This is a genomic window from Pleionea sediminis, assembly GCF_007570825.1.
GTDB classification, from domain to species: domain Bacteria; phylum Pseudomonadota; class Gammaproteobacteria; order Enterobacterales; family Kangiellaceae; genus Pleionea; species Pleionea sediminis.
The window spans coordinates 115343-173013 of record NZ_SUNB01000002.1 but is presented as its reverse complement, the minus strand read 5'-3'; the positions used below and the strand labels follow the sequence as shown (position 1 = coordinate 173013).

Annotated in this window: 56 protein-coding genes (2 of these 56 running past the window's edge); 30 read left to right on the top strand and 26 right to left on the bottom strand. The window is 41.2% G+C overall.

Translation table 11 applies throughout. The features are described 5' to 3' along the window. The 5 genes from FAX86_RS10680 to FAX86_RS10660 form a co-directional block, all read left to right on the top strand. On the top strand, positions 1–889 hold the 3' end of the coding sequence (locus FAX86_RS10680) for an NAD-glutamate dehydrogenase (RefSeq protein WP_144393407.1). It extends 4094 nt beyond the left edge of the window; the window shows 889 of its 4983 coding nt (coding positions 4095–4983); its start codon lies off the left edge, out of view; its stop codon occupies positions 887–889. A gap of 172 nt (positions 890–1061) precedes the next feature. Then, on the top strand, positions 1062–2171 hold the full coding sequence (locus tag FAX86_RS10675; RefSeq protein WP_144393406.1) for an S-(hydroxymethyl)glutathione dehydrogenase/class III alcohol dehydrogenase: 1110 nt from the start codon (positions 1062–1064) through the stop codon (positions 2169–2171). Positions 2172–2174: 3 nt separating this feature from the next. Further along, positions 2175–3029, top strand: a complete 855-nt coding sequence (gene fghA, locus FAX86_RS10670; protein ID WP_144393405.1) for an S-formylglutathione hydrolase — start codon at positions 2175–2177, stop codon at positions 3027–3029. A gap of 252 nt (positions 3030–3281) precedes the next feature. Further along, entirely contained in the window at positions 3282–3479 is a 198-nt protein-coding gene (locus tag FAX86_RS10665) for a helix-turn-helix domain-containing protein (RefSeq protein WP_144393404.1), read from the top strand. Positions 3480–3838: 359 nt separating this feature from the next. Next, the gene (locus FAX86_RS10660; RefSeq protein WP_144393403.1) at positions 3839–4207 is read left to right on the top strand and encodes a hypothetical protein; all 369 of its coding nucleotides are present in this window, start codon (positions 3839–3841) and stop codon (positions 4205–4207) included. A gap of 120 nt (positions 4208–4327) precedes the next feature. On the opposite strand, the gene FAX86_RS10655 is transcribed toward FAX86_RS10660, so the two are convergent. Then, positions 4328–4720 carry a DUF3224 domain-containing protein gene (locus FAX86_RS10655; protein ID WP_144393402.1) on the bottom strand — a complete coding sequence of 131 codons (393 nt, stop codon included), beginning with the start codon at positions 4718–4720 and terminating at the stop codon, positions 4328–4330. A gap of 261 nt (positions 4721–4981) precedes the next feature. Here FAX86_RS10655 and FAX86_RS10650 point away from each other — a divergent pair, with 261 nt between their 5' ends. Beyond that, positions 4982–5173 carry a hypothetical protein gene (locus FAX86_RS10650; protein ID WP_144393401.1) on the top strand — a complete coding sequence of 64 codons (192 nt, stop codon included), beginning with the start codon at positions 4982–4984 and terminating at the stop codon, positions 5171–5173. Positions 5174–5293: 120 nt separating this feature from the next. On the opposite strand, the gene FAX86_RS10645 is transcribed toward FAX86_RS10650, so the two are convergent. The 7 genes from FAX86_RS10645 to FAX86_RS10615 all read right to left on the bottom strand — a co-directional run bounded on the left by FAX86_RS10645 (position 5294) and on the right by FAX86_RS10615 (position 13066). Further along, a complete protein-coding gene (locus tag FAX86_RS10645; RefSeq protein ID WP_144393400.1) occupies positions 5294–6055 on the bottom strand; it encodes an SDR family NAD(P)-dependent oxidoreductase in 762 nt (253 codons plus the stop codon). Positions 6056–6137: 82 nt separating this feature from the next. Continuing rightward, positions 6138–7811 (bottom strand): BatD family protein, encoded by a 1674-nt coding sequence (locus tag FAX86_RS10640; protein WP_144393399.1) that lies wholly within the window; start codon positions 7809–7811, stop codon positions 6138–6140. Positions 7812–7823: 12 nt separating this feature from the next. Continuing rightward, a complete protein-coding gene (locus FAX86_RS10635; RefSeq protein WP_144393398.1) occupies positions 7824–9563 on the bottom strand; it encodes a vWA domain-containing protein in 1740 nt (579 codons plus the stop codon). Next, positions 9563–10579, bottom strand: coding sequence for a vWA domain-containing protein (locus FAX86_RS10630; protein WP_144393397.1), 1017 nt, complete (start codon positions 10577–10579; stop codon positions 9563–9565). The genes FAX86_RS10635 and FAX86_RS10630 overlap by 1 nt, the downstream gene beginning before the upstream one ends. Continuing rightward, positions 10572–11087 (bottom strand): DUF4381 domain-containing protein, encoded by a 516-nt coding sequence (locus tag FAX86_RS10625; protein WP_144393396.1) that lies wholly within the window; start codon positions 11085–11087, stop codon positions 10572–10574. The genes FAX86_RS10630 and FAX86_RS10625 overlap by 8 nt, the downstream gene beginning before the upstream one ends. Beyond that, a complete protein-coding gene (locus FAX86_RS10620; protein ID WP_144393395.1) occupies positions 11084–12079 on the bottom strand; it encodes a DUF58 domain-containing protein in 996 nt (331 codons plus the stop codon). Before FAX86_RS10620 ends, FAX86_RS10625 begins: the two co-directional genes overlap by 4 nt. Positions 12080–12100: 21 nt before the next feature. Further along, positions 12101–13066 (bottom strand): AAA family ATPase, encoded by a 966-nt coding sequence (locus FAX86_RS10615; RefSeq protein WP_144393394.1) that lies wholly within the window; start codon positions 13064–13066, stop codon positions 12101–12103. A 229-nt stretch (positions 13067–13295) separates the two neighbouring features. Here FAX86_RS10615 and fadI point away from each other — a divergent pair, with 229 nt between their 5' ends. From fadI to FAX86_RS10575, 8 genes are all read left to right on the top strand, one after another. Next, positions 13296–14678: an acetyl-CoA C-acyltransferase FadI gene (fadI, locus tag FAX86_RS10610; RefSeq protein WP_144393393.1), complete on the top strand. Its 1383-nt coding sequence runs from the start codon at positions 13296–13298 to the stop codon at positions 14676–14678. After that, a complete protein-coding gene (gene fadJ, locus FAX86_RS10605; protein WP_144393392.1) occupies positions 14678–16852 on the top strand; it encodes a fatty acid oxidation complex subunit alpha FadJ in 2175 nt (724 codons plus the stop codon). The genes fadI and fadJ overlap by 1 nt, the downstream gene beginning before the upstream one ends. A 222-nt stretch (positions 16853–17074) precedes the next feature. Then, positions 17075–17353: a hypothetical protein gene (locus FAX86_RS10600; protein ID WP_144393391.1), complete on the top strand. Its 279-nt coding sequence runs from the start codon at positions 17075–17077 to the stop codon at positions 17351–17353. Between the two features lie 9 nt (positions 17354–17362). Then, positions 17363–18637, top strand: coding sequence for a DUF4147 domain-containing protein (locus tag FAX86_RS10595; protein ID WP_144393390.1), 1275 nt, complete (start codon positions 17363–17365; stop codon positions 18635–18637). Positions 18638–18735: 98 nt separating this feature from the next. Beyond that, positions 18736–19653 (top strand): AAA family ATPase, encoded by a 918-nt coding sequence (locus tag FAX86_RS10590; protein ID WP_144393389.1) that lies wholly within the window; start codon positions 18736–18738, stop codon positions 19651–19653. Positions 19654–19661: 8 nt separating this feature from the next. Further along, on the top strand, positions 19662–20606 hold the full coding sequence (locus FAX86_RS10585; protein WP_144393388.1) for a DUF58 domain-containing protein: 945 nt from the start codon (positions 19662–19664) through the stop codon (positions 20604–20606). Positions 20607–20608: 2 nt separating this feature from the next. Continuing rightward, complete coding sequence (locus tag FAX86_RS10580; protein WP_144393387.1) at positions 20609–22588, top strand: transglutaminase TgpA family protein; 1980 nt, start codon at positions 20609–20611, stop codon at positions 22586–22588. 80 nt (positions 22589–22668) lie between these two features. Further along, complete coding sequence (locus FAX86_RS10575; RefSeq protein WP_144393386.1) at positions 22669–23277, top strand: MiaE family protein; 609 nt, start codon at positions 22669–22671, stop codon at positions 23275–23277. Between the two features lie 92 nt (positions 23278–23369). On the opposite strand, the gene FAX86_RS10570 is transcribed toward FAX86_RS10575, so the two are convergent. Both FAX86_RS10570 and FAX86_RS10565 read right to left on the bottom strand, forming a co-directional pair. Continuing rightward, a complete protein-coding gene (locus FAX86_RS10570; RefSeq protein WP_205859177.1) occupies positions 23370–24128 on the bottom strand; it encodes a UDP-2,3-diacylglucosamine diphosphatase in 759 nt (252 codons plus the stop codon). 15 nt (positions 24129–24143) lie between these two features. Further along, positions 24144–24635 carry a peptidylprolyl isomerase gene (locus FAX86_RS10565; RefSeq protein ID WP_144394024.1) on the bottom strand — a complete coding sequence of 164 codons (492 nt, stop codon included), beginning with the start codon at positions 24633–24635 and terminating at the stop codon, positions 24144–24146. A gap of 154 nt (positions 24636–24789) precedes the next feature. On the opposite strand from FAX86_RS10565, the gene cysS reads away from it, so the two are divergent. Then, a complete protein-coding gene (gene cysS / locus FAX86_RS10560; protein ID WP_144393385.1) occupies positions 24790–26172 on the top strand; it encodes a cysteine--tRNA ligase in 1383 nt (460 codons plus the stop codon). A 165-nt stretch (positions 26173–26337) separates the two neighbouring features. Here the strand turns inward: cysS and FAX86_RS10555 are convergent, their stop codons facing one another. After that, on the bottom strand, positions 26338–26985 hold the full coding sequence (locus FAX86_RS10555) for a TorF family putative porin (RefSeq protein WP_144393384.1): 648 nt from the start codon (positions 26983–26985) through the stop codon (positions 26338–26340). A gap of 441 nt (positions 26986–27426) precedes the next feature. On the opposite strand from FAX86_RS10555, the gene fabA reads away from it, so the two are divergent. Together fabA and fabB are read left to right on the top strand one after the other, a co-directional pair. After that, on the top strand, positions 27427–27951 hold the full coding sequence (fabA, locus tag FAX86_RS10550) for a bifunctional 3-hydroxydecanoyl-ACP dehydratase/trans-2-decenoyl-ACP isomerase (protein ID WP_144393383.1): 525 nt from the start codon (positions 27427–27429) through the stop codon (positions 27949–27951). Positions 27952–27992: 41 nt separating this feature from the next. Further along, the gene (gene fabB / locus FAX86_RS10545; protein ID WP_144393382.1) at positions 27993–29210 is read left to right on the top strand and encodes a beta-ketoacyl-ACP synthase I; all 1218 of its coding nucleotides are present in this window, start codon (positions 27993–27995) and stop codon (positions 29208–29210) included. A gap of 55 nt (positions 29211–29265) precedes the next feature. On the opposite strand, the gene FAX86_RS10540 is transcribed toward fabB, so the two are convergent. From FAX86_RS10540 to metG, 11 genes are all read right to left on the bottom strand, one after another. Then, positions 29266–30435, bottom strand: coding sequence for a tetratricopeptide repeat protein (locus FAX86_RS10540; RefSeq protein ID WP_144393381.1), 1170 nt, complete (start codon positions 30433–30435; stop codon positions 29266–29268). 11 nt (positions 30436–30446) lie between these two features. Next, on the bottom strand, positions 30447–30662 hold the full coding sequence (locus FAX86_RS10535) for a hypothetical protein (RefSeq protein ID WP_144393380.1): 216 nt from the start codon (positions 30660–30662) through the stop codon (positions 30447–30449). An 18-nt stretch (positions 30663–30680) separates the two neighbouring features. Further along, complete coding sequence (locus FAX86_RS10530; RefSeq protein ID WP_144393379.1) at positions 30681–31460, bottom strand: SAM-dependent methyltransferase; 780 nt, start codon at positions 31458–31460, stop codon at positions 30681–30683. An 85-nt stretch (positions 31461–31545) separates the two neighbouring features. Continuing rightward, the gene (locus FAX86_RS10525; RefSeq protein WP_144393378.1) at positions 31546–32241 is read right to left on the bottom strand and encodes an electron transport complex subunit E; all 696 of its coding nucleotides are present in this window, start codon (positions 32239–32241) and stop codon (positions 31546–31548) included. After that, positions 32231–32875: an electron transport complex subunit RsxG gene (rsxG, locus tag FAX86_RS10520; protein ID WP_144393377.1), complete on the bottom strand. Its 645-nt coding sequence runs from the start codon at positions 32873–32875 to the stop codon at positions 32231–32233. Before rsxG ends, FAX86_RS10525 begins: the two co-directional genes overlap by 11 nt. Beyond that, positions 32875–33927 (bottom strand): electron transport complex subunit RsxD, encoded by a 1053-nt coding sequence (gene rsxD / locus FAX86_RS10515; protein ID WP_144393376.1) that lies wholly within the window; start codon positions 33925–33927, stop codon positions 32875–32877. The genes rsxG and rsxD overlap by 1 nt, the downstream gene beginning before the upstream one ends. Beyond that, entirely contained in the window at positions 33924–35495 is a 1572-nt protein-coding gene (rsxC, locus tag FAX86_RS10510) for an electron transport complex subunit RsxC (RefSeq protein WP_144393375.1), read from the bottom strand. The genes rsxD and rsxC overlap by 4 nt, the downstream gene beginning before the upstream one ends. Further along, positions 35495–36073: an electron transport complex subunit RsxB gene (gene rsxB / locus FAX86_RS10505; RefSeq protein ID WP_144393374.1), complete on the bottom strand. Its 579-nt coding sequence runs from the start codon at positions 36071–36073 to the stop codon at positions 35495–35497. Before rsxB ends, rsxC begins: the two co-directional genes overlap by 1 nt. Then, positions 36073–36654: an electron transport complex subunit RsxA gene (gene rsxA / locus FAX86_RS10500; protein ID WP_144393373.1), complete on the bottom strand. Its 582-nt coding sequence runs from the start codon at positions 36652–36654 to the stop codon at positions 36073–36075. Before rsxA ends, rsxB begins: the two co-directional genes overlap by 1 nt. Before the next feature lie 148 nt (positions 36655–36802). Continuing rightward, a complete protein-coding gene (locus tag FAX86_RS10495; protein ID WP_144393372.1) occupies positions 36803–37201 on the bottom strand; it encodes a hypothetical protein in 399 nt (132 codons plus the stop codon). Positions 37202–37218: 17 nt separating this feature from the next. Further along, on the bottom strand, positions 37219–39228 hold the full coding sequence (gene metG / locus FAX86_RS10490; protein WP_144393371.1) for a methionine--tRNA ligase: 2010 nt from the start codon (positions 39226–39228) through the stop codon (positions 37219–37221). Between the two features lie 196 nt (positions 39229–39424). Between metG and apbC the strand changes: the two genes are divergently transcribed. From apbC to sthA, 3 genes are all read left to right on the top strand, one after another. After that, positions 39425–40525, top strand: coding sequence for an iron-sulfur cluster carrier protein ApbC (gene apbC / locus FAX86_RS10485; RefSeq protein ID WP_144393370.1), 1101 nt, complete (start codon positions 39425–39427; stop codon positions 40523–40525). A 159-nt stretch (positions 40526–40684) separates the two neighbouring features. Beyond that, positions 40685–41251 (top strand): dCTP deaminase, encoded by a 567-nt coding sequence (gene dcd / locus FAX86_RS10480; protein WP_144393369.1) that lies wholly within the window; start codon positions 40685–40687, stop codon positions 41249–41251. A gap of 143 nt (positions 41252–41394) precedes the next feature. After that, positions 41395–42795 carry a Si-specific NAD(P)(+) transhydrogenase gene (gene sthA, locus FAX86_RS10475; RefSeq protein ID WP_144393368.1) on the top strand — a complete coding sequence of 467 codons (1401 nt, stop codon included), beginning with the start codon at positions 41395–41397 and terminating at the stop codon, positions 42793–42795. Between the two features lie 36 nt (positions 42796–42831). Here sthA and FAX86_RS10470 read toward each other — a convergent pair whose 3' ends face one another. After that, the gene (locus tag FAX86_RS10470; RefSeq protein WP_144393367.1) at positions 42832–43356 is read right to left on the bottom strand and encodes a sugar O-acetyltransferase; all 525 of its coding nucleotides are present in this window, start codon (positions 43354–43356) and stop codon (positions 42832–42834) included. A gap of 90 nt (positions 43357–43446) precedes the next feature. On the opposite strand from FAX86_RS10470, the gene FAX86_RS10465 reads away from it, so the two are divergent. From FAX86_RS10465 to FAX86_RS10435, 7 genes are all read left to right on the top strand, one after another. After that, positions 43447–44580: a GGDEF domain-containing protein gene (locus FAX86_RS10465; RefSeq protein ID WP_144393366.1), complete on the top strand. Its 1134-nt coding sequence runs from the start codon at positions 43447–43449 to the stop codon at positions 44578–44580. A gap of 137 nt (positions 44581–44717) precedes the next feature. Beyond that, on the top strand, positions 44718–48074 hold the full coding sequence (locus FAX86_RS10460) for an amidohydrolase family protein (RefSeq protein ID WP_144393365.1): 3357 nt from the start codon (positions 44718–44720) through the stop codon (positions 48072–48074). Positions 48075–48502: 428 nt separating this feature from the next. Beyond that, on the top strand, positions 48503–49138 hold the full coding sequence (locus FAX86_RS10455) for a class I SAM-dependent methyltransferase (RefSeq protein WP_144393364.1): 636 nt from the start codon (positions 48503–48505) through the stop codon (positions 49136–49138). Positions 49139–49146: 8 nt separating this feature from the next. Continuing rightward, entirely contained in the window at positions 49147–50067 is a 921-nt protein-coding gene (locus tag FAX86_RS10450) for a M14 family metallopeptidase (RefSeq protein WP_144393363.1), read from the top strand. A 242-nt stretch (positions 50068–50309) separates the two neighbouring features. Continuing rightward, entirely contained in the window at positions 50310–51632 is a 1323-nt protein-coding gene (locus tag FAX86_RS10445) for a serine hydrolase domain-containing protein (protein ID WP_246128573.1), read from the top strand. 379 nt (positions 51633–52011) lie between these two features. Next, on the top strand, positions 52012–52656 hold the full coding sequence (locus tag FAX86_RS10440; protein ID WP_144393362.1) for a hypothetical protein: 645 nt from the start codon (positions 52012–52014) through the stop codon (positions 52654–52656). Positions 52657–52779: 123 nt separating this feature from the next. After that, positions 52780–53133, top strand: coding sequence for a DUF1428 domain-containing protein (locus FAX86_RS10435; RefSeq protein WP_144393361.1), 354 nt, complete (start codon positions 52780–52782; stop codon positions 53131–53133). A 108-nt stretch (positions 53134–53241) separates the two neighbouring features. Here the strand turns inward: FAX86_RS10435 and FAX86_RS10430 are convergent, their stop codons facing one another. After that, complete coding sequence (locus FAX86_RS10430) at positions 53242–54378, bottom strand: S1C family serine protease (RefSeq protein WP_144393360.1); 1137 nt, start codon at positions 54376–54378, stop codon at positions 53242–53244. Between the two features lie 47 nt (positions 54379–54425). On the opposite strand from FAX86_RS10430, the gene FAX86_RS22745 reads away from it, so the two are divergent. From FAX86_RS22745 to FAX86_RS10420, 3 genes are all read left to right on the top strand, one after another. Next, entirely contained in the window at positions 54426–54548 is a 123-nt protein-coding gene (locus tag FAX86_RS22745) for a hypothetical protein (protein WP_281286407.1), read from the top strand. Positions 54549–54663: 115 nt separating this feature from the next. Next, entirely contained in the window at positions 54664–55365 is a 702-nt protein-coding gene (locus tag FAX86_RS10425) for a hypothetical protein (protein ID WP_144393359.1), read from the top strand. A gap of 20 nt (positions 55366–55385) precedes the next feature. Continuing rightward, positions 55386–55868, top strand: coding sequence for a DUF4275 family protein (locus FAX86_RS10420; RefSeq protein ID WP_164503541.1), 483 nt, complete (start codon positions 55386–55388; stop codon positions 55866–55868). A 33-nt stretch (positions 55869–55901) separates the two neighbouring features. Here FAX86_RS10420 and FAX86_RS10415 read toward each other — a convergent pair whose 3' ends face one another. Continuing rightward, positions 55902–56870: a fatty acid desaturase family protein gene (locus FAX86_RS10415; RefSeq protein WP_144393357.1), complete on the bottom strand. Its 969-nt coding sequence runs from the start codon at positions 56868–56870 to the stop codon at positions 55902–55904. A gap of 176 nt (positions 56871–57046) precedes the next feature. Further along, on the bottom strand, positions 57047–57671 hold the 3' portion of the coding sequence (locus tag FAX86_RS10410; RefSeq protein WP_144393356.1) for an SDR family oxidoreductase. It continues 62 nt past the right edge of the window; 625 of the gene's 687 nt are visible here — the last part of the coding sequence; the start codon falls outside the window, past its right edge; its stop codon occupies positions 57047–57049.

The window sequence follows — 57671 nt, the reverse complement described above, 5'->3', positions numbered from 1 at the left end:
TTGTTTTACTCTTGCAAAAGAAATTTTTTCGATGGACAAGATGTGGTCTGATATCCAGAGTTTGGATCATCAAGTTCCAGCGAGAACGCAAGTTGATATGATGTATCAGACTCAACGAATGGTTCGACGCTGTACACGATGGTTCTTGCGACATCGTCGTAAGAATTTGGCGATTAACGAAGGAATAGAATACTTTAAGTCGGGCGTTCAAGAGTTGCAAAAGCAAGTGGCTAAATCATTAGAAGAATCTGAGCTAAAAGAGTTAGAAAAGAAAATTGACTCTATGGTTAATGATGGTGTGCCAAAGCCGTTGGCATCGAATGTCACCTACTTAAGCACTATGTTTTCTGCATTAGACATCGTTGAAATGTCAAAAATGACCAGTTTACCTATTAAGATGGTTGCTGATGTTTACTATCAACTCGGTGCTGAACTTGAACTGCATTGGTTCTTGAATCAAATCGTGTCGCAGCCGGTTGACAATCATTGGCAAGCGTTTGCTCGAGCATCATTCCGAGAAGAGCTGGATTGGCAGCAGCGCAGTTTAACGGTTGCGTTAATTCAGATGACATCAGACTGTACAACGGCAGAGCAAAAGATTCAAACATGGTTAGATAACAACGATGAGTTACTGAATCGATGGCGACAAATGGTTGCTGATTTTCGAGCGAGTAGCAGCCATGAGTTTGCTAAGTTCTCCGTGGCCTTACGAGAGCTTGTCATTCTCGTTCAAAACTGTATTCGCTCTGCAGCGGTCGCACAAGAGACTGCACTCAACGCTTCACGACCCATGAGTAAGTTGCCAATGAGTAAAGTAACTAAAGAGAAGCCTGCATCGAAAAAGAAAACGGCTGCTAAGAAGAAAACGGTGGTTAATAAGAAAAGTTGATATTGCTAAATTATGTTCATCTGTAAAAGAGGAGTTAAGTCTCCTCTTTTTTTTACTTGTGGAAAAAACGTTTAGGAAATGTCATCTATTTAACTCAATATGAGAAACCGGTTGTCTTGTTGAGCCGCAGAAACACTTGCTATAGTTTCTGACCTATTTGAGGAGTTTATCGATGAAAACACGAGCGGCAGTTGCATTTGAAGCAAAGTCTCCACTGGAAATTGTGGAATTAGATTTAGAAGGTCCAAAAAAAGGCGAAGTTTTAGTTCAGATTATGGCGACCGGCGTTTGTCACACTGACGCTTACACTTTGTCTGGAGCTGATCCAGAAGGAATTTTTCCCAGTGTTCTAGGACATGAAGGTGGAGGAGTTGTTGTTGAAGTTGGCGAAGGCGTGAAAGATCTCAAACCGGGGGATCACGTTATCCCTTTATACGTTCCTGAATGTAAAACCTGTAACTTCTGTCTATCTGGAAAAACAAATTTGTGCCAATCTATCCGAGTAACACAGGGTCAAGGATTGATGCCCGATGGAACTTCTCGTTTTTCGTATAAAGGAAAAAAGATTTTTCATTATATGGGCACTTCTACCTTTTCTGAATATACGGTATTGCCAGAAATTTCTTTAGCGAAAATAAACTCTGCAGCACCTCTAGAAAGGGTTTGTTTATTAGGCTGTGGGATCACAACAGGAATCGGTGCGGTTTTAAATACAGCCAAAGTAGAAGCTGGTTCAACAGTTGCGGTATTCGGCTTAGGTGGTATCGGTTTAAGCGTAATTCAAGGTGCTGTTATGGCGCAAGCAAAACGCATTATTGCCATTGATTTAAATCCCGAGAAATTTGAAATGGCCAAGCAATTGGGTGCAACCGACTGCGTGAACCCAAAAGATATTAGTGGCCCACTACAAGAAGCGATTGTGGAAATGACTAATGGCGGTGTCGATTATTCATTTGAGTGCGTGGGTAATGTCTCTTTAATGCGTACTGCATTAGAGTCTTGCCATAAAGGTTGGGGCGTCAGTGTAATCATTGGTGTGGCTGGTGCTGGCGAAGAAATATCGACGCGACCTTTTCAGTTGGTTACCGGAAGAACCTGGAAAGGAACAGCGTTTGGCGGCGTGAAAGGGCGTAGTCAATTACCCGATTATGTTGAAAATTATATGAAGGGAACCATTAAAATCGATCCTATGGTGTCTTACGAAATGTCGCTTGAAAAAATAAATGAAGCCTTTGATTTAATGCATCAAGGCAAGTCGATTCGTTCCGTGATAAAGTTTTAAATTATGAAATTACTTGAACAACACAAATGTTTTGACGGTTACTGGCAACGCTATGAGCATTTTTCATCAAGCTGTCAGTGTGAAATGACATTTTCCATCTTTTTGCCCTTTGATGTTCAGCAAGGTGAAACTAAAGATAAAAAAGCAGCTTTGTTTTGGTTATCTGGTTTAACGTGTAATGATCAAAATTTTGTACAAAAAGCGGCATGTGAACGCTATGCCGTTCAACACCAAATGATTATTGTTGCACCAGACACCAGTCCTCGTGGCGTTGACATCGAAGGTGAAGATGACGATTGGGACTTTGGTTCTGGCGCAGGATTTTATCTGGATGCGACAAAAAAGCCTTGGCAGTCGAACTACAATATGTACACCTATATCGTTGATGAATTATTTAAATTGGTCACTGAGCAATTTCCTATCGATGTTAAACGAATCGGTATTTCAGGCCACTCCATGGGCGGTCACGGAGCATTAACGATTGGTTTAAAGCATCCCGATCAATTTCGCTCTGTGTCGGCTTTCGCGCCTATTTGTGCTCCGAGTCAAGTTGCTTGGGGAAAAAAGGCATTTTCTGGCTATTTGGAGCAAGGCTGCGAGCTAGAGCAATACGATGCTTGTCAGCTGATTGCTAAAGGATATCGTGTTCCCCACATTAAAGTGGATCAAGGAAAAGCAGACGATTTTCTGGAGCCACAACTAAAACCGGAGTTATTACTGCAAGCCTGTCATGAAGCAGAAGTTCCTCTCGAACTAAGTATTAGAGATGGATACGATCACAGCTACTTTTTTATCGCGTCCTTCATTGACGATCATATTGCATATCATAAAGCCCAACTTAGTGGAATGTCTGAGTAATAGACATTCCACTCCCTCAAAGACATCGACTAATTCCAATTATTTTAATTTGCTATATCTCGGTGCAATCGATAGCGCTACTTGCATCTTTTTGACGCCAAAATAATCACTTTTTCCTGATCTTTGTCATTATCTCGTTAAAAACAGATGGCATGATAATTTCATGCTAATAATTAAGTAGGACTAAAGCTTTAAGAGCCTGGGTCCGAATGGTTAGTTTGTGGTTGTGTCTTTTTAATCGAGGAGTAAAAGATGAATATTGAACGTAAATTGCGAGCAATAGACATGGTTAAGCGAGAAGGTCGAGTGGTGAGTGAAGTCGCTGAGGTGTTGGGCGTATCGAATCGACGAGTGTTACGCTGGTTGCAAGAGAGTGCTAATCAATCATCATTTTCAACGGAAGACGACAACTACGCGTTTCCCTCTCAGTATATATTTGCGCTGAACTAGTCGTTTCAATAGACAAAATTGCTTTCGATTTTGTTGCTCATGCGAGCACGAAAATGGTGTTTCTGATGAACTGCTCCCAGAAGTTGTTTGACTTCTAGAAGCTTTTAGACTGACTTTTGAGTTAGTTATTGACCGAAAATTATAGGTATTATTGGGTCATTTTTAGCTAAGTTCTATCTAGCCTACAATGATTATTACTGTATAACTCATTAATTTTAAATAGAATTATTATTTTTTATTAAGCCTTTATTGGATTGGTATTCAAACGAGTACTTACTTCATTCTTAGCTGCTATATTGCGCGCAGTGGCTATCTTTGATAAAAAGTTTCTGGTCAGTTAAAAATATAGGGACAGATGTATGACCCCATTCATTCCTCCACACAATAGACGTTACGAAGCTAATAGGAAAACTGAAAAACTCGCAAAAGGATCAGTAAAGAAAAGCGAAGACAATGCTGAAAGAATTAACGATCTTGAAAAGGAAGTGGAAAAGCTTTCGCTAGTTTGCGAATCTCTTTCTCGGTTCATAGAAAAAAATTTGCAAGACGTTACTCTCGATCTTGAGTATGAAATTGATGAAACTACTAAGCTGAGAGAGCAACGTAGAAAAAGTAAGAATCAATGCATACAGTGCAGTATGTTAGTGCCCAGTAGTTTTAATTATTGTATGTATTGTGGTGCAAGTTTAGAAAATGTTGCGAAAAAAAATATATTTGATCGAATCTAGATTGACTAAGTTGAAATGCAGGTGAGCTTGCAAAGTTACAATTTATTTTGTTTTATCGCTACTTATTGGGCAGTTAGGAATGACAAAAGCTATAGTAACTTTGCAATGTGATTAATTGTTTCAGTTTAATTCATATTCAAAAGTATAAAAATGTTGTCCATTTTCAATTTGAATACTCATACTGCCACTTAGACCTTGTAATTCGCCAATTCCCGAATCTGGCACAACTTCTAAGATTAGGTTCTGTCCATCTTTACTCATTGTTCCATAGTGCTGCAAGACGAAACTACCGTCTTTTCCATTTAATTTCCCTGTGACGAATTCAACTGCCACGTAGCCGGCACTGCCCTCAACAGGTAAACGAGTATTTAACATTTCTCCTGTGCTTTTGGCAGAGAGTTCTCCATAGAATGTTTTATCGATGGCCATTCGGCCTAGCTTAATTGAATTTTGTGATGTCGCGTAGGTATCCAGTGGATTTAAAGTTACGTCAAATTTTCCTGAAATTATCATAATGATCCTTTATGCCGTGTTCTAAATTTTTCTGTGTTGTTCATACGACTGACATCATAACTAGAGTTTTCTTATGATGAAATCACTTCAATCCTGTTCTTTATTACTGGATTCTGTATAGACCTGTTTTAGCAGGAATAAGTCATTTTTGGTGATTGCCATATTTTCGCCATAATCGGTCGGTTTTAACCAGATTCAGACGCTAGTTCGGTCAGATTGTTTTGGTGTAATGAACTCATCAACTAATGAGGAGTAAGACAAATGACACTATTTTCAACTGATTTATTAAATCAAGATCCTGAAGCGTTTGATAACTATTTCAACACAACCGAGAAAGAGTCTCAGGCGTATCGTCGTAGAATCGAACGAATAGAGAAGTTTTGGAGCGATTGGCCGAAGCAAGAAGCTAAGAATAAGAAAGCGGAGCGATTATCTCGACTAAAACGACGTTAATGAGTGATTCACTGAGTTTGTTATTGCGAGGGAAAGAAAGGGAAAATCAGCTTTTGGCTTAAAGTTTGATGACACCGAGCATTTTGTTTAAATCGAAACTCGGTGTCATTAGTTATGGGGTTATTGCAGTCGGCAAGCGCCGTCTAATCGAATAACACTGCCATTAAGCATTGGGTTTTCAAAAATATGGCGAACTGTGGATGAGAACTCATCCGGTTTACCAAAACGAGATGGAAAGGGGACGCTGTCGTATAATGATTGGCGAATTTCGTCGGTGACTCCATCCATCATCGGTGTTTCGAAGATGCCTGGTGCGATTGCCATGGCGCGAATACCGTCGCGAGCGAATTCTCTTGCTGTCGGTAAAATCATACCAACTAATGCTGATTTAGTTGCTGAGTAAGCGACCTGACCAAATTGACCCTCGTAAGCGGCAATTGATGCGGTATGAACAATAACCCCGCGCTCACCACCGTCGTTCGGCTCATTTTTTTGCATATGTTTCGCAGCCTCACGGGTTAATAAAAATGAACCGACTAAATTAATGTTGACGACTTTCTGAAAAAACTCTGCGGGCATAGGACCTTTTTTGCTTAAAATGCGACCGTTACCTAAGACACCAGCGCATCCGACCGCCAGATTTATTCCGCCCATTTTTTCAGCGGCCTTATCAAATGCGTGAACGACATCTTGCTCCTGACTGATGTCAGTTTTGATAAAAATGGCATTGTCGCCCAGTTCAGAAGCGTACTTATTACCTTGTTCTTCGTTGATGTCGAGCAGTGCAACTTGACCACCTGCGGCAACAATATCTTTTGCAACACCGGCGCCAAGACCAGATGCTCCGCCACTAATCACAGCCTTAGTTTCTGAGTAATTCATTGAGTGCTCCATTACTGAATCATTGGAAAGTGCCGCCATTTTACACGTTACAGCGACACATTCGAATGCTTAGATGAAAGAATTAATTAGATGGGTAAAGTTCGGGTAATGCGTTGTTTGTCTGTTTTTTCGGATTAATCGTTAACTGTTTTTCAATGGATTTTAGCCAGCCTTTGACTTGACCATATTTATCCCAATTACTTTTCGATCCGGCATACAAACTTGCTTCCAGCGACTTTAATCCATCTCGAATATCTGCATCATGAATTTTCGATAGATGCTGGTTAAAGCTCGCAGGGCCATCTATGGTGTTCATCCAGTTTAGCAAGTGCTGATAGAGTTTTGCTGAGTTTTTTGCGTTGATTGCCGCTTCAATCTGGGTTTTCAGATCAATGTTATCGAGTGGATTATAATGGCTTTTTCGTTCCACCAGGTTTCCATTTTTCCGATTGGTCAGCCAAAGTAATAAAGTGGCGATCCATAATATCGCGAACAGTAAAGTAAGCCATACCCAGAGTGGATTTGATGTTCTGCTGGTCGAAATCGAGGGCGTTTCTGCCGTTTCGCTTGTTGGTTCGACGAGCGTATTTACTTGAGGTTCCGGCGAACTTTTTATCTCGGGATTTGGGGTGACTTGAATTGTTTGAGCTTTTAGCTCTGCCGTTTCATATTGATTCGTCTCTGTGTTGTACCAGCGAAACGATATTTTGGGGAGTTGGATAGTGCCGGGTTTTGTCGGAACCACTGCGATACGCTCGACACGTTTGCCGACAATGCCGTCGTTGGTAACGTTCCTCGATTTCTCTGCGGTGTCGGGATACCACTTAACATTCTGTGTTGTCGGTAAATCAAGCTCTGGAAGTTGATTTTCATGTAAACCCACGCCGGTAAGAGTAATGGTCCAGGTGGAGGGTTGTCCCACAATGTGTTGTTTCGAGTTCGACCAACGACTGTCAATAGACACTTTTTTGCTCGGCAACCAAAGTCCAGAGTGACCTTGAGGGTAGGTTTTGACTGATACGGTTTTCGGATCCGTCGATACGCTGACTGGCCGGGTTCGACCGAGTAGCCGACCAAATCCGCCGTTGTTTCTTTGTACTACATCTGCACTAAAAACAATTTCTGGTATTTCAAGTTCACCACTTTTTTGTGGAAAAATTGCGTATTTTCGCTCTAGAACAAAATAACGTTGACCATCAACAGTCGTTTCGTACTGTACATCTTCACCTAGTTTTTCAACTAAGGCATCATTTAAGTTGGGTTCTGTCAGGCTCGCGTATTGCGTTTGAAGTGCGCGATACAATTTGATCGTAAAGACAACTTGTTCTTGAACAAAAACAGAGTCTTTTGAAACGTCAGCTTTAAGCATAATGGCTTCTACTTGTTCATCCGTACTAAAGCTGCTGCTCGATTTTTTTACCGTTAATTGAATGGGAGATGTTTTATTTTGTCCCACTTCAATGGCAGGAATGGTATAGACGCCGGGCTCATCGGCCATGAGTTGAATTTTCCAACCAAGGCGGGTTTTAGAGACACCATTAATAATGGAGGAGCTATGAAATTTGGAGCTCCCTAGTACATTAAGTTCTTTGGGAAATAAAGATAAGTCAGGTGTATTGTTAGTGTACTCATCCAGCTCAACAGTTAATGTAAACGTTTCATTCGTATGAATGTCTTGACGGTCTATAAAGGCTTTAATGCCTGCCGACACTTGTGAGCTGACCAATAGTAAGAACGCGACGATGACTGACTTCATATTAAGCACCAATTACCATACCTTTTTTCTGTAGCGATTTTCTCGACCACGTTTTTTATATTCACGATACATTTTTCTTCGCAGTAAGCCGCCAGGATCATCGGGAATTTTTCTAAGCCATTGCTCAAGTGCTTGATCCTTTTCTTGCTCTTCACGGTTATCTTCTAAATCCATTTCTTGCTGCTGTTGCTTTTGTTGTTCGCTGTTTTGTTCCTGGTTTTCTTGCTGTTGCTGCTGCTCTTGTTGTTCTTGCTCTTGCTCGTCCTGCTCACTTTCACTATTTTGCTGATCTTGTTGATTCTGATTTTGATCTTGGTTTTCTTGTTGGTCTTGATTCTCTTGCGAATCTTGTTGTTGTTTTTGTTGTTCTTTTAGTTTTTCCAACAGTTCTTTATTAAACTGAGCGTCTTCCATATCGGGATTCTTCTTGAGTGCTTGTTCATAAGCGTCAATGGCCTCATCAAATTTCTGTTGATGAGCTAATGCGTTGCCCTTGTTGTACAGAGACGTAGCATCGTCCTCAGAGGAAAATAATGTTTCGGCTTGTTCATAGTTTCCAGCTTTGTAATGGGCACTGCCTTTCCAATCTTTATTTTTAAATAGTTGTGCAGCTTTCTCTGCTTGTTCTTTCTGCAGTGCTCGCTGGGCTTGTTGATCTTTAGTTAACCAAAGGTCGTCCCAGAAGCTGGCATGACTTTTAGGCGGTAGCACCATAATCATTGCCAGTACCGCTAAGCCTGGTAATTGTGCATTCTTTCGGAAGAGGAACAGGCAGAGTATTAGCAATGGAATAATCAACCAGTAACCTTGGTCCAGTCGATCTTTAACGGTTTCATCTTGACTCTCAACATCTTTATCAATGGCACTCGCACTTTTGTTTAAAAGGCGCTGAATATCCTGATTGTCGGGAGTGATGGAGGTAATGACCGTTGGATGTTGGTTAGCGATTTCTTGAAGTGGCGCCATGTTTAACGTTGGCATCACAATCTCACCATTATCTTTCTTCAAAAACCCCTGATCGTTGGGTAACGGTATTGGCGCACCGTCTTTTGTTGCGACGGTTAATACCGATAATGAGTAACTGGTGCCATTAATTTCATCTAAAATCATTTCGACATCCATGTCTTCAATACCATCTGTAATCCAGATGATTTGACCGTCTTGCTTTCCGGCATTGTCGAGTAGTTCTTTCGCTTTGGCGAAGGCGAGATAAGGCTCACTGCCTAGAACGGGCATGATTCCAGTCGATAACACTGGAACCATTGTTTCAATCGTTTTGGCATCGCTGGTTAGCGGACTGATCACAAAGGCATCGCCTGCGTACACTATCAGTGCTAATTCACCTTCGTTGTTGGCATTGAGCAAGTCGGTTAGTTTGTGTTTGGCACGAGTCAGTCGAGAAGGTTTAATGTCAACGGCGTCCATCGACAATGACAAATCGAGAATAATAACTCGAGCATCACCAGAACGATAGACAGGAACGGGCTGCCGATCAAAACTTGGACCTGCCAGAGCAATAATGCCGACGGCAAGACCTAAAATCAAACCGATTAAGGGAAGTAAACTTCGACTGGTTTCGCCTTGTTGTAATAAAAATTTTAATAAGTGTTCGTCGATAGCTTTTTGCCACTGACCGCGATTTTTAACGCTTCGCCAGCCAAGCAGTAACACGGGAATTAAAAGTAATAATAGATAAAGCGCCCACGGGCGGATCCAGGTTAAGGTGTCGAATTGATTCATTAACCATTCCATCAGCTAATTCTCCTAACCATGATCATTTGATTCATCAAGTTCAGTAAAAATGCTAATGCATAAATGATTAAAGCAGCACTAAGTGGTAAATAATATAGCTCTTTAACTGGACGATAAATTTCGCCTTCCTCTTCGATAGGCTCAAGTTTGTCGAGCTCCGCATAAATGGTTTTTAACTCTTGTGTGTCTCGTGCACGAAAGTATTGCCCTCCGGTCATTTGCGCAATTGCTGTTAAAGTGTCTTCATCCAGCTCCTCGGATGGATTAACAACACGTTGACCGAACAATAAATCGTTAACAATCATTTTATCGGCGCCAACTCCAATGGTATACACTTTAATTCCAGCATGCTTTGCTAACTTTGCCGCTTCTATTGGTTCAAGAGCTCCCGCATTGTTTTGACCATCGGTTAGTAAAATTAATACACGATTTTCTGAAGGGCGTTCTTTCAAGCGCTTTACGGCGAGACCTATGCCATCACCAATGGCTGTTTTTGAGGCGCCGGCCAAGCCAATGTCCGACTCCATTAACATATGGCGAATGGTCATCAGGTCAAACGTTAATGGTGTTTGTAAATACGCATTTTCTCCAAATAAAATTAGGCCAAGGCGATCACCATCACGCTTCTTAATAAAGTCCGATAAGATGTCTTTGACCACTTCCAGTCGAGTCGCTCTTTGACCATTTAAACTCAGGTCTTTGGCTTCCATGCTACCGGAAATATCAATACTTATCATAAGATCGCGCCCGGAAGCTGGTAACTCAATGGGTTCGCCAATCCACTGTGGACGCGCCATGGCAATAATCAAAGCGATCCAGATTAGAATGGCTAATAGTAAATGCCAAAGTTTTCCTCTCGAAGCAGACCCTTCTTGGGAAGATAATCGTCGCCATCGAGAAAACAAGCTGGTGCGCAATGCGGCCGACTGTTGGTCTGCGGCATTGGGTAATAAAACGTACATGAGTAAAGGCAATGGCAGTAACCAAAGTAGAAAAGGCCAGGCAAACTCAAACATGCTCGGCCTCCTTTGGTAAGGATTGAGTTTTATCCAGAGCGATAATGAGTTGCTGTAAATCTTGCAAAAATAAATGCCATTGATCGTTAGTGATAGAAACTTCTGGCGCGTATTGAGCTGTGTGCATCAGTTCAATAGAAGGCGAATTTAATGTCAATTGTTGTGCTTTTGACAATTGTTGTGCGAGCGTATGCAGAGGCAAACTGGCGACTTGCTCTTTAGCAAATTTTGACAAGGCAGATCGTCGTAAAAGGTGCAGTGCCTCAACTAAGAACTGTTTTTCAGGTGGTTTCGTTTTTAATTGCTCAATGGCTTGTTTTGCTTGTTTTATAGCAGGCTTATCTTGAACGCGTTTGATAATCCATCGCGTTAAAAAGAAAAGAGTAATAATTATTAATACCGCTAGAATCCACCAACCCGGTGCTAACGGCCACCAGCTTATAGGATCCGGTGTGTGAATATCTTTCAGTTGTGCGAGAGGATCGACGCTTTGTGCCGGCTGATTCATACTCGACCTCGCGATGAGCTCAAACCATTATTTGTAAGCAGTTGCCCTAGACTGTCTTCGGTATTTACTAGACTCCAACGCATACGGTTTTTCATACTTAAATTTTTTAAATAGGAAGCTCGCTGTTCGAATTGTTCATGAAAGTTTTTTCTAAAACTGCGTGACTGAGTGTTGAAGGCGACTCGTTGCTTACCATTGGTGATGGTATAGTTTCCCGAAGGAGGAAGATCTTTTTCAAGAGGATCGCTCAGTTGCAGTAAACTGATCTCATTGTGTTGACTGAGACGCAGTAAATGATTTTCACAGTCGTTATCAAATTGAGTAAAGTCACTCAGGATAAAAATTAGGCTGCCAGGGCGGGCCAACTTTCGAGTTCTTTTTAAGGTTTGGCTCAGACCGCTGTCACCGGGCAATTCGCTGCTGGGAGATACATATAAGCGTTCAATCTGTTGATTGTGATTTTCGACAATTTTATTCAGCACTCTTAAGCAGTTTTTACGTGTGCTCGCCGGTTTATTTTCGAAATGTTCGAATTCATCAAAAATCAGTGCACCGAATCGGTTTCCATCGGCCAGTGACTTCCACATAATTATCGAAGCTAGTTTGGCAGCGAGAACACTTTTAAATTGTTGCCGGGAACCGAACATCATGCTGGCTGATTGATCCAGAATGACAAAAACAGGGCGCTCGCGCTCTTCACGATATATTTTTGTGTGAGCTTCTCCTGTTCGAGCCGTTACTCGCCAATCGATAGATCGAATGTCGTCACCCATTTGATAAAGGCGAGCTTCATCAAAGTCCATGCCACGACCTTTAAAATGCGAAATAAAACCTCCCAATAAATGGGTTTTTACTTTCTGCTGGGTGGGTAATTCCAGATTGTCAGCAAATCGTTTTGACTCAAGAAGTTCTTCCAGAGCCAGCTCGATTCCCACCTGATGTTGGTGCTTTAAAGGTGGTTTTGAAGGATTGCTGTGACGCCAGTGCTTCATAATAATGTTAAGCCTTTGTCGTTAAGCAACAGGAACCACTTGAATGAGTCGTTCGATAACATCGTCAGAGGTTACACCTTCTGCTTCGGCTTCATAAGAAAGCAGAACGCGGTGTCTTAACACTTCGTGAGCGATACTTTGAACATTATCGGGTGTGACAAAATCGCTGCCTTCTAGCCATGCTTTAGCGCGGGCACAGCGATCGAGAGAAATGGTCGCTCGTGGACTACCACCAAAATCGATCCAGCGTGAGAGTTGCTCGTCGAACTTTTCTGGCGTACGCGTCGCCATAACTAATTGCACTATGTACTGTTCAACTTCTTCAGCCATATAAATATCCAGAACTTGATCGCGTGCGGCAAATAGAGCCTCTTGGGTAAGTTCTGCGTCGGGAGCATTTAAAGTCGCGTCGTGATGCGATTCTGCACGAGACAATTTTAATATTTCTAATTCAGCATCGGCACTGGGATAGTCAACGAGTACATGCATCAAAAAGCGGTCGAGTTGTGCTTCTGGTAAAGGATAAGTTCCTTCTTGCTCGATGGGATTTTGCGTCGCCATAACCATGAAAATGTCGGGCAGCGGATAGCTGTGTCCGCCGACCGTAATTTGTCGTTCAGCCATTGCTTCGAGTAGGGCCGATTGCACTTTGGCTGGCGCGCGATTTATCTCATCGGCGAGAATTAAATTATGGAAAATAGGGCCTTTTTGAAATTCAAAGGTGCCTGTTTGTGGTCGAAAAATATCGGTACCCGTTAAATCAGCCGGTAATAAATCTGGGGTAAATTGTATGCGGTGGAAATCACCCTCGACGCCGCGAGCAAGCTCTTTTATTGCTCGAGTTTTCGCCAGGCCGGGTGCACCTTCGACTAAAAGATGACCATCTGCCAATAAGGCGACTAGTATTTTTTCCACTAGATCGGTCTGACCGACGATTCGTTGTTCGAGGAATGATTTTAATTGTTGAATTTCGTTTTTTACTTCCATCGTCTAACTTCTTGCACCTTAAGCATTAATGGGGTGTATGTTGTATCGGATTGGACAACAAAATTCCAGTTTTATTCAGAATAGAATTTGTTGAGTTTGCAACAAATTGCGACAACCAATAATTTTAGCAATCAAAACAGTCAATTTAAACACTTGTTTGAAAGTCGAATTAAAATGGAGTAGAGTCTAAACTCAAGGCAAACCGAAATAATTGTTGAGATAATAAATCATGTCGAGCGAAATTGAAGATACAAAGCCGGCTGAAGAAGAATCAGTCAAACCGAAAGCCAAAGCAAAACCTAAAGCGAAAAAAGCAACTCGGAAAGCATCAAAGGGTGACCGAGTAGCGATAGTCAAAGGGCTGCGTACACCATTTGCCCGTCAGTTAACTCATTATCGTGGGATGAACGCGGTAGATCTGGGTAAGCTTGTTGTTAACGAATTAATGGCGCAAACTGAAATTGATCCGAATTTGATTGAGCAATTGGTTTACGGTCAAGTAATTACCATGCCTGATGCGCCTAACATTGCCCGTGAAATTGTTTTGGGAACAGGCATGAATGTGAATACCGATGCTTATTCGGTAACTCGAGCCTGTGCTACCAGTTTTCAATCGGCAGTTAATGTAGCTGAATCAATCATGGCGGGCACCGTATCTGTTGCCATTGCCGGCGGTGCTGATTCATCATCCGTCGTGCCAATTGGCGTTTCTCGAAAGCTCGGTCAAATCTTAATGGATTTGGGTAAAGCAAAAACTATGGGTCAACGGCTGAAACTAATTTCAAAAATTCGTCCGAAAGATTTAATGCCGGTTCCTCCTGCGATTAAAGAGTACTCTACAGGGTTAACCATGGGTGACAACGCCGAGCAAATGGCGCGTGATCATGGCATTACTCGAGAAGAACAAGATGAATTGGCGCATCGTTCGCATACTTTGGCTGCGCAAGCCTGGAATGATGGTAAGTTAGATGATGAAGTGATGACGGCTTTTGTTCCACCCTACAAAAAAGGGATGCGTATCGATAACAACATTCGTTTTGATTCTAAGTTAGAAGGTTATGCGAAATTAAGACCTTGTTTCGACAGAAAGCACGGCACTTTAACCGCGGCAAACAGTACGCCATTAACCGATGGTGCTGCAGCACTTCTGATGATGAGTGAGTCACGTGCGAAAGAACTCGGTTATGAAGTGTTGGGTTATATTAAAAGCTATGGTTTCTCTGCCATTGATGCGACTAGGGATATGTTGATGGGGCCTTCCTATGCGACTCCGATTGCGCTTGATCGAGCCGGTATGAAACTGAGCGATCTCGATCTAATTGAAATGCACGAAGCTTTTGCAGCGCAAACTTTGTGCAACGTAAAAGCATTTGCGTCTAAAGAGTTTGCTAAAGAAAAACTCAATCGCAGTGCGGCGATTGGTGAAATCGATATGGATAAGTTTAACGTTCTGGGTGGTAGCTTGGCCTATGGTCATCCATTTGCTGCAACAGGCGCGCGTTTAATCACGCAGATGTTAAATGAATTAAAACGACGCGGTGGTGGAACTGCGTTAACGACTGCTTGTGCTGCAGGAGGACTTGGCGCGGCAATGATTCTGGAGGTTGAATAATGAGTAACAATAAGAGTGCGTTCCAGTTTCAAACAAACGATCAGCAAATTGGCATCATTACCATTGATGTTCCCGGCGATACGCAAAATACGCTCAAAAAAGAATTTGTTGATGAAATTGCAACTTTGTTAAATGAAATTGAAAATCAAAATGTGGTTGGTTTGATCATCACTTCCGGTAAGCCAGGAAGTTTTGTTGCTGGCGCAGATATTTCAATGTTAGAAGCGGTTACCAGCGAAAATGAGGCTGCAGAGTTATCCAAAGCGGGGCAGGATATTTTTAATCGTTTAGAGCAGTTAAATATACCGACGGTTGCAGCGATTGATGGTGCTTGTTTAGGCGGTGGATTGGAACTCGCAATGGCATGTCATCAGCGTGTGTGTACCGATAACCCAAAAACAAAACTTGGACTGCCTGAAGTTCAGTTAGGCGTCTTGCCAGGTAGTGGTGGCACGCAGCGTATGCCACGACTGACCGGAATAGCGACGGCCTTAGATTTGATGTTAACAGGCAAGCAATTGAATGCACGTCGCGCTAAAAAAGCCGGACTTGTTAATGAAATTGTGCCAGTGGCTAACTTGATGAAAGCCGCCGAGAAACGTGTATTGGCAATGTCAAAAGCCGGTCGTTGGTCAAAGTCGTGTGACGATCGTCCGATGAACTGGAAAAACGCAATGAACGCATCTGGCGCGCAAGAGCTTGCGCTAGAAAGTAATAGTTTTGGTCGAAAAATAATTTTTGATAAAGCCCGCAAAACGGTTCAAGGAAAAACCAAAGGCAATTATCCAGCCCCATTGAAAATCATTGAATGTATTGAAATGGGCGCTGAGCATGGTTTTGAAAAAGGCCTGGAAGTTGAAGCGCGTTATTTCGGTGAGTTGGTGATGACGCCGGTTGCCAAACAGTTGATGGGGATCTTTTTCGCGACGACGGAAATGAAAAAAGATTCTGGTGTCGATGGTTCAGCCGCGGTGAAAGATATTTCACGAGTTGGTGTTTTAGGCGGCGGCTTGATGGGTGCGGGGATAGCCTCGGTTACCGTCGAAAAAGCGGGCATTCCTGTGCGTCTTAAGGATGTATCGATGGAAGGCGTTAACAATGCCATGAAGTACAACTGGAGTATCCTGAAGAAAAAACTGAAGCGTAAACAGTATTCGAAAATTGAAGCGGCTAAAGTTCAATCGATGTTAACCGGCGGAGTTGATTATACTGGCTTTAAAGGTGTTGATATGGTGATTGAAGCCGTATTTGAAGATTTGGATTTGAAACATCAAATGGTCAAAGAGGTTGAAACCCATTGTTCGGATAACACCATTTTTGCGACCAATACATCGTCCATTCCGATTGCTGAAATTACAAAAGCCAGCTCACGTCCAGAACAAGTGATTGGACTGCATTATTTTTCTCCCGTAGAAAAAATGCCGCTACTGGAAATTATTAAAACTGATAAAACAAGTGATGATGTTATTGCTACTTGTGTGGAGTTTGGTAAAAAGCAAGGCAAGACAGTCATCGTCGTAAATGACGGTGCTGGATTTTACGTCAATCGAATTTTAGCGCCCTATATGAATGAAGCTGCTTATCTTTTATCAGAAGGCGTTGGTGTTGATCTCATCGATAAAGCTTTGGTCAAAACTGGATTTCCGGTGGGACCAATGACATTGTTAGATGAAGTCGGTATTGATGTAGCGACTAAAGTTTCTCCCATTCTTGAAAATGCATTTGGCAGTCGTATGACACCGCCAAAAATGTTCGATAAGTTGAAAAATGATGACCGTAAAGGTCGTAAAAATGGAAAGGGGTTCTATCAATACGGTGGTAAGAAGGGTGAAAAACTGGTTGATGAAAGTGTGTACAAACTCTTGGGGGTTAAGCCCGGAACTCGTATTCCAGAAGATGACATCGTTGAGCGCTGTGTTTTGATGATGGTTAACGAGGCTGCTCGTTGTTTGGATGAAGGAATTATCCGAAGTGCTCGTGACGGTGATATCGGTGCCGTATTTGGTATCGGTTTTCCTCCATTTCTTGGTGGACCATTCCGATATATGGATGAAAAAAGTGTGAAAACGATTGTCGAACGGTTGAAATACTATCAAGACAAATGTGGTGAACGTTTTGAACCGGCACCTGTTTTGGTTAGCATGGCAGAAAACGAAAAAGCGTATTACGAATAAATTTTCATCAATTTACTGTTAATACATAAAAAACCAAGGCTTAATGCCTTGGTTTTTTTATTAATCCTTGGTTAGCCTAAGGGCATTAATAGAGTTTTTATTCATTTTCATTCTATATGGTAGCTTCAGGTCTTATCTTAGTTTAAAAGTATGTTCAATTAAGCTACTATTTCGACTAATGGGAATAATATTCTAATTCAGTAGACCACAAATGCTAAACGTATGATGCAAAGGATTTTCTGGATAATTGTCGTTTTACAGGCATTATTAGTTTTAAGCTATGCAATAGAGTGGCCCAAGAGCCATTGGGCTTGGCTTTCTGGTATTGCTGTGTACGCAATTTCGTGTTTTAGCCTTATGTGGATTGGTTTGGATATTGCGAAGAGAGATAAGCTTTACTATTTATTCACGGTTGCTAATGTCAGTTTTAATTGGATTGTGTTTGGTACCGTTGGAGTTTTGCTTTCTTCCATGTTAAACGTTCTTAACTTTTCACATTGATCTTTTTCATTGTCTCTCCTGGTAAAAGAATCTTTAATTACAGAAATTCACACGGTACTCGTTAACAATGATGCACGGGAACTGGTTAAAGAGTACCTGTTAATTCACCCCAATATTTTTCATAATGAATGCTTTAACGTGATTGCTATTGGCAAAGCTGCTGTTTCGATGTATTTCGGATTGCAAAGTTTGGCGGCGAGAATTGATAAAGCGCTGATTATTTTTCCAGAAGGTTACTCTTTGGATATTGAGCGTAAGCTTGATAACGATTGGAAAGCAATTGCAAATTCATTACCCGTTCCAAAGTTAATAGTGTCAAGTCACCCTGTTCCTGATAAACGTTCTTTAATCGCAGGCAAAAAGCTTGTGCAATTTATCCAATCACAACCGACACCAAAAAATTGGCTCATCCTTATGTCCGGTGGATCCTCTGCATTGGTGGAAGTTTTAAAAGAGCAACATGGTCTGACAGAAATTTTTCGTCTGAATGAATTAATGTTGCGCCATGCGCTGCCAATTGAAGTCATGAATGATCTTCGAAAACGGTTTTCGAAGATCAAAAATGGTGGATTGCTCAATTACTTTCCTGAAAACTCGTCATTACTTCAGTTAATGTTATCGGATGTTGCTGGAGATGATCCGAGTCTGGTTGGTTCAGGATTATTGTTTCCAAAGCCCATCAATTTGAAAACTGATTTGCTGCCTAATGAAGTTTTAAAATGTCTAACGAACGTGCAACTTAACAGAAAAGAGGATGAAGCATCCGAAAGATTATTGTGTCAGTCTCAATGCATTGGTAACAGTTTACAGCTTTGCGAAGCGATAGCAGGAATGTTTAAACTCAATGGGCATACCGAAATCAATATTGTGGAGATCGATGAGAGTGTAGCCAGTTATGTCGGACGCATTCACTCACTGATCAAAAAGTCAGTCAAAGGCGTGTATTTATTTCATGGTGAGACGTATCTAGATTTGCCCGAGGATACTGGAATAGGAGGTAGAAATTTACACTCGGCTTTGCTCGTCGCACAAATCATTCGCAACTATTCAAAGCCGATTCAATTTGTGACCATTGCCTCCGATGGTTTTGACGGTAACTCAGGCGCTGCGGGCGCTTATGTCGATAATCAAACTTGGCAAAAACTTATTGATAAGGGTTGTGACCCGGTACTACTTTTAACGGAATTTAACAGCTATACTGGGTTGGAAGCTATTGATTCGATTATAGATTGGGCTCCGGGGCGAACAAATGTCAGAGATATTGGTATTTTGCTGATTGAGTAGTTGCTGAATGAGTACTGGTCGTCGAACGAATTGAGTTGCGATATCTGAGAATTATAAATTTATCGATAAAATTTCACAATTCAAAACCGTGAGTTACTATGCGAGATAAGATTCAATCGATACAAGCCACATTAAATAAAGTTATTCTGGGTAAAGAATCACAAGTTGAGTTAGCCGTTATTTGCCTGTTGGCAAAAGGGCATATTTTAATTGAAGATTTACCTGGAATGGGGAAGACAACCTTAGCCCATGCGATCTCGAGAGTGTTTGGATTGGAGTTTCAACGCATTCAATTTACATCCGATCTTCTCCCCGCTGATATTACTGGCTCGGCGATTTACGATAAAAATACTCAGGCATTTACGTTTCATCCAGGGCCCATTTTTTCGCAAGTGGTATTAGCTGACGAAATTAATCGTGCAACCCCTAAATCACAAAGTGCGCTGCTTGAGGCGATGGAAGAGCATCAAGTAACCATTGAGGGAGAAACACGGAATTTACCGGAACCTTTTTTCGTTATTGCAACGCAAAATCCATCTCATCAATTGGGAACCTACCCTTTGCCCGAGTCCCAGCTCGATCGATTTTTATTACGCTTGTCTTTAGGGTATCCGCATCCGGAAATTGAAAAGTCCTTGTTATTGAACGGTGAAAACCGAAGTTTTGCTAACACCGTGCAAGCTCAAATGGCACCAGAAGAATTGGTTTCTATTCAGTCTACGATTAAAAATATTCCTCTTAGCGATAGTGTGGCCGATTATCTTCTAAAATTGGTTGTGCAAACGCGACAGTCTCCGGAGTTGGTGCATGGTGTTTCGCCACGTGCCGGTTTAGCGTTATCGCAAGCGTCAAAAGCACACGCTTGGCTACAAAGTCGAGATTATGTAATTCCAGAAGATGTGCAACGGGTATTTGTGCCGGTTGTTGGGCATCGTCTCATGACATCTGGGAGCAGTCAGCTGGATGGAAATGATGTTGCAGAAAGTATTTTACAGAACACAGCCGTACCACATTAAGCTATTTCATGAGCATTAAAAATGCATTTCTCAATAAAATTGAAGTTTGGCAGAAAGCGCGTGCTCCGCGTGCGAATACCATCGCATTAAATCAGAAAAATACTTACATATTTCCAACCCGATACGGTTTTTTATTGCTGCTGACTGTTATTTTGATGGGAGTCGGTGCAACAAATTACCAAAATAATTTAATCTTTGTCGCTACTTTTTTATCCATGACTATTGGGTTATTGGCAATTCTTCTAACCTATAATAATTTAGTGGGTTTAACGATTGCTTGTCATCCTCCCAAACCTGCTTTTTGTCATGAGAACTTGCGATTGTCACTCACGGTATATTCAAAAAAAGAGCACTACGCAATTGGTGTTGGTTTTAAAGGACAGAACATACAAACTTTGGATATAGAGTCTGAATCTGAAAATCGTCAGGAAATTAGTTTGCCGTGTCAACGAAGAGGCGAGTTCTTGTTGCCGAAAGTTCAATGCAAAACCTATTATCCGTTTGGCTTTCTACAGGCTTGGAGTTGGTTGTTTTTTGACACTCACTATATTGTTTATCCGACGCCCATTGAGCCAGACAGTTACAATGCAAATAATGCAGGACGCGGTAGCGAAAATGAAGAGATGGTTCGAGTAGGAACAGAAGATTACTACGGGTTAAAGACTTACCAGAAAGGTGACTCTTTGTCGCGCATTCATTGGAAAAGTTTTGCCAGTGGTAAAGGATTACAAACAAAGCAATTTGTTGATTATCAATCCAACCCTTACATTTTTGATTTTGATGCATTTGAAACAAGAGATACTGAAAAAAGGCTATCGTATCTTTGTTATTTGTGTTTACAAGCGAATAAAGATAATAGTGTATTTGGATTGCAGTTGCCGGGGCAAATGATAGAGCCTGAACAAGGCGACGAGCATTTGCATCGTTGTTTAACGGCGCTAGCTAAATTGTAATTATGTTAATCTTACCTGAAAGCCAACGTATTATTCACGCGCCTACCAAATTGCGGCTGGTCGTTATTCAGTTGTTAGTGTTGGCGCCGCTATATTTATTTATTCCTCTCATAGCCAGTTTAATTTCTTTAGCTCCTTTGCTTTGGGTCTTTTATTGTTCTTACCGCAACTACTCGCCAAAACTCAATCGTTGGGTATTGTCTGCAATCAGTATCGGAGCGGCCATTTATGTCTTTGTACAATTTGGAACTTTTCGAGGTAAAGAAGCTGGCGTCTCACTCATCGTAGTGATGTACAGTTTGAAAATTCTTGAGTCGGAAAAATATCGAGACCTAAATTTACTCATCACGTTAGGTTTTTTTGTTCACTCAATGGTGTTTTTATTCACCGAGTCATTTTTTGTTTTGGGTTATATGTTTTTTGCCTATGGCATGATTGTTTATCATTTGATGATTTTTAATTCGGTATCGGCCAAACGCGTTTCTTGGAAGCCCAGTGTTAAGTTATTGGCGTATGCCTTGCCTATTGTCATTGTGTTTTTCCTATTTTTTCCACGTTTACCTGGTCCTTTATGGCGAATGCCCAATCAGTCACTAGCTGGCTCTGGCTTTTCTGACATGATGACGCCGGGTGATATTAATTCTTTAAATCTTTTGGATGAACCAGCGTTTCGTGTTCGTTTTGATAAACCTCCCCCGCAATCTATTCAATTTTATTGGCGAGGGTTAGTATTTGAAAAGTTTGATGGGTTGAGTTGGAGCGTTAGTAATTTAACACGGAAACAGCCGTTGGATTTTCAAATGAAATCCGATAATTTATTAACTTATAGTGTTTCGCTTGAGCCAACGCAGCAACGCTGGTTGTTTGCATTAAATGCACCGGTGGAGTTTTCGGAAGCTGCCACGCTATTGGGTGATATGACGTTGACTTCGCAAACGCGAATTACTGACCGAGTAAGATATCAGGTTACCAGTGCACCAAATGTTCAATACGGATTTAATCTTCCGGATATTGTTCGCCAAGTCAATTTAGCGATTCCAAAAGACAGTAATCCGCTTTCGGTACAATGGGCGAGAGAACAATATACGCGTTTCAATTCAGATAAAGGTTTTATCGACTTTCTCTTACAACGAATTAATACCGAACCTTATTACTACACTTTGACTCCGCCGATTATGCGCGAAAATATGGTCGATGATTTTTGGTTTGAGAAGCAGTCGGGATTTTGTGAGCATTATGCGAGCAGTGTGACACTGATGTTGAGAGCTGTTGGCATCCCAGCGCGGATTGTTGTTGGCTATCAAGGCGGTCGGTACAATCAAGTTGGTGATTATTTTTTAATATCGCAAAAAGATGCTCATGCCTGGTTGGAATATTGGAGTCAAGGTAACGGCTGGACACGAATAGATCCGACGGCAGCGATTGATCCTTCTCGTATCGACGAATCTCTATTACAAGAAGTTGAAAGTCGAGGATTTTTATTTGATGCTTTGCCTGAAGCCATGAAATTAGAGATTGGCACGTTTGACCTACTTGAGCAGTGGGTCGATAGTGTGAATAGCTTTTGGCAAGAGTGGGTGCTTGATTTTAATCAATCCCGGCAATGGGATTTTATGAGCTTTTTGTATTTAGATAAAATTCCTCGACCCTATTTATACTTAATCGTTCTGACGGTCATCGGGTTCCTGTTTTACTATATAGCGCGAAAATTTCGTGGTGAAACTCAAAAGTTGGATAAGGTGGGTGAGGCTTATCTACGTTTTCTTAGAAAGCTCGCGCGCGAAAAGTTTGAAAAGAAACCGTCGGAAGGTTGTTTAAGTTTTGTCCATCGAGTATTAGAAACTCGCCCAGAATGGCGTGATAAATTAATGCCTATCGTCCGAGATTACCATGCGTTACGTTATCGCGAGAGTTTGGGAACCGAAGGTGTTGTCTACGACCGCTTTAAACGAAATGTTAGCCATTTGAAGTTGGATTCTTAAAAGAGCGCCAGAGCAGACGAGTTAACCCTTTTGGACCAAAGGGATTTCGAGTTATAATCAACCTTTTTGCCTGAAGACTTATGGATATTTCTCCCGTTCACGACTTTTTAAAATGTCAGACCCCTGATGCTTGGCTGCAGCACGCTGTTAATGACTTACCGACTTTAATGATTGATCATGCTCGCTGTGAGAAAAAGGCTGCATCTACAGCTTTAAGCTTAATGTTTAAGTTTCCTGAGCGACAATCTTTATTGCACAAATTATCCCGGCTCGCTCGTGAAGAATTGCGTCATTTTGAGCAGGTGTTTGAATTAATGAGGGAGCGAAACATTGAATATCAGCATTTGTCGGCATCGCGTTACGCGGCGAAACTGCGTGAACCCGTAAAACTCGGCGAAGAGCGCGCACTCATTGATGTATTGATTATTGGAGCTTACATTGAGGCTCGTTCTTGTGAGCGATTTGCTGCTTTAGCCCCGGTTATCGAGCCAATTGATCCAATATTAGCGAAATACTACCGTTTCTTATTAAAATCAGAAAGTCGTCACTTTTTAGATTATCTGGCGTTAGCACGAGAGTATTCAAAAGAACCGATCGAAGAGCGAGTCGAATTTTTTGGTGAGTTAGAAGCAGAGTTAATTGAGTCACCTGATACTGTTTTTCGATTTCACAGCGGTGTTCCTGCGTAAGCTCTTTAATGGTTGACAGGCTCAATAATTTGACTCGAAAAGATCACTTTATTAGGGCCTGTTATTTGTCTCGGAAACTTATGAACGAAGAGTTATTTCTTGTGTACTGAACAGCCAGTGACTTCAGTATCTTCAAAGCGACCATGCTCATCAAATCGGAATGACTTTAACGCACCATTTTTAAACTCTAAGAACTGACCTTGTTTTCCCCAGTCACTTAATACAATTCGATATTGTTGATGTTTGACATGCGTTGCGGGCCGATGCGTATGACCATGAATCATAAAGTCAACGTTAAATTTTTTAAAGGTTTCATCAACAGCTTGCTGGTTAACATCCATAATGTCATTGGATTTATCCGTTGTCGCTTCTTTGCTTTGTTGGCGATATCCATTGGCAATGGCTAGTCGTTTTTCGATGGGTAGATTCAAAAACTCTGTTTGCCATTTATCCGTTCTAACTTCGTCTCGGAAATTTTGATAGGCAACATCATCAGTACACAATGTATCGCCATGACATAAAAGTATCGGCGTTTCTTCAAGGTCAACAACTGAGTAATCACTGAGTAAGGATATGCGTGCACTTTTTGCAAAACGCTCACCCACTAGAAAATCTCGGTTACCATGGCAAAAATATATCTTTGTCGACTTTGATAACTCGGAGAGTGAATTGGTTATTTCAATTAACCATTCAGGGAGGTAATCATCGCCAATCCATACTTCGAATAAATCGCCGAGTATATAGAGTTCATTCGCTTCGGGCGCATAATGTTTCAAGTATCGATCAAACATCCGCAAGAGATGCGGATGTTCTTCTGATAAATGCAGATCTGAAATGAAATGTTTAATCATGATGACTAATCTGCGTTACAGCAGTTCCACGGATTCTATGATCACTTCTTCTTTAGGGACATCGCCATGACCTCCAATATTTCCTGTCTCCACACCTTTAATCTGGTTGACAACTTCCATTCCTGAGGAAACTTTAGCGAATACACAGTAGCCCCAACCTTGTGGTGTTTCACTTTTAAAATCGAGAAAGTCGTTGTCTTTTACATTGATGAAAAATTGGCTAGTTGCTGAATGTGGATCCATGGTGCGCGCCATAGCCACAGTGCCAACTTTATTTGAGATGCCATTATTGGCTTCATTATCGACGGGATCTTTGGTGTCTTTCTGGATCATTCCTGGCTCAAATCCTCCGCCCTGGATCATAAAACCATCGATGACACGGTGAAAAATAGTGTTGTTATAGTGGCCTGACTTAACATATTCCTTGAAGTTTTTAACTGTCTTCGGCGCTTTTTCTTCAAAAAGCTCGAGCTTGATGTCACCCATATTGGTATGAATAATAACCATTTGAAAATCCTCTGAGGTTGTTTGCGGTAAATTATGCCATAAATTGACAAGACGTTGACTCATAGATGCGTTTATTATGGGGAGGATCTTCGAAAAAACTATGCAAGGCAGTATAATCTGCGGTTCAAATCAAGTTTTAAGGATATTGACGTTTATGCTACACGTTTACAATAATTTAACTCGCCAGAAAGAGGCCTTTAAACCCATCACCGAAGGAAAGGTGGGAATGTACGTGTGTGGCATCACAATTTACGATTATTGTCATGTGGGACACGGTCGAACGTACGTTGCATTTGATATTATTGCCCGCTACTTCGAATACCTAGGTTATAAAGTCACCTATGTTCGAAATGTTACCGATATCGATGACAAAATTATTCATCGAGCCAATGAAAACGAGGAACCTTTTGAGGCGGTCACTGAGCGCTATGAGCGTTTGATGCACGAAGATTTTGACGCGCTTGGTTTACGACAACCTGATTTGGAGCCTCATGCAACCCAATCAATGCCTGAGATTATCGACATCATTCAAACGTTGATCGACAAGGGCTTTGCTTATGAAGGGCAGCATGGAGATGTTTATTATTCGGTATCCAAGTTTGATAGTTATGGAAAACTGAGTAAACAACATGTCGAAGACTTGCGTTCGGGAGAGCGTGTCGAAGTTGCTGAAGATAAAAAAGACCCTCTTGATTTTGTACTTTGGAAACCGGCTAAACCAAATGAACCTTCATGGGATTCTCCTTGGGGAAAAGGGCGACCTGGTTGGCATATTGAATGTTCTGCCATGAGTAAACAGTGCCTGGGTGACCAATTTGATATTCATGGTGGTGGATCCGATTTACAGTTTCCTCATCATGAAAATGAAATCGCTCAATCTGAAGCTGCAAACGGTTGTCAATTTGTTAATTACTGGATGCACTCCGGGATGGTTCAGGTTGATGAAGAAAAAATGTCGAAGTCATTAGGCAACTTTTTTACCATTCGTGAGGTGCTTAAAGTTTTTCGAGCCGAGTCGGTACGATTTTTCTTGATGTCGAGTCACTATCGAAGCCAGTTGAATTACACCGAAGAAAATTTAAAAGCAGCGGATGCCAGCTTGGAGCGGTTGTATCTTGCACTTCGAGATACCTCTCCAGAAAAAGGTTCACTAATCGCTTCTTATGATGAAAAATTTAGAGTTGCGATGGATGATGATTTTAATACGCCTGAAGCCATGGCACTACTATTTGAAGTAGCTCGAGAATTGAATCGTGCTAAGAAGGAGCAAGACGACTCTGTTCATGACTTTGCTGCAACTCTTAAAATATTAGGAAATGCTCTGGGCTTATTAGATCAATCTCCTGTTGAGTTTTTGCAGTCTTCTTCATCTAGCTCTTCGGTTGATGTTGAAAGAATCGAATCGTTAATTGAGGAACGTAATCAGGCGCGTAAAGATAAAAACTTTGCCAGAAGTGATGAAATTCGAGATTTGCTATTGTCTGAAGGAATCGTTTTGGAAGACTCTCGAGACGGCACAACTTGGCGACAAGAATAAAGTGCCTGTTAACCAGTAATAGACGTGCAATTTGTTGTAAAAAAGAAAGCCCGATAAACATCGGGCTTTTTACTGGACGCTATTTTTCATCCTTGGATGAGTCGCACAAATAATTACGCCAGTATAAAAATTTTCGAGCGCTTTATTTAATTAAGTTTCTTCATTTTATAAATCAAATGATTTCGAAATTGTAAAAATTAGTGCTTCGCTTTCTGTTGGATTATCTGAGCTGTCGAGTTGATCGGATAATTCCTCGGAACTTAGTATCAAAGCTATCGAAGTATCGAAACCTCCTATCTCAGTTCCGTATCCAAACTCGAAGTAATCGCCATCTGCTTCATCACCGAAGGAGCCGTAAGTGCCATAAAACCCCTCATGTTCAACAGTTATTTGAAGAAAGTCATAGTCATCATCGATATCCGTTCCACCGTCCCAAGTGCCAACAGAGTAACCAATAGAAATGAATTTATAACTCAAGCCTAAATTTATTTCTTCGTAGGTATCATCAAATTCTCCAGTATAGTAATAACCTGTAAAGCCTACTGATGCCGAGAAATCTTTCGCGAATTCAAATTCGTATCCGCCATAAACGTCCGTCTCTAGTCCGTCACCAACATCTGCTCCCCATACGCCAGCGTAAAAACCGCTTTGCGAAAAATCAATCCCCGCACTGGCAGACGATTCTGCTTGGTAAATACCACGAAAATAGTATTCCGATGTGTATCCGAGATTGGTAGAAATTTCTGCGCATGTTAGTGTTGAGGCTAGTGAAACGCTTGTTATGAGAAGTAGTTTTTTTGATGTTGTTAGCATGGCTCATCCCCTTTTATTTTTTTCTGTCAAAGTCGCTAGCGAAGTCGATGTTTTTGTTTTTTAAAACTTCGACGAACTAAAACGCAATCAGAAAACGTGCCAACTTAATTGATGCTTTTAGACAGAGATAATGGCTGACAGGAGTGTGGCTGGAGTGTTTGTTGGTATGTTTTGGTGCAGTCCATGCTTTTGGTTATGATAGTTATAGTCAACTGCACTCTTATGCGACTTGTTAATGAAAGCAAATTTCGTTTTATGTTTGACACATAACAAGGGTAGAATCGGAGAAAGTAACGGTAGTATACAAGTAATAAATGTTAGACAAGTTATTAAGAGTCGATTGCGATTCAAGGTCATACCAGTTTAGACTGCTCAGGTAGGCATAATACGCGCTCTGAAGCTGTTTTAATCAGGTTAAACGTTAATCAATAAAGGTATTACATGCTCATTACCAGTCAGTATTCCCGCGAAGATTTAATTACCTGCGGTAAAGGAGAGCTTGTTGGTCCGGCAGGAAACACGGTTTCTCGATTGCCTCTTCCCAATATGCTTATGATGGATCGAATCTCAACAATTAGTAATCAAGGTGGAGCACATGACTTGGGCTATATTGATGCTGAACTCGATATTCGACCTGATTTGTGGTTTTTTGAATGCCATTTTGAGAGAGACCCGGTAATGCCCGGATGTTTGGGTGTCGATGCCATGTGGCAGCTTTCCGGCTTTTTCCTATCTTGGCTGGGAGAGTCTGGTAAAGGCAGAGCACTTGGATCTGGAGAAATTAAATTTTTTGGGCAAATTTTGCCCGACGCCAAAAAAGTAAATTACCGAATTGATGTTAAGCGACTTATTCGTCGCAAATTAAAAATGATTATTGCGGATGGTTCGGTATCTGTTGATGGCAAAGAAATTTACACCGCAAAAGATTTGCGGGTTGGTTTATTTGACTCAACCGAATCATTTTAATCGTTTAATCTAAAAATTGTTCTAACCAGTCAGGGTTTTATATGAAACGAGTAGTCATCACAGGTATGGGAATTGTCTCCTGTCTTGGAAATAATGTTGATGAGGTTACTGCTTCTTTGAAAGCGGGAAAATCAGGAATAAAGTTTAAAGAGCTCTACAAAGAAAAGGGGTTACGCAGTCATCTTGCGGGCAGACCCGAGCTGGACATTAAAGACCACATCGATCGAAAAGTCGTGCGCTTTATGGCAGATGCATCCGGATATGCCTACATTTCGATGCAACAAGCGATTGAAGATGCCGGTTTATCTGATGAGCTTGTGTCTAACGTACGCACCGGACTTATTACGGGATCTGGTGGCGGTTCTCAGAAAACTCAAGTTGAAGCCGTAGAAACCTGTGAAACCCGCGGAGTTAAACGAGTGGGGCCTTATGCTGTACCGAAAACAATGGCGAGTACAACGTCAGCTTGTTTAGCAACGCCTTTTAAAATTAAAGGTATTAATTATACGATTTCATCGGCGTGCGCAACGAGCGCGCATTGTATCGGTAATGCGTTTGAGCAAATCGCGATGGGAAAACAAGATATCATGTTTGCTGGTGGCGGCGAGGAAGAAGACTGGCGTTTAACACTGTTGTTTGATGCGATGGGCGCATTGTCATCGAAATACAACGATTCACCAGAGACGGCTTCTCGACCTTACGATGCGACACGTGATGGCTTTGTTATCTCTTCTGGCGGTGGCATTCTCGTTTTAGAAGAGTTGGAGCACGCAAAAGCACGCGGTGCAAAAATTTATGCTGAGCTTGTCGGTTATGGTGCAACTTCCGATGGGTACGACATGGTCGCGCCATCAGGTGAAGGCGCCGTTCGTTGCATGCAACAAGCTATGGCAACGATAAACGGTAAAATTGATTATGTGAACACGCACGGTACAAGTACTCCGGTAGGTGATGTCGCGGAGTTGAAAGCCTTAAAAGAAGTGTTCGGTAATGATATGCCTAAAATTTCGTCGACAAAATCTTTAGCGGGTCATTCGCTCGGTGCAACTGGTGTTCATGAGGCTATCTACAGTTTAATTATGATGAAGGATGGTTTTATTGCTGGTTCAGCAAATATCAATGAACTGGATCCTGAGGCTGAGGGATTTCCCGTTGTTACCACTGCGGAAGAGGGGCTTGAGATAAATCGTGTCTTAAGCAACAGCTTTGGTTTCGGTGGAACTAATGCCTGTTTGGTTTTCGAGAAGTATCAAGATTAGTTGGTAATTCTGCTTTTTAAATGTAGACATTGCATTTATCAATTGAAAAAGGCCGCTAAGTAGCGGCCTTTTTTGTGGAGTCGAATTTCCTGTAATAAATGAGAGTTGTGATTAAAAAGAATGCGGCAAAAAAGGCGAATAGAACGACCAAAGTTATTAACAAACTTACGGTTTCGCTATAGTTTGCAATCAGCTGATCTTTTTGATTTTGAATCGATTTTAAAGCGTCTTTTTGTTCTTTCACCTGCTTTTCGATAGCTAAAACCTTGCTGTATTGTCGTGATTTTATTGACTCAATTTCGTCTTCGATTTCTTTTTGATTTTTCAGTGCAAACGCAGCAGCCTTAAAGTTTTCAACTGCTTCATTGGCTCGATGTAATAAGCTGTAGGCTTGAATGATGAGGGAGCGACGCTGCACGTTTTGAAAATAGTCTAAAGCTTCGTTGGTATGCTGAATCGCTTGATCGGGTAGGTTTTGTGCGAGATAGATTTCTGCTTTCTCTAAATAACTACCATATAAAAGTTCGTCCGATTGATTTTCTTGCGCTAGCGCAATGGCTTTATCAATCATTTGTAGTGCGTTTTCAGTATCTCCAGAACGACGATAAATTTCTGATAATTGTCGATACAAATAATTAAGGTAGTTTTTATTTCCTTCTTCTTCTAATGGCCTAATTAGAGATTTGTATTGACTGATCGCGTTATCGAATTCTTGATTTCTTCCCAGATCATATGCAAGGTTGACTTTCAACCAAATAAAATCATCTTCAAAATCAGTCCCTTTAACTAATGAAAGTGCCTTCATATCCATTTCAATGGCCGTATCAAAATCCAAAAGCTCACTGTAAATTGATGAAATATTACTGATCACCTGAGCTTGCATTTGAATATCGTTTAATGATTGGTAAATCATTAAGGCTTGCTCATAATAACGTAGCGATGCTTGAAAATCGGCAAGGTAGTAAAAACTATTACCAATCGTTCGAACGGCTCGCGCTATTTCTTCTTGATTATTTTGATAAATGGCTTCTTCTCTCGCGCTAAAGGCATTCTTATAAGCATTGACATAATCACCAAGTTCCAAAAACGATTGTGCTTTGTCATTTAATTCACTGATGCCAGACGCCGGCATTGGGTTGGACCATACGGTAATACTCGATAATAACAAGAAACAAACTGTTGTTATATTTCGAAACAACAGTTTGCTTTTCTCAAATGCTGACATATTTTTTTTCATTAGGTTAGTTTGATTATTTTTTGAATCGAACCCTTATCACCACTTAATTGTAATGCCGCTTCGATACCTTGAGTGTCTTCATTTTTCAGTAATGATTTTTCGTCGTCGGTTAATTCAAATTTTGACATCACCGAATCAGGGTCTTGTTTGTATTGACTTTCTAACTCGGGATTGCTGCTTAACTCATTTAGAATATTTAACAGGTTGTTAGACATGATGTGCTCCAAGTGATGTTATTGTAATTGCCGCCATTGATTGACAAAATCATTGTCAGGCTCGGGCGATGTTGTTGCTGGTATATATAACGTGGAAATATCATTAATTGATAATTCAGATAATTGACTTAAGGGTACGGACTCTGCTCTGTGGCGAAAACCAGGCAGTGTCGCGGCTTCGTAAAGGGTGACGCAATGATCAGAAGGGTAAAAAAGTTCTAATTTATTTTGTAGCATGGCCATTCCGTCGGATGCTGGTTTTATTTGCGTACTGAATGACAAATCGCCAACGACACCAAGTTGCCAAATAATAAGGGGAGAAGATGTATTGATCGCCAGTTTATTGAGCAAGAAAAACGTTGCTTCGTAACTTTGGCAACCGACAGAGCCGGGATCAATCCCCAAATCTGAAAAAAGACAATCTTCAGCTGAAATACCGGGCAGCATTTGACAATCAATTTTGCGTTCTTGTGAAAGTTTCATTAGGTCGTGAGAAGGCGTAACAAATACGCCTGGATGGCCGTAAAAAATTGCGACGACTCTCAATTCTTTTTCGATTTCCTGCATGACTCGGTCAACCATTAATTGATAAGCATCTCGGCGATGAGTGGTTTGTTGATAGCAGTCGGTCAGAGAAATTAAATTTTTATTAAGAGATTTAAGATAACCAGTTGAGAGGGCGTCGGGCGTAATGTAGAAGACACAATCGGCATTTTTGATGTGATTGATTGCTTCCTGAGTAATGTGTTTCGGAGTGATCATCCCTGTTCCGACAATCACTAAACGGCCTTTAGACATACCTGTGTTAGCCTGTTCTTATTCTTTCGTAAGATGCTACCACCAACTCTGTTTAAAAATCCAGAGTTAACGCGTTTAACCAGAGTTATTTTGGCGTCGATTGTTGGTAATTGATAAGGTTTGCAGTGGATTGTCGCTCGGCCAATTTCTTATCAATCATATTTTTAAGTGCGATAAATAGTCCTAAAGCGATAAAAGCGCCGGGTGGCAATATCGCAAATAAGAATGATTGTTCAACTTCGTAGACTTGAATGGTCAATACTTTTGCCCAGTCGCCCAGTAACTGATGAGCACCATAGAACAAAGTGCCTTGGCCTAAGAGCTCTCTTACCGCTCCCAATAGAACGAGAACAACGGAAAAGCCGATTCCTTGCGTTATACCATCAACGAACGATGGAATAATCGGATTTTTTGAGGCGAAGGCTTCGGCACGACCAATAATTGTGCAGTTGGTTACAATGAGTGGGATAAAGATTCCAAGAACCAAATAGAGTTCGTAAGTAAAAGCATTCATTAATAATTGAGTGTTTGTCACGAAAGATGCAATCATCATGACAAAGACGGGTATTCGAATTTCTTTTGGGATCCAGTGGCGGACAAACGACACTGAAATATTGGAGCCGACCAGAACCATCGTGGTTGCTATTCCTAAACCTAATCCGTTAATCAGTGTATTACTAACGGCCAGTAACGGGCAAAGTCCTAGCAATTGGACTAAGGCGGGATTATTTTTCCAAAGTCCATCGATAGCAATGGTGGAGTAATTGGCATTAGTGCTCATCGATTGCTCCGCATTTATTGGGCTTGTTAAACAGCTCATTCTGATGCTGTTTAAAAAATTCTAGTCCATTTTTAATGGCATTTAAAACAGCGCGCGGCGTTATTGTTGCGCCTGTGAACGCGTCGAACTGACCACCATCTTTTTTGACTTTCCACTGGTCTTCAGGAGTATTATCTAAAGACAAACCAGTAAATTGGGTGATCCAGTTGCTTTTTTCGAGATCGATTTTGTCGCCTAGGCCGGGTGTTTCATTATGTTGAATCGTACGCACACCAGCAATTTTTTGATTCGCATAAATACCCATTATTAATTGGATATCGCCATTGTATCCTTTAGGAGTTGTTACGGTAAAAATTGCCGCAACCGGTTTATTATTTTTGGTCATTCGATAAAACCGGGTTGGTTCACTGGCGTGTAGTAAACCTTTCGAGTCGAATACAATACAATCATGGTACACATCATTATCGTATTCGGAAGGAGACACTAATTCTCCTAAAGTGCGTGCTAATTTAGCTTGCATTTCTGCTTCTATTTTATCTTTAGTCATCCAATGAAATAATGCTATGAGTCCGATGGATAACAGTGCAAATGCGCCAAGTTCAAACGTGCTTTTGTAGATGGACCGAAACAGCATTATTTAAGCTCCTGCGAGCCGTAAACCTTTGGCTGTGTATAGTGATCGATTAATGGTGCAGCCATATTCATTATGAGAACAGCAAATGCAATAGCGTCTGGATAGCCACCATAGTTGCGAATCATCACAACAATAAATCCGATAGCGGCGCCGAAGATAATTCTTCCTTTGTTTGTTGTGGTTGCTGAAACAGGATCCGTTGCAATGAAAAAAGCACCTAGCATGGTAGCGCCGCTGAGTAAGTGAATCATGGGAGCAGGATTGAGTTGGGGATCATAACCGTGAGCAAGAAAACTGGTAATGTATATGGCAGCAAGAAAGCTCACCGGAATGTGCCAGGAAATAGCTTTTTTAACGATTAAAAATAAACCGCCAGCAAGAAAAGCTAAATTGACCCATTGCCAGCCAACATTTTGCCAATCGCCAAAAATAGGTTTGTTTTTTATTTCATCGAAAACATAACCCATACTGAAACTGGTTTTTATTTCGTCCAACGGAGTGGCCATGGTGAAACCATCCGCATTCAATGTGTAATAATTTAGAGTATTTCCTTGGCTGTCACTACCGCTGAAAAACAATTGCAGACTACTAATAAAATCCGGAGCCTGTGCTGCAATCGATTGTGGCGGTAGCCAGGTAGTCATGGCCATTGGAAATGATATTAACAGCAAAACATAGCCTGTCATTGCTGGATTAAAAGGATTGTATCCTAGACCCCCGTATAAATGTTTAGCGAAGACAATGGCGAATAGTGTACCTATGGTGGCTACCCACCAAGGCGCTAAGGGCGGTAACGCTAAGGCTAATAATACGGCAGTTAATAAAGCACTGTAATCGGATAAAACCTTTTTCGGATCACGATTGCGTAATTTCACGATAAGCCATTCACTAGCGTAAGCGACCGAGCAGCAAACGATTAAATTAAACCACACACCCCAACCAAAAAAGTAAAACAGAGCAATCGCACCTGGTATAGTGGCAAAGATAACCAGCTGCATCAGTTGAGAAACAGAGTGCGATGATTTTTTATAAGGTGATGAGCTCAACATCATGAACTTTGATCGTCCTGCTTTTTTTGTTTTCTGGCTTTAGCTCGTGCAACCGCTTCGGCTATCGTTGCTTTTTTTTCATTCGTTTGGCCTTTGGCTTCTGCCGCTTTTTTTCGTGCCTCGGCGGCTTTACGATGTTTTTCGGCGCGTTCTGCTTTTTCTCGCTTTAACCGAAACTCACGAAACTCAAAACGCTCGCGTGCTTTCGCTGCTTGTTGTTTTTCCTTGGCACGTAACACAATTTCATTTTTTGCGTAGCGATAGTAATGAACTAAAGGAATTTCACTCGGGCAGACATAAGCGCAGGCACCGCATTCGATGCAATCAAACAAGTTATAATTTTCTGCTTTTTCAAATTCATCACTGCGTGCAAACCAATAAAGTTGTTGCGGTAATAAATTCGCCGGGCAGACGTCGGCACATTCACCGCAACGAATGCAAGGCAGTGCGGTACTTGGCTCATTCAACTCGTCGGGCTCTGCCACAATTAAACAATTGGTTGACTTAACAACCGATGCTGCTGTGTTAGGAACCTTGAATCCCATCATCGGACCGCCCATAATGGTTGTGAATTTTTGTTCTGCAGGAACGCCAAGTTGTTCTAGAATCCACTGGAGTGGTGTGCCCAGACGAATGCGATAGTTGCCTCTTCGTTCACAGCCAAGACCAGTCACGGTTGTTACTCGATCAATAAGCGGTTTACCGAGAGTCACTGCTTCGAATATGGCAAACGCTGTGGCAACGTTGTGCATTACAAGGCCAAGGGAAGTTGTAAGTTGTCCTTTTGGAACTTGTTGACCGGTAATCAGCTCGATTAATTGCTTTTCGCCGCCAGACGGATATTTTGTTGGCACGATACAAATATTGATGGTTGTTAAACCAGAGGTTTCGATCGCTGAGGTTAGCTGTGCTATGGCTTCTGGCTTATTGTCTTCAATACCGATAATGCATTCTTTGGCAGACACAATGTGACGCAGCAACTCAAACGCCTGAATCAATTGTGGTGCTTCATCTTGCATCAATCGATCGTCACAGGTGATGTAAGGCTCACATTCGGCAGCGTTAATAATTAATCGATCCACATCAGGCATCAATTTTATATGGCTGGGAAAGGCCGCGCCGCCAAGTCCCACAATACCGGATTCAAAAATACGATCGAGCAGGCTTTGTTTTGATGTCGTAAACGGATTGTTTATCGGAGGCAGAAAATGTTGCTTATTGTTATCTTGAGTTTCAATAACGATGCATAAGTCCGATTGTCCCGAAGGGTGGGCGATAACTCTGTTTTCAATCGCAACGACGGTTCCAGAAGCCGAGGCATGCACGTGGGCGGATCGATTGCCTTTAGCCTCAGCAATTTTTTGTCCTGTAACCACAGAGTCGCCAACGGCAACGCAAGGGAGCGACTGCGCTCCACTGTGTTGGTTTAATGGTAGAACGACAATTGGCGGTGCGGGCAAATCAATGATCGGTGTTTGATTCGATAATGTCTTATGTTCTTCTGGATGTATGCCACCGTGAAATTTGTAGGTTGTCGTATAGGCGATGGTGTTTTGATTATCGGGACTCATCAAGACACCTCTTTCACTGGAATCAATTGATCGCGATTGACCGGAATTGATTTGGGATTGGGCCATTGCCAATCGCGAATGTCTCGTTCTAATGGCAACATATCAATGCAATCAACGGGGCAGGGGGCAACGCATAAATCACAACCCGTGCATTCTTCGATAATGACGGTGTGCATCAGTTTGGGCGCACCAACTATAGCGTCGACGGGACAGGCTTGAATGCATTTAGTGCAACCTATGCACTCGTCTTCACGAATGTAAGCTACCGTCGGCGTATCACTTTCTTCTGCGTTTTCGAGTGCGGTGACTTCTCTACCGAGTAAATCGGCGAGAGCTTTGACTCCGGCTTCGCCTCCCGGTGGGCATTTATTGATTTCGTCACCGTTTGCTATGGCTTCAGCGTAAGGGCGGCATCCTGGATAGCCGCATTGTCCGCATTGAGTTTGCGGCAGAATATCATCAATTTGGTCAACAATTGGGTCTGACTCGACTTTAAAGCGAATGGCGGCATAGCCAAGCAAGCCTCCAAAAATGGCGGCGAGTAAAACGAGTAAGATAACGGCGGTGATACTACTCATTACAACTTCACCAAACCTGCAAAACCCATAAAGGCCAAAGACATCAAGCCTGCGGTGATCATGGCTATGGCTGGTCCTTTGAATGGCTCGGGCACATCAGCTACATTGATGCGTTCACGCATCGACGAAAATAAAATCAGTACCAGAGAAAATCCAGCCGCAGCACCAAAACCATAAACGATGGACTCTACAAAACTGTGTTGCTCGTTAACATTGAGTAACGCCACACCCAAAACGGCGCAGTTAGTAGTAATTAACGGCAAAAAGATTCCTAACAGTCGATACAATACCGGACTGGTTTTATGAATGACCATTTCTGTAAACTGAACCACAACAGCAATCACTAAAATAAACGAGAGTGTTCTCAGATATTGCAGATCAAGCGGTGCCAATAAAAAGGTATCAACCAGGTAACTGCAAGCCGACGCCAGGGTGAGTACAAAAGTGGTCGCAAATGACATGCCTATGGCCGTATCCACCTTGCTTGATACCCCCATAAAAGGGCACAAGCCAAGGAATTTGACCAAAACAAAGTTGTTGACCAGTACCGTACTGACTAGCAGTAAAAAATATTCAGTCACTCGTTTACTCGAATCGAGGCTAATCGTTTGATTATTTTATAATAATTTGGATTGTACGAATACCGTGAACCGCAATATTGCGCGTTTTTGTCAAAGCAAAGCCTCATTCAAAATGAGGCTTTCACTGATAATCGCTTGATTAAACCCACTATGCTTGGGGCTCTTGGCGCTCAGTACTGTTTTCCGGGTTAAGTTTTGATTGGTTACGCTCTTGGTAGTACGCCCAGCCAAACTTGGCTGAAACTCCCAACAACCAAATTATGAGCCAAACTAAAAAGAGTAAAGTTAACATGGCAATTTCACCTTCTGGCCCCTCGTTTTCAAGTTCGAGAATGAGGGCGATGGCTGCTGGAGCATAGGTTGTCGCATCAGGCACCTGAGAAAAACTAAAGGCGCCTGCCGCAAAGAAAGACAAGAGAGTCCATTGCCCATAAAAGTTCCATTTACGAACCTTCCACCACACCATTAACAGGAAAATGATCCCACAACCCACGTAGGCCCACCAAGTGGCGTGGTACATTGCAAATGGTTGCGCTGATAGAATCATGCTAATTACCTTGTTTGTTATTTCACTCGCATGCCGGGCTGTGCACCGTCATCTGGATTTAAAATCCACAAATCTTTTCCGCCTGGTCCTGCTGCCAATACCATGCCTTCCGACATTCCGAAGCGCATTTTTCGAGGTGCCAAATTGGCAACCATAACGGTAAGTTTGCCAACCAGATCTTTGGGTTGATAGGCCGATTTAATACCGGCAAACACTTGTTTGACGACTCCGCCTAAATCGAGTTCCAATCGTAATAGCTTATCGGCACCTTCGACGTGTTCCGCTGTCACAATTTTGGCAATTCTTAAGTCAATTTTGTCAAAATCACCGAATTCAATGGTGTCTTTGAGAGGATCCGCAAGTTGCGGTTGATTTTCTTGTGCTGTGTCTTCTTTCGATTCTTCAATCATGGTATCAATTTGCTTCTGTTCAACGCGTTTGATCATAGGTTTAAAGCGGTTTATGACATGATCTTCGAGCGGCCTATTTATGTCATTCCAAGTTAAAGCCTCGACATTAAAAAAGGCTTCAACACTCTCAGCGATTGCTGGGATAACTGGTTTTAAGTAAATAGTTAAAATACGGAATAAATTAAGCGCAACGGTACTGGTGGTATGAACTTCACCCGCTGTTGCATCATCTTTAATTTTGACCCAAGGCTCTTCATTATCAACGTATTGATTTGCTTTGCCAGCCAGCGCCATGATTTCTCGAACGGCTTTGCTAAATTCTTTGTTTTCGTAGAATTCCGCAATGGTATCTGCCGCGCTTTCAAATTCTTTAATGAGTGCGTGGTCAGCAATACCGCTTGCTAACTTACCATCAAATTTTTTGCTTATGAAGTTTGCCGTTCGGCTCGCAATATTAATGTATTTATTGACTAAATCTGAATTAACGCGTGCGACAAAATCTTCGAAGTTTAAATCAAGGTCATCAACACGATTGGTCAACTTTGCCATAAAGTAATAGCGAAGATACTCAGGATTTAAGTGCTTAATAAAAGTATTGGCTTTAATAAAGGTTCCTTTCGATTTGGACATTTTCGTGCCATTAACCATCAAAAAGCCATGGGCATGGACTTTGGTTGGTTTCCGGAAACCTGCTCCTTCGAGCATTGCAGGCCAAAACAAAGTGTGGAAATAAACGATATCTTTACCAATGAAATGATGAACTTCAGCTTCGCTACCAGCCTGCCAATATTCATCGAAGTCGAGCCCTGCAGTTTTTTCACACAGATTTTTGAAACTGGCCATGTAGCCAATCGGCGCATCGACCCAAACGTAAAAATATTTGCCGGGAGCACCAGGAATCTCGAAACCAAAATAAGGCGCGTCTCGTGATATGTCCCATTCCTCGAGACCGGCGTCGAACCATTCATCCAGTTTGTTCGCGATTTGATCTTGTACGTGGTCTTTCCGAGTCCACTCTTTAAGCATGTTGCCAAATTCGGGCAGTTTAAAGAAGAAGTGTTCTGAATCTTTCAGTACTGGTGTTGCTCCAGACACTGCCGATTTTGGATTTTTAAGTTCCGTCGGAGAATAAGTGGCGCTACAAACATCGCAATTGTCACCGTATTGATCTTCCGCACCGCAATTGGGGCATTCGCCTTTAACAAATCGATCAGGTAAGAACATTTCTTTTTCGGGATCAAACAACTGCGAAATGGTTCGTTTAGCAATCAAATTTTTGTTGTCTAACTGGTTATAAATAAACTCGCTGAGTTCTTTATTTTCCGCAGAGTGTGTGGTGTGGTAATTGTCATAAGCCACTAAAAAATCTTCAAAATCTTTCTTGTGTTCTGCGTGTGTTTTCTGGATAAGCTCTTCCGGCGAGATGCCTTCTTTTTGAGCGCGCAACATAATTGGGGTGCCATGCGTATCATCGGCGCAGACGCTGATACATTGATGACCGCGTAGTTTTTGAAAGCGCGTCCAGATATCCGTTTGAATATGCTCAAGCATATGGCCAATATGGATCGGCCCATTGGCGTAGGGCAAGGCTGCCGTGACTAAAATTTTTCGGCTCATTTTTTAACCTGTATTCGTAGTGTTCGAGCTGTAAAACGAGAAAATTCAGCGATTTAATCGCGAACGCGGAACTATAGCAAAACCCTTGCTTAAAATATACGAATGGAAGCATAGCAGCGTATAAATAATTCTATCATTTCGTTATAATCGCGCCTCGTTATTGAAGATTATCCAAACATTGGGAGCTCGACCAACTATGGCCATAACGGAAGCATCCGTAAAAGACAGCCTGAAGAAAGTAGTTATTCCAGATCTGGGGACGGATATCGTTTCTGCCAGCTGGGTGAAAGAGATACAAATTCAGGGCGAAGTCGTATCTGTTCAGCTACAAGCTGGATTTCCCTGTGAGTCAGAAAAATCCCATTATTTGCAGTTAATTCAAAATCAACTAGCGCAAGACATCCAGCAAGAAGCATCGATTGAATGGCGAATTGGGTTGGACTGGAAAGTGGCAGCGCATGTGCATAAAGCGGGTGTTTCGTCGTTGAAAGGTGTTAAAAACATCATAGCTGTAGCGTCTGGCAAAGGCGGTGTTGGCAAATCGACCACATCGGTAAACCTCGCGTTGGCGTTAAAAGCAGAAGGGGCATCGGTTGGAATTCTAGATGGCGACATTTATGGTCCCAGTCAACCGATTATGCTTGGTCGAGCTGATGCTCGTCCTGAGACACTCGACCAAAAACGCATTTTGCCGGTAGAGAATTATGGTGTTCAATCTATGTCCATTGGTTATCTGGTTGAGCCGGAACAAGCCATGGTTTGGCGCGGGCCAATGGCGAGTGGTGCACTCCAGCAGCTAATAAATGATACGCAGTGGAATGATCTTGACTATTTAATAGTTGACCTTCCTCCCGGTACCGGTGATATTCAACTCACTTTGTCCCAAAAGGTGCCAGTAACGGCCGCGGTTATTGTGACTACGCCACAAGATTTGGCATTAGCCGATGCGATAAAAGCCATTAACATGTTTGAAAAAGTTTCGGTGCCTGTATTGGGTGTTATCGAAAATATGGGCATGCATGTGTGTTCTAACTGCGGGCATACGGAGCATGTATTCGGCGAAGGTGGAGGAGAATCACTGGCGAATGACAGCCGAGTTGACTTTTTAGGTAGCTTGCCCCTCTCGAAGAGTATTCGAGATAACGCCGATAATGGTAAGCCAACGGTGGTTGCTGAGCCTGACAGTCCTGTAGCATCGAGCTATCGAAGCATTGCTCGTTCAATGGCGGCGCGACTTTCATTGAGTGCTAAAGATTACTCGCAGTCGTTTCCTAATATTTCGATCATGAATGATTAGTCGAGTGTCGATTGATTCGTAAGTATTCACATAAAGTTAAATCGGCACTATTGATTAACGAATAATGAGTACGATAGTTGGATTTGAGCAAAACTGGATTTGAAAAGTTCACTTGCTGTACCAGAACATACAAGAATTGAGAATAATTAGAGGTATCCCATGTCAATAAAATCAGATAAGTGGATCCGTCGCATGGCGGAAAATGAGGGCATGATTGATCCGTTTGAGCCCAATCAAGTGCGTTACTCAAACGATCAACGAATTGTTTCGTACGGAACTTCTAGTTACGGTTACGATGTTCGATGCTCTGACGAATTTAAAATTTTTACCAACATCAACTCGGCCATCGTTGATCCTAAAGCTTTCGATGATAAAAGTTTTGTTAATGTAAAATCGGATGTCTGTATTATTCCACCGAATTCTTTTGCGCTGGCAAGAACGGTCGAATATTTCCGGATTCCTCGCAGTGTGTTAACGGTTTGTTTAGGAAAGTCGACTTATGCTCGATGTGGCATTATCGTTAACGTGACTCCGTTAGAGCCAGAATGGGAAGGGCACGTGACACTCGAGTTTTCGAACACGACTCCATTACCTGCGAAAATTTATGCTAATGAAGGTGTCGCACAAATGTTATTTTATGAATCAGACGAAATTTGTGAAACCTCCTATAAAGACCGTGGCGGAAAATATCAGGGACAAACCGGTGTTACATTGCCAAAAACCTGATAAATGAAGACGTAACGAGTTGATTCAACTACAATTAAGGCATTGCAGTTCGCAATGCCTTTTTATTTCGAATTGAAAAGCCTGCGATTTGAAAGTTAGCCGTACAGCAAAAGTTTAAAAATTTAAGAGTTAATAGAATTAATATGTCGAAGTACCAGTATGATGCCATAGTTATCGGATCCGGTCCTGGCGGTGAAAGTGCCGCTATGAACTTGGCAAAACACAAAAAGAATGTCGCCCTGATAGAACGATACAAAAAAGTAGGTGGCGGTTGTACCCATTGGGGAACCATTCCTTCAAAAGCACTGCGGCATTCGGTAGCTCGCTTGGTCGAATATAATTCGAGTCCATTATTTCAAGAACTCGATCATCCGGGTACTTTAACTTTTGCCGATATCCAACGTCACACCGAATTAGTGATAAAAAAGCAAGTGAGTTTACGCGCAGGTTTTTACGAGCGTAACCGTGTCGATGTTCATTATGGTGAAGCGCAGTTTGTCGATAAAAACACCATTGCAGTCGAAGAAGCGGATGGCACGCTCAAACAATTGACTGCAAAAAATATTATTATAGCGACGGGGTCTCGACCTTACCGACCGGCGGATATCGATTTTAAGCACCCGCGCATTTATGATTCTGACACCATCTTATCTCTGAAAAGAAATCCGCGTCATATTATTATTTATGGTGCAGGAGTAATCGGTTGTGAATACGCATCAATATTTCGCGGTCTTGGCGTTAAAGTTGATCTGGTCAATATGCGCGATCAATTGTTGTCATTTTTGGATAAAGAAATTACAGATTCTCTGAGTTATCATTTATGGAATAGCGGCGTTATTATTCGTAATACTGAAGAATACGATACGGTGGCTGGACAAGACGATGGCGTTGTCGTTCATTTAAAATCAGGGAAGAAAATTAAAGCCGACTGTTTATTATTTGCCAATGGTCGAACCGGTAATACCGATACACTGCAACTCGGTAAAATAGGGTTAGAACCCAATAGTCGTGGCCAACTGGAAGTTAATAGTTGTTATCAAACTAAAGTCGATAACATTTACGCAGTGGGTGATGTAATTGGTTATCCGAGTTTAGCGAGTGCGGCACTGGATCAAGGACGTATTGCGGCGGCAAATATTTTAGAGGAAGCTTGTAATTTACGATTGATTAAAGATATACCAACCGGCATTTATACCATTCCTGAAATTAGCTCTGTTGGAAAAACCGAACAAGAGTTGACGGAAGAACAAGTGCCCTATGAAGTTGGTCGAGCGCGCTTTAAAGATTTAGCGCGAGGACAAATTGCCGATACAACGGTGGGCAGTTTGAAAATTTTATTCCATCGCAAAACTAAAGAAATATTAGGCATTCATTGTTTCGGTGAGCGTTCATCGGAAATTATTCATATCGGTCAGGCCATCATGCAACAAAAAGGTGAAGGAAATTCGATTGAGTATTTTGTCAATACCACCTTTAACTATCCAACAATGGCTGAAGCTTACCGAGTGGCTGCATTAAACGGACTCAATCGATTATTCGATTGAGTTTTATTTGAGTTTTTATCTAAAGAATATTTTTAACTAAAAAGCGGGATTATTAATTGGTCTCGCCGGATTTCCGGCGACTGTCGTATTTGACAGAACGTCTCGTGTTATGACACTGCCGGCTCCAACAATGGCATTATCTTCAATTCGTACTCCGGGCAATATTATTGCGCCCGCACCAATCCACACATTTGATCCGATTATTACGTTGCGACAAAAGTTGGCTTTGTCTAAACGTTTCTTGGGATCGCTTGAGTGGCCCACGGTAATGATTTGAACGTTAGGACCAATCAGGCTGTCATCACCGATTGAGACTTCACCACCATCTAAAATCGTGGTTTTGCAATTAATATAAACGCGATCACCGAGTGATATTTGATCACCGTAGTCGCAGTGAAATCCGTATTCGATAAATACACCTTGACCACAATATTGAAATTGTGACTTTAACTTTTTTAAATTGCCTTTACTGGGATCTCGAGCAAATTCTCGACATATGGCTTGCATTGTTTTTCTTTGCTGAATGAATTCGGGAGTAAGACTGTTAAATGCTTTCCACATAGGTTTGGTGTACCGTGTTGTTAGGATACTTTCATTATACTTAATTTAAACTATAGTTGATTAAGGTCACATACTTTATCTCGAAACTGCATGCCGTTATTAATTCAAGTTTTAAGCATTAGTTCAACAGGGGTTTTGTTGGTCGCCATAATGTTACTTTACTTGAGTTCTATCCCCGGTTCCCAAGATGGTGCAAAACAATGGTCAATTGGATTTTTTATATTGGCTTCCGCCTATATGGCGCTGATATTTTTATCACCTCATGTTGCTGTATCTCAAATGGATTACTTGAACGTTACTTTTTATGTTATCTATAGTGTGTTTGTTGTATCGGGAACGATACGACATTTTAATGCCGATCAATCAATTTTGTACTGGGTAATAGGTTGCATCGGAACCATAATTTGGTTTAGTACATTTTTCTTGCTGACCGACTATTTTCTTGTTTCAACTATCATTCCTGCCGTCTTTTTATTTGCCACTCATTTTTACACAGCTTGTTTATTTTATAAGTCAAGAAAGAGTGCTGGTGAGTTGATCGTTGTATTTGTGTCGGCTCTTCTAGCCATTCATTATGCTGACTATCCGTTTTTAAGACAAATTGAGTGGTTCGCTCCCATTGGTTTTCTTATCGCTGGTGTTTTATCCATTTTATTTGCTTGCAGTTTGTTATATGTAAAATTCAACAGTTTCAAAAGTGAATTAATTGAAGCAAAAGAACTGGCTCTTAAGTTGGCTCACTCCGATAGCCTTACAGGATTGATGAATCGCCGGCGACTGTTTGAATCATTCGATGTTTTGGCTGGATTAGCGCATCGCCATAAAACTAAAATGGTAGTGGTATTTATTGATTTAAACGACTTTAAACAAATTAACGATACCCTAGGTCATGAAGCCGGAGATGTCGTATTGGTTAAAGTCGCACGTCGGTTAAATGATGCAGTTCGTGAGAGTGATGTCGTTGCTCGGGTTGGCGGGGATGAGTTTGTTATTTTAGCGAACGATTATGCCACTAAGCATGATATTGATGATTTACTCAATCGGATACGCGATCGACTACGTCACTCTATTTTGCTTAATCAACAAAAACAGCATATTGAAGCAAGTATTGGTTATAGCTTGTACCCTGACGATGGAGAGACGATTGAAGCTCTGTTATCGCAAGCTGATAAACAAATGTTCGACAACAAAGAACAAATGAAGCGCTCATCGGATGAGCCTTAAAAGGTCGTTTTAATTTAAGTTTTTCTGGCCATCAGATTTTGAAACAAATTCACTCTTTACCTGCCTGCCAAAGATCGCTAGTCTGCAACTCACAAAAATAGGTTTAAGACTTTTAGAGATACTTTTGGGAGAAGGTAATGACGTTTAAAGCTACATGCATCACTGTCGCTTTGACCTCTGCACTGGCGAATGTGCCGGTTTGGTCAAACGACAAACCGGTTGCGGAGAGCGACTCTGTCGCCGCAGCCGGTACTCAAGATAACGCAAAAGACAGCGCCAAAGATAAAAAATGGGACGTAAACAACCCTCCAGGCGAACAAAAAATAATCACTATCAACACGACAGAAACTACTTGGAGTAATGTTGATGTTAGTCCTGATGGAAAAACGGTTATTTTTGATATGTTGGGTGATATTTATGCAATGCCCATTGATGGTGGAAAAGCAAAGCCATTAACTCAAGGTTTAAGTTGGGCAATGCAACCTCGATTCAGTCCCGACGGTAAACAAATCGCGTACATTAGCGATGAAAGTGGGGCCGACAATTTGTGGGTGATGAATGCCGACGGAACTGAGCCCAAGCAAGTCTCAAAGGAAAAAGTTAATTTAGTACACAACCCAAATTGGTCACCCGATGGTGAATACATTGCCGTTAAAAAAGGTTTTGTTTCGGCAAGAAGTATCGCTGCTGGTGAAATTTGGATGTATCACAAAGCCGGTGGGAATGGCTTGCAAATCAAAAAACGTATCGGCGGTGAGCAGGCGCAAAAGACAATTGCTGAACCAGCATTTACTCCAGACGGCCGTTACATTTATTATTCGGTAGATTCAACGCCAGGAACGGTTTGGCAATACAATAAAAATCCGACCTCAGAAATTTTTAGCATTCGTCGTTATGATCGAGAAACCGGTAAAGACATTAAATTAGTGGGTGGCCCAGGTGGAGCAATTGCTCCAACACCTTCGAGCAATGGGAAGCATTTAGCTTTTGTTCGTCGAGTCGATGAAAAAACGGTTTTATTTGTAAAAGATTTAAAAACAGGTTTGGAAAAGCCATTGTTTGATGGCCTCGATCGTGACTTACAAGAAACCAATGGCAGTCAGGGTAACTTCACTCATTTTGGCTGGACGCCCGACAATCGTTCGTTAGTCATTTGGGCTGGCGGAAAAATTCATAAAGTAGATGCGAAATCCGGTCAGCACAAAACGTTGCCAATGGAAATTCAAGTCGAGAAAAAAATCACGAATGCATTACGATTTAACGTAGATGTTGCTCCAGAATCTTTTGACGTAAAAATGATTCGTTGGGCACAAAAATCTCCTGATGGTGAAAAAATTGCATATCAAGCATTAGGTAAAATTTATATTCGTGACATTGATTCCGGTAAACGAGAGCGTTTAACATCGCAAAATGACCACTTTGAATATTTTCCAACCTTTAGTCGGGATGGTGAGTCAATTGCGTATGTGACTTGGGATGACAAAAAATTAGGAAGCGTTCGTGTGGCTGATGCTGATGGTGGTAGTGGTGACGTGATCACGACTGAACCTGGGCATTATGTAGAGCCAGATTTTTCACCAGATGGTGAGTCGGTTGTGTTCCGTCGATTTACAGGCGGTTACCTAACGTCACCTGAAAATTCAATGGAGCCGGGTATTTACATTGCTGACGCTGATGGCGATGGAATGCGTCGTGTACACGATTCTGGTTATCGTCCACACTTTGGTGCTGACCCCAAACGTATTTACTTCACTAACTTTGGTTGGGGAAAAGGAGCGAGTTTGCACAGCGTTGATTTAGCGGGTAAAGAAGTTCGTGATCACTATACCAGTAATGACATTGTTGAATATCGTGTATCACCCAATGGTAAGTGGGTGGCTTTCCTTGAGCAATTCGATGCGTATGTTGCTCCTTTTATAAAAACCGGTAAATCGGAAAGCATGGGTTCAACCACCAGCTCTGTTCAAGTAAAGCGATTATCAAAGCGAAGTGGTGAGTATCTCCATTGGTCTAAAAATAGTAAGCAAGTCAGTTGGGCTCATGGCGCGACTTTATTTACTCGCGATTTAAAAGATGCCTACGATTACATGCCTGGCGCTCCAGAGGAGTTACCAGAACCAGCGACAGCTGGAATCGATTTGGGATTCAAAGTTAAAGCGGACATTCCAAAAGGTCGTATCGCTTTAGTGGGTGCCAAAATCGTAACTATGAAAGATGCCGACTCAACGCAAGAAGTGATCGATAACGGCGTTGTCATTGTTAATGGTAATCGTATCGAAGCCGTTGGTAAAAACGGCGATGTACAAATCCCAAGTGGTACGCAAGTGGTTGACGTCGAGGGTAAAACGATTATTCCTGGCATGGTTGACGTGCACGCTCATGGTTCACAGGGCATGAACGAGATCATTCCAGAACAAAATTGGTCAAACTATTCGAGTCTTGGTTTTGGCGTAACTACCATTCATGATCCATCTAACGACAGTAGCGAAATTTTTGCGGCGTCAGAAATGCAGCGTAAAGGTTCTATTGTTGGTCCGAGAATTTATTCAACCGGTACGATTTTGTATGGCGCAAAAGCGCCAGGATATCGAGCGAAAATTAATGGTTATGACGATGCTAAATTCCATGTTCAACGCCTTAAAGATTTGGGCGCTATTTCAGTAAAAAGTTATAACCAACCTCGTCGTGATCAACGTCAGCAAGTTATCGCTGCAGGTAATGAATTGGGCATCATGGTTGTACCCGAAGGTGGTGCAAAATTCTATGCCAATATGACTCAGGTGATAGATGGTCATACGGGCATTGAGCATGCTTTACCAATCTCTAAAGGATACGATGATGTTAAGCAATTGTGGTCGCAAACTGAGAGTGGCTATTCTCCAACCTTTGGTGTTGCCTACGGTGGGTTAAGCGGTGAAACCTATTGGTATGACCGCACTAATGTTTGGGAAAACGAGCGATTATTGCGTTGGACGCCTAAGTTTCTCGTAGAGCCACAAGCCATTCGTCGTACGACAGCACCTGATGATCATTACAACCACATCAAAGTTGCAAAGTTTGCTAAAGAATTACGCGACAAAGGTGTTCGAGTTGTTATTGGTGCACATGGTCAGCGTGAAGGCTTAGCCGCCCACTGGGAAATCTGGATGATGAATCAAGGCGGGTTTACTCCTTGGGAAGCGTTACGTGGCGCAACTTATGACGGCGCGAAGTATTTAGGTATGGACAAAGATATTGGTTCTATCGAGCCGGGTAAACTTGCTGATATGGCAATTATCGATGGCGATGTTCTAACTGACATTAAGCGTTCTGAGTTTGTTGCTTATACGATGATTAATGGTCGGTTATTTGATGCTAAGTCAATGAATGAGGTGGCGCGAAAGGGACATAAACGTGAACCATTCTTTTTTGAGCGCTTGAATTTAAGCGGTATGCCAGAAGCTACAGCAAAAGCGGTTAAAGAAAAGCAAGAAAAGCACCATTGGCGTCATTAATATTAAATACGCCTTTCGCTAAATAAAAAAGCCGGCATCTGCCGGCTTTTTTTTATACGTTATTTAACCGTTAGATGTTGAAGTACAGAAGCCTGCTCTTGTTATCAATCAAAATTGTATTTTTCTTGTCATATATTTTTTGGAAGTCTAGATAGCTATTTTTTTTGTTTAATTCTTTTTATTATTTCTTTTTGAAATTTATTACGCAAAAAAGGTTCAAAATTTCGATGCTTTCACGTTTTTAAAATTTTTTCTCTGAATTCGCTGACTTTGAATGTTAGGATAAGGCGGTTGTAGGATCCATCGGTTAAATGAGTCATAACAAGAAGCCGAAATTAATGCTCATAGACCATTCTTTTATAACAATTATAACCACGGCAATGTCGATCTTTTTACGATAGTAACATTGTAACTGGAGCTATTTCGCTATGCTAAAAGTATTAAGAAATAAGTTTACAAGCTCGAATAAAAAATCACGTTATGGAAAATCAGACGGAGAAAAAAGCGCGGATTGGTACGACGAATCATTCGAAAGAGCCGATCATTGGAAGTCTCATTATACAGAATCAAAATATTACTTTATTTGGACCGTTATTTGTGACCGATTAGTTCGTCAGAAAAAACAATCGGTCCTTGAAGTGGGGTGTGGTCCGGGTCAACTCGCGAGTTTTATCGCTGACAAAGGTATTAAGCATTATCATGGGTTCGATTTTAGCCCAAAACGAATTGAACAGGCTGAAAAAGTGACACCTCAATTTAACTTTTCCGTTGAAGATGCATTTAAAACAGATTTATTTACAACGGTAGAATACGACTGTGTTGTTTGTACTGAGTTTCTAGAGCATGTTGAAGGCGACTTAGAAGTTCTCGATAGAATTCGCTCAGGAACCTATTTTATTGGGACCGTACCTAACTTTCCTTATACTTCCCATGTTCGTCACTTTAATTCCGTTGAAGAAGTCTATGAACGTTATAAGGATAAGTTTGAAAATCTGACAGTCGATGCGTTTAACAAAAATAAACAAGGTAAAGTGTTTTATATTTTAGATGGAATCATTAAATAGGTCGATCTATGCAAGCGAATTCAACACCCGAAGAATTATTAGAAATTAGCCCTTGGGGCGGAAATGAAAAATCAATATGGCACAAAAGTCAAAAAGTACTTCGTTCCTATAAGAATGACGTACTGCTAGAATTAAAAGCCATTAAAGATGAATTTGATGTTAAGCAGTACGGTTCATTATCGTTTAATAAAAAACGCTATCCTTTGTTTGTAGTTCGAACAAAAGATTGGGATGAGGCGAAACCGACCGTTGTTGTCACTGGTGGGGTTCATGGTTATGAAACCAGCGGTGTTCACGGAGCTTTAAGTTTTGTAAAGAGCGAAATAAAAAACTACAGTGATGTTTTTAACATTATTGTTGCGCCCTGTATTAGTCCATGGGGATACGAAACGATTAATCGTTGGAATCCATATACGGTCGATCCAAACCGATCGTTTTCTTCAGATGGAGAAGCGGAAGAGGCTACTCTGTTTATGAAGTATATCGATCAACTTCCGGGGTTCGTTGTTGCGCATTTTGATTTACATGAAACGACCGATTCTGATAACACGACTTTTCGTCCTGCAAAAGCAGCAAGGGATGGTGTTGAACAGTCCGTATGGAATATTCCTGATGGGTTTTACCTGGTAGGAAATACAGAAAGGCCAGAGCACGATTTTCAAAAGGCTATTATCGATAACGTTCGCGAAGTTACTCATATTGCTCCGCCTGATGAGACTGGCAAAATCATCGGTGAACCTATTTCTCAAGAGGGTGTTATTAATTACCCTATGAAAGAAGCAGGACTTTGTGCTGGATTTACCGATTGTGATTATGCAACAACCACCGAAGTCTATCCTGACAGTCCAAGAGTAACGGACGAAGATTGTGTTAAAGCACAAGTTGCAGCAGTTACCGGCGGCTTAGATTTTATAAAAACACAATTATAAATTTCCCTTCCAACAGGCCCCTTCGGGGTGCCTGAATCTATTTGTATAAAATTCTTTATTTGTTTACGAGATGAGTTGCTGAATAATTAGGTAGTTATTGCTAATCTTGTATCGTTCTATTGATCCAATTAATGAAAAACAGTGTAATAATGTCAAATAATCAATAGTACCTATGAATCCTCAAAAGTTTTTATTAATACTGTGAGAGGATATAAGTTCACAATAAACTAATGGAACTTCTTATGATTCGTTCTCTGTATTTATTGCTGTTTGTTTTGGTTTTCTTTTCCCCAACTAATCTTGCTGACACAAAACTATCTTCAAGTAAGTCTCTCTTAACTGCAGAACAATCTGACCCGAAGATATTGAAGTGGATGACGGGCTCACCCGTTCCGCCTGAAAAACTCATCATGCAGCCGGACTCGAATTTTTTTAGCTTTCCCAAGTTACGATGGACGGTATGCCACATAAGAGAACTTATGCCAACGAAGCAAATTAGTCGAGGTATTGGTGATCCTGTTCGGTTGGAACATGATCTTGATAAGCGCATTGATTCGTTAACCTTTATGCCGACAGGCAGTCAACAAATTATGACTTGGAAAGAGTCTCTTTCAGCCAATTACACCGATGGCATATTAATTTTACATAAGGGTAAAGTTGTTTACGAAAGGTATTTCGGATGTCTTGATGAGCAAGGTAAACACGCCGCAATGTCAATGACCAAGTCTCTTACGGGCCTTATTGCAGAAACGTTAGTGGTCGAAGGGAAGCTTGACGAAAATGCCAAGGTTGGTTCAATAATTCCAGAACTCAAAAGTAGCGCTTTTGGTAGTGCGACAGTGCGTCAAGTTATGGATATGACGACCGCGCTTGATTATAGCGAAGATTACTCTAACCCTAACGCCGATATTTGGATTTATTCGAAAGCAGCAAGCCCATTGCCAAAGCCGAAAGACTACCAAGGGCCGAATGGTTATTTTGAGTATTTAGCCACTGTAAAACAAAAAGGTAAACATGGTGAGGCATTTGGCTACAAAACAATTAATACCGATGCATTGGGATGGCTTATCGCAAAAGTAACGGGCAAAGACTTAGCACAAAATTTATCAGAACGTATTTGGAGTAAGATAAACGCAGAGCAAGACGCTTACATGACGGTGGATGCGAAAGGAACGCCTTTTGCCGGAGGTGGCTTAAGTGCTGGCTTACGAGACTTGGGAAGGATTGGGTTGTTAATGTTGAATCAAGGAGAGATTAATGGCCAACGATTATTCCCCAAAAAAGTGGTAGAAAATATTCGAGCTGGCGGTAATAGAAAAGCATTTTCAAAAGCAGGGTATAAATCGTTGGCGAATGGTAGTTATAAAAGTATGTGGTGGGTTTTTCATAATGAGCATGGCGCCTATGCAGCTCGCGGTGTGCACGGACAGACTATTTACATTGATCCTAAAGCAGAAATGGTTATTGTACGTTACGCGTCTTTTCCAACAGCAAAAAATGCGAAGATTGATCCTACTTCCTTACCAGCTTATCAATCCGTAGCCGAATACCTCCTGAATAAGTAAGGTACGTTTTAAAAAGCCTGTAGCGGTGATTGCTACAGGTTTACGTGTTAATTGATAACCTGTTAACTAGTATGAAGTCACTTAAGCACTTTATATCAGAAGTTAAATTTTGAAAGTTCCGAAATTGTCGAATATTTAAAGGTTTTTCCGTAGACACTGCTTCTAGCGTAAATACAACTGCTATTTAAGGAGCATTGAGGCAACGTTCCATGCTTTGAAATTCGTTTTTAACTTAATGTACCTATCCTTGAACTGATACGTTTAGTATAGTTCAAGTTAAAGGAGCTTGATGTATGCTTTGGGAGCTGCGGATGACATTGAACACTAATCTGACTTTTCGTTTTCTATGATAATTTGGCTACTGAGGCAGTAAAATATTATGAAGTTCATCCCAGTTGTAATGTCAATTTTGTTATCTAGTTGTGTGCACAATGAGCCTTTACCGTTAGAAAAAATAGAAGATGAAACAGCAGGTTTCGTAGAATATACTGATGAAAAAGCTCGAGCGGTAGGCTTGGTCCCTTTGCGAGAAAAGGTGATAGCAGCTGGAAACAAGGAGATAAGAATCTGGGTTGGCTTCGGAATTATTTCACCGGAAGACTTATTAATTCTTAATATTGATGGGGCTGGAGTTGTCTCAGGTCAAAAAGTTTTAATTTATGATAGAAGTTCTGATGCATGGAAAGATGAGCCAGAAGAATTAGAGTATTTTTTAGAGAGCATTTATCATCGATGTGATGTTATTGAAAGATATAATAATCTCGAATCCTGCGGGTTAAAGCATAATGATATATTCGATTGGGGAAAAATATACAAAAAACTAGAAAACCTTAATGTTTGGTCCCTTCCCGATGAATCTAAACTACCGAAACTTGATTTCGTTGTACTCGACGGTTACGCACTGGTTGTAGAGCTGCACGATGGTGCATCTTATAGAGCTTATCATTATAGTAACCCTGCATTCAGGAAAGAGAAAGAAGCCCATAGTGCTTCGGAAATAATGTCATTTGTCCTCGAGTTATAAGAACTTAAATTTTTATACATCTCGGCTAAACTTAGGTACTGAAGGAAATGCAATATTAGGTTTTAACTCTAGTCACTGCGAATAAGATAGAAACTGTTTGAATTTAATAGAGAGGAAATAACAATGTCATACGTTGATGGTTATGTAATTCCGGTGCCTGCCGAAAATAAGGAAAAATATATTGAACAGGCAAAGTTTATGGCGAGTGTTTTCAAAGAGTATGGTGTTTCAGAAATATACGAAAACTGGGGTGATGATGTACCTGAAGGAGAGGTGACTTCATTCCCAAAGGCGATAAAGTGTAAAGAAAATAAAGTTGTTGTATTTTCCTGGATGGTTTGGCCGTCTAAAGAAGTTCGTGACCAGGGGTGGAAGCGTATTATGGAAGATCCTCGTATGAATTCAGAAAATAATCCTATGCCCTTTGATGGTAAGCGATTAATATGCGGTGGTTTTTCAACTATCATTTGTCAATGACATAACCTATCTAGTTGGTTTTTCAAAAAGAGTAGTTGCTAGCAGTATCAAATGTTTTAAGTTTGAGTATTTGTTCGGTAAAGGGTTGAGCACTACACAAGCAATCCTTTAAAATGCTTCAGAGATATATTCTACGGGTATCGCAAAGCCAATATTTTGAGCATCTCTTAGTACCATAGTATTTACGCCAATCACTTTGCCGTTTGGATTTATTAACGGACCACCACTATTGCCCGGATTTATTGGAGCATCCGTTTGTAAAAATGTGCTTTCACCTTCTTTGCGATAACCAGAAAATACACCAGAGGTTACTGTGTAGGTTAATCCAGATGGGTTACCAATAGTAAATAATTGGCTACCTTGAGGTATACCGGTGGAGTCTGCTTGCTCTAAGTATGGACAATCTTCAGCTTTAATTCGAAAACGCGCTAGATCAAAACGATCTGAAAATTTTACATCTCTTACTTTATATTCAGTGCCATCCACTAAAGAAACTGAGAGACTGGAATATTTATAATCCCAAGCTTGTTTGCTGACTTCCTTTTCTACCAATTGTTGAACGTTCTTAGGCATCTTTTCAAGTTCTTGCTGCAATAATGATATTTCTTTTCTGAGTTGACGTGTTTTGTCAGTCTCGCCTTTCCAATTGAGCAAATCCTCTAATTCATAACGCTTGTCTCGAATTGCTAGTAATATTCGGTGCTGTTGTCGCACATATTCTTCTTGAAGTTCGGTTGAGTTTAAGGCTTCGGCAATAGCTCCTTGCTGATCAAACTCTACAACATGTCGATTAGTTATCACATTACAGTCTGAATCCATGATATATCCCGATCCTACTGACCCCCATTCTGTTTGAATAAATACGGTTGCGTTTCTTGCTTTTTCAATTGAGTTCTTTGGTAGATGAGATGCCTGTAGCCGTTGCGCAACGCTGTTAGGGTTCTGCTTATCTTTGGCTTTTGATTCATCTGCCTTGGTGACTTTTTGCGGAACGGGGATAGCGGCTTCCTCGTCTTTTTGGAAGCTATAAAAAATAATAATGATCGCAACGATTGCAACTGAAATTGCGACGTGTTGTTTTTTTATCTGATTATTGTTTGAGTCTGATTTACCTTGGCTTCTGGCGTTTTCTATGTTTAATTTATGCTCTTCGTAACGCGCATATTTTTCAAAATAGATTCCACAGGTGTGACACTGTTCAGCAGATATATCTTGGCTACCGCACTTGGGACATTTCTCGATCACAATATTTACCGCTATATTGACTGTAAGACAAAGGCATGAGCTCCTGTATGAATTATATACAAAATCGATTGTATATCTACTTTTTGCTGGTGGTCATTCCATTTTCATTCTTTTTACCTCTTTTTCGAGTAACATTTATTTTATTGAGTTTGACCGGTATCGATATCTAGGTTAGCTTCACTAACCTATTGACCTTATTGAAATTGTTTAAGGTAAACAGGTTAATAGGGCGTAGTAATAGATTTGATGGTTCGGCGTTTTAGAACTGATTAGGGGTATTTGCTTGTGAAATTACGAACAAAGGATTTAACGCAAACCAAGCAGTGGATGTCAGACTCAGAGCGTGAAGCTATTGCTGAAATCATTCAGGTTAGCTTTTCGAATGTTTCGCCTGAAGCATACTTACAGAAATATTTTACGGGCGCCGATGCATTTCAACGAAAACTCAGGCTTTATTTTAATGGCGACAAGTTAGTTGGGTATTGTTTGCTGACTTTTAGTAATGAAGTGGGCGCTATTGTTATTCGAGCTTCTGCGGGCTTCTATCCTGAGTTTAGAAAGGGGGGCAATACTTTTAAATTTTCGTTATTGGAAAGTTTAAAGTGTTGGCTGTTTCACCCTTGGCGGAAAATCTATTACGCAGACACCATGTTGAGTCCTGCAATGTATCGAGCAATTGCAAAAAATACGGGAATCGTTTGGCCGCATCCTCATCATTCGGAATCAAATAAACTTTTTGAACGATTTAATTCGAGTGGCGAAGTTAGTCCTGAAGCAGGTTTGCGTTGTTTAGTACCGACGGGCAGGATAAGTAACTATTCAGAAAGTGAACTTGCAGAATTCAAAGAGAGCAATAAACTTGAGATTCAGTACTACTGCAGGGTCAACCCAAACTTTAACAAAGGGATAGCCATGTTTGTCATTATTCCCGTTAATATTAAACAGTTTGTTGCAACTGTCTTTAAAAAGATTTTTAAAAAATTGTAGTTGTAATAGGAGCAAGAAGTTTGAGTCAACCAGAATATACCGTTGAACCAGGCAAGGTCATTCGTGTTTACAATGAGGCAGAAACGAGAGAAATCGAAGCTAATTGGATTAGAGTCTATTGTAAAGATAAATCGGGCGCAAATATTAAAGCTTATCATTGGCATATATTTAGTTTTAAGAAATATCTGGCAGTAGAGGGGGAGGAAGCTGAAAAGGAATACTTATCTCGATTAGAACCAGAATATATTATTCTTCCCAATGATGGAGAGTTAGCGATAGTAACAAATGAGTTACCTAAATCTTGTTCACTTTCAGATTATTTGGTTTTTCCAAAAAATATGTCATGGACTATGGCACGTACTCATGAAGAAGGCTGGTTAGGCCCTTATTTTGCGAAACATAAGAATTACAAAATTTTAGATAGAGAGAATAAATCAAAGCGAGAAGCTTTACTTAAAAAGCATAAAGAAATTCAAAATGCTAAGTTGAAAGGTTGGATGTAGCTCTTTTTCTTTTCGAAAACTTTGAGTCGCGAATTATTCGTTTATGGCTAGTGCCTTTCGACAACTGCTTGTTTTATTATACTCAGCATACCAACGTTGCAGTTCTGGGAGCTTTTCGTATCTTACTGTAGGGTGCAAATGATGCATGCGATGATAACCAATATTTCTTGGAAAAAATAAGAAGCGACTTATAAAATCCATTGGTTGATCATTAGTGTAATTGACAATGTTTATAGGGGAGTGATCGTCTGTCACTTCATGCGTATGTTCTTCAACGACACGATAACTATTGAGAACTGACGCCGCTATAAGCGGAATAATGTAGTTCAGAAACATCCAGTTGGGGAATGCGAACACGAGTCCGATAATGATGCTTTGATAAATTATTTGACCGATATCGCGTTGCAGACACAAGTCAATGTCTTTTGCTCCACTGAGATCTTCTTTTGATTTATCACCAAAGAAAAATTTTGCGTACCCATTTTTAAGATTCGGCCAAATTCGAGCGAGTAGCCCGTAATAAGGGCGAATACACCAGGCGATAATCACCAGTAGCCCTCTTAGATAGCTCATCAAACGCATGAGCTTATTTTGTTCTACAGCGCGTTTAAGGTAAGGATCGAGCTCGGTACAGGCGTAACGGTGATGTCGCAAATGGTGATAACGCATCCCCTCTATTGAAAGTCCGATAGGATAGCCACCCAGCCAATCAACTAATGTAGAATAAACTGTATCTGATCGTTTTACATGGCAGGCATCGTGCAGTAATGCTCCAAGAGCATTAAACCGTCCACAGATAATGATTACGCCCAAAGGATAGAGCCAAGTTGGGCTTACGGTGAGAAGTAACCAAGTGGCAATTAATATTAACCACTCTTGAGCCATATATTTAGCAATATCTTTCAGATTTGCTTTAACAAGTAACTCGCTTGGAACGGACCCTTTCGCTGAAATGGAAACTGAAACATTGCGCGTATCAGTTCTCAAGAGTTTTGTTATCACGAAGCTCAATTTCAAGAGGTCTATTTCCTATACTGTATCGTTTACTAATTATTCTGATGCCTCAATCCATACAAAACAGATGTATTGGTTGTACACCTAGCGGTTCCAAAATATCATTCGTATTCTATAGCCATTTCAACCACCTAATCTAGAGAAAGGCAATGTTAATTTTGCCGTTAATATCTTGGCATCAAAAAGACTTCTCGAACGTTATTTCTTGGATTTGCATTAATCGCATGCATGACGGCATCGGCTACGTCTTGCGGATCGAGCTTGTTGGGTTTCGGCTCGTCAAAGAAAGGTGTGTTAACCATACCCGGAGCAATGGTTGTGCAGCGGCCATTCCACTCTCTCATTTCTTCAGCGAGATTGTTGCCAAAACCTTGAACGAACCATTTCGTTGCCCCATAAATGGATCCTTTTAATGTAATTTTTCCGGCAACCGATCCAGTCATTATAAAATGCCCTGTTGATTTTCTTAAATGCGGTAATGTGAGCTTTGCTGTATAAAGTAATGCATTGATATTTAGGTCTATCATTTTTTGCCACTCTGCAGGATCTCCGTTTTCGGTCCCTGGGGTTGAAGTTCCTGTTCCAGCATTCGCGAAGACAACGTCCAAACCTCCGAAATGTTTTACGCCTTGTGCGACTACCTGTTTGAGCGTATCGAAATTGGTGATATCTGCAGGTACAGCAAGAGCTTTATCCTGTCCTATCTCAGTCGCTAATTTTTCTAACAGGTCTCCGCGACGAGCAGTAAGAATTAATCTTAATCCCGCTTTAGCGGCTGTGCGAGCTGTT

Excerpts from the sequence above, each read along its gene's own strand:
- FAX86_RS10675 (WP_144393406.1), top strand. The coding sequence starts at position 1,062 with ATGAAAACACGAGCGGCAGTTGCATTTGAAGCAAAGTCTCCACTGGAA.
- fghA (WP_144393405.1), top strand. The coding sequence starts at position 2,175 with ATGAAATTACTTGAACAACACAAATGTTTTGACGGTTACTGGCAACGC.
- FAX86_RS10665 (WP_144393404.1), top strand. The coding sequence starts at position 3,282 with ATGAATATTGAACGTAAATTGCGAGCAATAGACATGGTTAAGCGAGAA.
- FAX86_RS10660 (WP_144393403.1), top strand. The coding sequence starts at position 3,839 with ATGACCCCATTCATTCCTCCACACAATAGACGTTACGAAGCTAATAGG.
- FAX86_RS10655 (WP_144393402.1), bottom strand. The coding sequence starts at position 4,720 with ATGATAATTTCAGGAAAATTTGACGTAACTTTAAATCCACTGGATACC.
- FAX86_RS10650 (WP_144393401.1), top strand. The coding sequence starts at position 4,982 with ATGACACTATTTTCAACTGATTTATTAAATCAAGATCCTGAAGCGTTT.
- FAX86_RS10645 (WP_144393400.1), bottom strand. The coding sequence starts at position 6,055 with ATGAATTACTCAGAAACTAAGGCTGTGATTAGTGGCGGAGCATCTGGT.
- FAX86_RS10640 (WP_144393399.1), bottom strand. The coding sequence starts at position 7,811 with ATGAAGTCAGTCATCGTCGCGTTCTTACTATTGGTCAGCTCACAAGTG.
- FAX86_RS10635 (WP_144393398.1), bottom strand. The coding sequence starts at position 9,563 with ATGGAATGGTTAATGAATCAATTCGACACCTTAACCTGGATCCGCCCG.
- FAX86_RS10630 (WP_144393397.1), bottom strand. The coding sequence starts at position 10,579 with ATGTTTGAGTTTGCCTGGCCTTTTCTACTTTGGTTACTGCCATTGCCT.
- FAX86_RS10625 (WP_144393396.1), bottom strand. The coding sequence starts at position 11,087 with ATGAATCAGCCGGCACAAAGCGTCGATCCTCTCGCACAACTGAAAGAT.
- FAX86_RS10620 (WP_144393395.1), bottom strand. The coding sequence starts at position 12,079 with ATGAAGCACTGGCGTCACAGCAATCCTTCAAAACCACCTTTAAAGCAC.
- FAX86_RS10615 (WP_144393394.1), bottom strand. The coding sequence starts at position 13,066 with ATGGAAGTAAAAAACGAAATTCAACAATTAAAATCATTCCTCGAACAA.
- fadI (WP_144393393.1), top strand. The coding sequence starts at position 13,296 with ATGTCGAGCGAAATTGAAGATACAAAGCCGGCTGAAGAAGAATCAGTC.
- fadJ (WP_144393392.1), top strand. The coding sequence starts at position 14,678 with ATGAGTAACAATAAGAGTGCGTTCCAGTTTCAAACAAACGATCAGCAA.
- FAX86_RS10600 (WP_144393391.1), top strand. The coding sequence starts at position 17,075 with ATGATGCAAAGGATTTTCTGGATAATTGTCGTTTTACAGGCATTATTA.
- FAX86_RS10590 (WP_144393389.1), top strand. The coding sequence starts at position 18,736 with ATGCGAGATAAGATTCAATCGATACAAGCCACATTAAATAAAGTTATT.
- FAX86_RS10585 (WP_144393388.1), top strand. The coding sequence starts at position 19,662 with ATGAGCATTAAAAATGCATTTCTCAATAAAATTGAAGTTTGGCAGAAA.
- FAX86_RS10580 (WP_144393387.1), top strand. The coding sequence starts at position 20,609 with ATGTTAATCTTACCTGAAAGCCAACGTATTATTCACGCGCCTACCAAA.
- FAX86_RS10575 (WP_144393386.1), top strand. The coding sequence starts at position 22,669 with ATGGATATTTCTCCCGTTCACGACTTTTTAAAATGTCAGACCCCTGAT.
- FAX86_RS10570 (WP_205859177.1), bottom strand. The coding sequence starts at position 24,128 with ATGATTAAACATTTCATTTCAGATCTGCATTTATCAGAAGAACATCCG.
- FAX86_RS10565 (WP_144394024.1), bottom strand. The coding sequence starts at position 24,635 with ATGGTTATTATTCATACCAATATGGGTGACATCAAGCTCGAGCTTTTT.
- cysS (WP_144393385.1), top strand. The coding sequence starts at position 24,790 with ATGCTACACGTTTACAATAATTTAACTCGCCAGAAAGAGGCCTTTAAA.
- FAX86_RS10555 (WP_144393384.1), bottom strand. The coding sequence starts at position 26,985 with ATGCTAACAACATCAAAAAAACTACTTCTCATAACAAGCGTTTCACTA.
- fabA (WP_144393383.1), top strand. The coding sequence starts at position 27,427 with ATGCTCATTACCAGTCAGTATTCCCGCGAAGATTTAATTACCTGCGGT.
- fabB (WP_144393382.1), top strand. The coding sequence starts at position 27,993 with ATGAAACGAGTAGTCATCACAGGTATGGGAATTGTCTCCTGTCTTGGA.
- FAX86_RS10540 (WP_144393381.1), bottom strand. The coding sequence starts at position 30,435 with ATGTCAGCATTTGAGAAAAGCAAACTGTTGTTTCGAAATATAACAACA.
- FAX86_RS10535 (WP_144393380.1), bottom strand. The coding sequence starts at position 30,662 with ATGTCTAACAACCTGTTAAATATTCTAAATGAGTTAAGCAGCAATCCC.
- FAX86_RS10530 (WP_144393379.1), bottom strand. The coding sequence starts at position 31,460 with ATGTCTAAAGGCCGTTTAGTGATTGTCGGAACAGGGATGATCACTCCG.
- FAX86_RS10525 (WP_144393378.1), bottom strand. The coding sequence starts at position 32,241 with ATGAGCACTAATGCCAATTACTCCACCATTGCTATCGATGGACTTTGG.
- rsxG (WP_144393377.1), bottom strand. The coding sequence starts at position 32,875 with ATGCTGTTTCGGTCCATCTACAAAAGCACGTTTGAACTTGGCGCATTT.
- rsxD (WP_144393376.1), bottom strand. The coding sequence starts at position 33,927 with ATGATGTTGAGCTCATCACCTTATAAAAAATCATCGCACTCTGTTTCT.
- rsxC (WP_144393375.1), bottom strand. The coding sequence starts at position 35,495 with ATGAGTCCCGATAATCAAAACACCATCGCCTATACGACAACCTACAAA.
- rsxB (WP_144393374.1), bottom strand. The coding sequence starts at position 36,073 with ATGAGTAGTATCACCGCCGTTATCTTACTCGTTTTACTCGCCGCCATT.
- FAX86_RS10495 (WP_144393372.1), bottom strand. The coding sequence starts at position 37,201 with ATGATTCTATCAGCGCAACCATTTGCAATGTACCACGCCACTTGGTGG.
- metG (WP_144393371.1), bottom strand. The coding sequence starts at position 39,228 with ATGAGCCGAAAAATTTTAGTCACGGCAGCCTTGCCCTACGCCAATGGG.
- apbC (WP_144393370.1), top strand. The coding sequence starts at position 39,425 with ATGGCCATAACGGAAGCATCCGTAAAAGACAGCCTGAAGAAAGTAGTT.
- dcd (WP_144393369.1), top strand. The coding sequence starts at position 40,685 with ATGTCAATAAAATCAGATAAGTGGATCCGTCGCATGGCGGAAAATGAG.
- sthA (WP_144393368.1), top strand. The coding sequence starts at position 41,395 with ATGTCGAAGTACCAGTATGATGCCATAGTTATCGGATCCGGTCCTGGC.
- FAX86_RS10470 (WP_144393367.1), bottom strand. The coding sequence starts at position 43,356 with ATGTGGAAAGCATTTAACAGTCTTACTCCCGAATTCATTCAGCAAAGA.
- FAX86_RS10465 (WP_144393366.1), top strand. The coding sequence starts at position 43,447 with ATGCCGTTATTAATTCAAGTTTTAAGCATTAGTTCAACAGGGGTTTTG.
- FAX86_RS10460 (WP_144393365.1), top strand. The coding sequence starts at position 44,718 with ATGACGTTTAAAGCTACATGCATCACTGTCGCTTTGACCTCTGCACTG.
- FAX86_RS10455 (WP_144393364.1), top strand. The coding sequence starts at position 48,503 with ATGCTAAAAGTATTAAGAAATAAGTTTACAAGCTCGAATAAAAAATCA.
- FAX86_RS10450 (WP_144393363.1), top strand. The coding sequence starts at position 49,147 with ATGCAAGCGAATTCAACACCCGAAGAATTATTAGAAATTAGCCCTTGG.
- FAX86_RS10445 (WP_246128573.1), top strand. The coding sequence starts at position 50,310 with ATGATTCGTTCTCTGTATTTATTGCTGTTTGTTTTGGTTTTCTTTTCC.
- FAX86_RS10440 (WP_144393362.1), top strand. The coding sequence starts at position 52,012 with ATGAAGTTCATCCCAGTTGTAATGTCAATTTTGTTATCTAGTTGTGTG.
- FAX86_RS10435 (WP_144393361.1), top strand. The coding sequence starts at position 52,780 with ATGTCATACGTTGATGGTTATGTAATTCCGGTGCCTGCCGAAAATAAG.
- FAX86_RS22745 (WP_281286407.1), top strand. The coding sequence starts at position 54,426 with ATGAATTATATACAAAATCGATTGTATATCTACTTTTTGCTGGTGGTC.